The following is a 56,314-nucleotide window of genomic DNA, read 5'->3' as shown; positions in this document are numbered from 1 at the left end:
CCGGCCGATCCGGTAGCCCGCGCCGGGCACGGTGTCGATGACGCCCGGCTCGCCGAGCTTGCGGCGCAGGCGCATCATCGTGACCCTGACGGTGTTGGTGAACGGGTCGGCGTGGGCGTCCCAGACCCGTTCCAGCAGCTCCTCGCTGGTGACGACGGCTCCGCGCGCGCCCAGCAGCACCTCCAGCACGCCGAACTCCTTGAGCGTCAGGTCCAGGGTCCGCCGGGCGCGGGTGGCCACGCGGCGCGCGGTGTCCACGGTGAGGTCGCCGTGCGCGAGCACGGGCGGGAGCGCCGGGTTGGACCGCCGCGCCAGCGCGCGGATCCGCGCCACCAACTCGGCGAAGGCGAACGGCTTGGCCAGGTAGTCGTCGGCGCCCAGGCCGAGCCCCTCGACCCGGTCGTCAAGCGTGCCCGCCGCGGTGAGCATGAGCACCCGCGGGTGGGCGCCGCCCGCCACCAGCTCCGTGCACACCTGGTCGCCGTGCACGTCCGGCAGGTCGCGATCCAGCACGACGACGTCGTACCGGTTGACCGCGAGCTGCTCCAGCGCGCTCGCCCCGCCGAACGCCGCGTCCACCGCCATGCCCTCGGCCCGGAGCCCTTCGAGCAGGATCTCCACCAGATCCGCCTGGTCCTCCACGACGAGCACCCGCATCGCCACCTCCGCCGCGCGTCGCCTCTGCCTCTCCACCCTGGCGGCGACCCGATAACACGGGCATAACGCGCGCGGTGTTACGCCCGTGTTAGCGGCGCCGCCGGAGACTGCCTGGCGACCGACAGGGAGGAATCACATGAAACATCTGGTGGCCGTCGCGACGGCGGCCGTACTCGTGGCAGGGCTCGGCAGCGCGGCGTACGCCGCGACGCCGGGCGTCACGCCGTCCCCGGCCTTCTCCGCGGGCCCGCCGCAACGGGGCGAGGTGCTGTACGGCGAGACCGTGACGCGCGACGACGACGGCCGGACGACGGTGCGCACCCACCAGCGGGGCCGGATCGCCGAGGTTTCTGGCACGTCGATGACGGTCAGGAGCGCCGACGGCACCAGCTGGACCTGGGTGCTCGACGGCGACACCGAGGTGCGCGCGGATGGGAAGGACGACGCGTCCGTGTCCGACCTGCAGGCGGGCGACGACGTCATGGTCGCCGGCACGCGCGAGGGCGGCAGGCGGACCGCGTCCTTCGTGACGAGCCCGCCGCCGGACCTCGGCGAGCTGCGGGAACGTCTGAAGGACCTGCGGAGGGGAGGCCTGCCGCACCCGCGTGGCCTGGACCTGCCCGCGTTCCGGTCGTGACGGCGGCCCCGCGACCGGCATGGCATCGTGAGGACCCGGACCACCGAGGAGAGGAGCCCGCGTTCCCATGGCCGAGGAGATCGTGCTGCAGGACACGCCGCATCGCCGGGTGGTGCGGGTGGGCGACACCGTGCGCAGGCCGGTCCAGCCCTGGACGCCGGCGGTCCACGCGCTGCTGCGGCATCTGGAGGGTGTCGGGTTCCCCTTCGGGTCGTGGGTGCTCGGGATCGACGAGCAGGGACGCGAGGTCCCGACTGGGACTACGCCTGGCCGGCGGAGCGCCTGCACGACGTCGCCTACGCCCTGGAATACCTCGCGCCCTTCCACGACGACGCCGAGTGCCTGCGCTGGCTGCGTTACCCCGAGCCGCCCGACCGCCGCCACCGGATGGAGGCGTTCGCCGCCGCCTACGGTCTCGCCGGCGCCGCCGGCCTGGCCGACAGGGTGATCGACGTCCAGCGGGGCGTGGCCGCCCTCGTCCGCACGATGGCGGAAGCGGGGCACCAGCCGCAGGCCCGGTGGGTCGAGGAGGGACGCCTCGACGAGGTGGGCCGCAGGATCGCCTGGAGCGTGGCCAACCGGCCGCTGTTCGACTGACGGGGACGGCGGCGGCAAACCCGATGACCTGGGAGAACATCATGCGTTTAGGTCCGGGTAGGGGGCGACCGTAGCCTGAAGAAACGGGGAAACGGTCATGAGCCGCATCGGAGAATGGCTGAAGAAGGCGGAGAACCTGGCCAGAGGGCACTCCAAGCAGGCCGACCAGGTGCTCGACCGCGCCGAGCAGTACGCCAAGGAGCGCACCGGGCACAAGTACGACGACCAGATCAGCAAGGGAGCCGACACGGTGCAGCAGCGCTACGGCGGCGGAGGCGCCGCGGGCTCGGAGGAGGAGCAGCGGCGCACCCAGCAGGGGCAGGAGCAGGGGCAGGCGCAGCCGGGCTCGCAGGAGCAGCAGCGCAGGCCGCCGCAGGGCTGAGGCGCTCAGCGTTCCCCGGCGAAGCGGAGATAACGCTCGGCCGAGCGGCGCACGGCCGCCGCGCCGTCCGTGTGGACGACACGGTTCCACCAGCCGCCGTAGACCCGGTCGAACGCGTACGGCTCCAGGAGCGACAGGGCGCGGCGCACGGTGTGCGGGCGTTCGGGGATGTAGTTGGGATAGCTGTACATGAAGCTCACCCAGCGACGGTCCTGGACGACCTGGACGATGTCGCCAGAGAGCAGGGCGCCGTCGCCGCCCGCCCAGTGCAGCACCTGGCCGCCCGCGAAGTGCACTCCCGCGTTGATCAGCGTCAGGTCGTCGGCGATCTGGTGGGTGTCGCCCTCCCAGAGGACCACGGCGTCGTCGGGGCGGGCCACCCACTGACGGTCGGCGGCGTGGATGTAGATCGGGACGTCGCCGAAGGCCCGCGACCATTCGATCATGGAGCCGTAGAAGTGGGGATGGCTGATCGCGATGGCCGTCAGCCCGCCCAGCTCTCTGACCTCGGCGATCAGCTGGTCGTCCAGGTAGGAGACCATGTCCCACATGACGTTGCCCGCCGGTGTGCGGACGAGGAGGGCGCGCTGGCCGATGGCTGTGGGCGGGGCGGTGCCGATGCCCACCACGCCGGGGCCCTCCTCCGCCACACGCCCGCGATGGCCCTCGTCCGCCAGCCCGGCCAGGGTCGTCCACTGCTGGCCGTCCCACCCCACGTACTGGCGTTCGTCGTCGCAGATCGGGCAGTCGGTGCGCGGCTCGCCGTATTGGACGCCGCAGGTGCGGCAGATGGGCAGGTCGGACGGCATCCGTCCAGCCTAGGGCCGGCGGGCGGCGTCCTCCAGGACCCGGCGCGCGTCTCGCTCGAACGACGCCCGTGCCCCGAGCGTGAGCAGGCCGCCCAGCACCATCGGGATCACCAGCAGGTACATGCCGGACACCAGCGAGCCGAGCCGGTCCGAGGCGATGCCGACGATGAGCGAGCCGAAGGCGCCGCCCGCCGTGATGAGCAGTTGCAGCACCGCGAAGCCGAGACCCCGCGCGGCGGCCGGCACCACGTCGGCCACGCACGCCATCATGTTGGGGATCGCGATCGACATCAGGGAGCAGGCCAGCAGCACGAGCGCCGTCAGCGCGCCGATCGAGTCCATCGACAGCGCGAGCGCCAGCACCAGTGAGCCCGCGGTGATGCCGCCGCCGCCCGCGAGCAGCCGGCCTCCCTTGCGGCTGCCGTGCCACTTGCGGCCCAGCCACGAGCCCACCAGGGTGCCCGTCAGCGTGCCCACGACCGTGATCAGGCCGCTCAGCGAGCCGGCGGTGCCCACGCCGACGTCGAAGCCGCGCACCATGAGCGTGGGCAGCCAGTAGAAGATGCCGGCCAGGCCGAGGGTGAGGAAGGACAGCCCGACGCAGACGAAGATCAGCGTGGGGATGGCCAGCACCTGCCTGAACTGCCGCCAGAACGGCGGCTTCGGTTCCGCCGCGGGTGTGGCGGGGGCGGCCTCGCCCTGGGCCACCAGCCGGTCCAGCTCGCCGCGGCGCGGCTCGCGCAGGAACCAGACCAGCAGTGCCGTGAGGACACCGGGGACGACCATGACGAGGAACGCCGTGCGCCACGAGAACATCTCGGCCAGCACGCCGCCGAGCAGCGTGCCGATGCCGCCGAGGTAGGTGGTGACGCGGGTCAGCCCGTACGCCTTGGCGCGGCTGACCGGCGGGTAGTAGTCGGCGAGCAGGCTGCCCGCGGCCGGGTTGTCGATGTTCTCGGCCGCGGCCAGGAGCACCCGCATCAGGTAGAAGATGACGAAGCCGGTGGCCAGGCCGGAGCCGAGCGTGGCGATGGCCCAGACGAAGACGACCACCGTGATGATCCGCGTACGGCTGAACCGGTCGGCCAGGTAGCCGGCGGGCAGCGACACGATCGCGGCGGCCAGGGCGGCGGCCGTCGGGATGGAGCCGGCGGCGGTGTCGCTGAAGCCCCATTCGCGCTGGACGAGGGGGAGCACACCCGACAGGAGGTTGTGCTCGATGCGGTCGACGAGTCCGACGATGAACAGAACGATCAGCGGTGCCCAGCCGAATGGCGCGCGGGCCTGCGCGTCGATGGCGCCGGAGCGTGGCGAGCCCAACGTACCGACCATGCCCACCCTTTCCCTAAGGAACTCTAGAATCACATTCTAGGGTGACGTTCTAGTCAGAGTGGCAGAAGTCACAGCATTCGTAAATGGGGATATCGCGGAATTTCGTGATCGGTCGGCTCCGGTACGGTGCTCGCATGGTCAAGGGAGCGTTGCTGGTCGCGGGCACCACGTCCGACGCGGGCAAGAGCGTCGTCACCGCCGGCATCTGCCGCTGGCTCGCCCGCCGCGGCGTCCGCGTCGCGCCCTTCAAGGCCCAGAACATGTCGCTCAACTCGTACGTCACCGCCGAGGGCGCCGAGATCGGCCGGGCACAGGCCATGCAGGCGCAGGCCGCCGGCGTCGAGCCCGTCGCGGACATGAACCCCGTCCTGCTCAAGCCGGGCAGCGACCGCCGCAGCCAGGTCGTGCTCATGGGCAACCCGGTCGCCGACGTCGACGCGATGGAGTACGGCGCGCTCAAGGACCTGCTCCGCACCACGGCGCTGGAGGCCCTGGGCAGGCTCAGGAAGCAGTACGACGTGGTGGTGTGCGAGGGCGCGGGCAGCCCTGCCGAGATCAACCTGCGCCGCGGCGACATCGCCAACATGGGCCTGGCCAGGGCCGCGAACCTGCCCGTGATCGTGGTCGGCGACATCGACAGGGGAGGGGTGTTCGCCGCGTTCTACGGCACGGTGGGGCTCCTGGACGCCGCCGACCAATCCCACCTCGCCGGATTCGTCGTGAACAAGTTCCGCGGCGCCCCCGAACTGCTGCAGCCAGGCCTCGACATGCTCGGACGCCTGACCGGACGCCCGGTCTACGGCGTGCTGCCCTGGCTCGACGGGCTCTGGCTCGACGTGGAGGACTCGCTGGCCCTCGACGGCCGCAGGGTCGCCGCCGGCCCGCCGCACGGCCGGCGGACCCTGCGGGTGGCGGTCGTACGGCTGCCCAGGATTTCGAACTTCACCGACCTGGACGCCCTGGCCGCCGAGCCGGGGGTGGTGGTGCGTTTCGTGACCGACCCGGTCGAGCTGGACGACGCCGACCTGGTGGTGCTGCCCGGATCCCGGGCCACCGTCGACGACCTGGCGTGGCTGCGCGCCACCGGCCTGGCGGCGGCGATCAGCGAGAGGGAGGGGCCCGTGCTGGGTGTTTGTGGCGGGTTCCAGATGCTCGGGCGGGAGATCGTCGACACGGTCGAATCAGGCGCGGGCCGGGTCGAAGGGCTGGGGCTGCTGCCGGTGCGGGTCGAGTTCGCGCCGGAGAAGCGGCTCGGGCGGCCGGAGGGCGTCGCGTACGGGCAGCCCGTACGCGCGTACGAGATCCATCACGGCCGGGCGACCGTGGAGGGAGGCGAGCCGTTTCTCGACGGGTGCCGGGCCGGGCACGTCTGGGGCACCACCTGGCACGGCGCCCTGGAGAACGACGGGTTCCGCCGCGCCTTCCTGGCCGACGTGGCCGAACGCGCGGGGCGGGCGTTCGTCCCGGCTCCGGGCACCGACTTCGCCCGGCTGAGGGAAGAACGGCTCGACGCGCTGGGCGACCTCGTCGAGCGGCACCTCGACACCGCCGCCCTGCTCCGGCTCATCGAGCACGGCCCTCCCGAGGTGCCCGTCCTGCCCCCCGGCGCCCCCTGATCCACCAGGGTGAGGGCGCTCACGGTTCGTGCACCGCGCCGCGGACGAAGTCCAGGTCCAGGTCCAGGTCCAGGCGGCCACCTCGGTTCGGCGATGTGCAGGTCTGTCAGGGCAGGAGGAGGAGCTTGCCCGTCGTACGGCGGGCCGCGAGGTCCTCGTGGGCCTGCCGCGCCTCGGCCAGCGGGTAGCGGCGCGAGATGTTGATCGCGAGCTGCCCCGCCGTGATCCAGCCGAACAGGTCGGACGCGCGCCACAGCAGCTCCTCGCGTGCCGCGACGTGGTGCACGAGGGTGGGCCTGGTGAGGAAGAGCGAGCCCTGCTTGTTGAGCGTCTGGGGGTCGAGCGGCGGGACCGGGCCGCTGGCGGCGCCGTACAGGGCCATGAGGCCGCGCGGCCGCAGCACCTCCAGCCCGCCGTCGAACGTGGCCTTCCCTACCCCGTCGTACACGACGTCGATCTTGCCGCGCAGGGCCTCGGTGAAGTCGTCGTACCGCAGCACCTCGTCGGCGCCCGCCTCCCTGGCCACCTTCTCCTTCTCGCTGGTGGAGACCGTGGTGTACACCTTGGCTCCCTTGAGTTTGGCCAGCTGGATCAGCAGCTGGCCCATGCCGCCGGCTCCGGCGTGGACCAGGACCTGGTCGCCCTCACGCACCTCGTGGGTGGAGTGGGTCAGGTAGTGGGCGGTCATCCCCTGGAGCATCGCCGCCGCCGCCACGTCGGTGGGAACGCTGTCGGGCACCGGCACCACCCGGCCCGCCGGCACCACCGCCTTCTCGGCGTAACTTCCCATGACGTTGACCCACGCCACGGCGTCACCCACGGCGACGTCTCGCACCCCGGGCCCCACGGCCGAGACCGTGCCCGCGCCCTCCGAGCCGATGGGCGTGGGGAGCTCCAGCGGGTACGCGCCGGAGCGGTGATAGATATCGATGAAATTGACCCCGCTGGCGGCGACATCGACCACGACCTCGCCCTCACCCGGGACCGGGTCGGGACGCTCGACATATTCCAGAACCTCTGGGCCGCCCTGGGCGGAGATGACGATGGCATGCATGCCCCTAGTCAACTCCGTCGCCACCACTCCGGGCCAGCCGGGGTCTGCCTCGTGCCGGAGCGCCCCGCCCTATCGGCGACGAAACCGGTCCTTTCAGTCGTGGGGCGACGGGGCTGCCGGAGCAGCGCGCGCGCCCGGCAACCCGGAACCGGCCGGCAACAGCGACTCGCACGCCTTGACGGCGGCCGGGGCGGGTGGTCAGGCACCCCGGTGTGGTGCCGGTATGTGATCAGGTCACGCGGTCGTCATGCGGGCCAGGGCGCCCGCTTCCAGCGCCACCCAGATCGCCCCGTCGGGCCCGACCGTCAGCCCGTGTGGCTCGCCCTTGCGTACGCCGTCAGGCTCCTGGGCGAGATCCTCAGGAAGGCAGGGGAGCGGATGGTGGTCGATGACGCCGTCGACCGTGATGCGGCCGAGGCGGCCGGCGGCCCATTCGGTGAACCAGAGGGCGCCGTCGGGGCCGGTGATGATGGCGTGCGGGCGGGCCTCCCGGTCGGGAAGGGCGAACTCGCTGATGTCGCCCGCGGTGTCGATCCGGCCGATCTGGCCCGCGCCGATCTCCACGAACCAGAGCGCCCCGTCGGGCCCCAGCGTGATGCCCACCGGTGCGCCGCCCTCCGTGGGGAGCGGGTGAACGGTCACCTCGCCCGCCATCGACACGCGGCCGATGGCGTTGCCCTGGTTGATCGTGAACCAGAGGGCGTCGTCGGGCCCCACCGTGAGCAGGGCCGGCATGCCGCCCTCCACCGGCACCTGGAACTCGCTCAGCGTCCCGTCGGCCGCGATGCGCCCGATCCTGCCGCTCTGCATCTGGGTGAACCACATGGCCCCGTCGGGGCCGGCGACGATGCCGTAGGGGGAGTCGGCCGCGTGCGCCGTGACCTGCCCGTCGGCGGTGATGCGGCAGACTCGCCCGCCCTTGCCCTCGGTGAACCACAGGGCTCCGTCGGGCCCCGGCGTGATCACGGTCGGCAGGCCGTCGGCCGGGTCGAGCTGGTGGATCACCGGCTCCTCGCCGGGCACCAGTCTGCCGACGCGCCCTTCGTGGACGAGCGTGAACCACAGGGCTCCGTCCGTCCCTGTCGTGATGCCGTACGGTGCGCCGGCACTGATCCTGGTCAACATATGGTTCCCCCCATGAGTTCGATTGCGTCGCCTCGGAAGCGCCGGGTGAGGGCGCGGTCGTGTGACACCACGACGAGCGTGCCGTCGTAGGCGTCGAGCGCCTGCTCCAGCTCCTCGGCCAGCACCGGCGACAGGTGGTTGGTCGGCTCGTCGAGCAGCAGCAGGTCGTGCTCCCGCCCCAGCAGCCTGGCCAGCGCGAGCCTGCGCTGCTGCCCGACCGACAGGGCGCCCACCTTCTGGCCGAGGGTGTGCGGCGGGAAGAGGCCGGTGGCCAGCAGGGCGGCCCGGCGCTCGTCGGCGTAGCCGAGGCCGTAGGCGTCGAGCACGGTCTGGCCCGGGTCGAACGTGACCTCCTGCGGCAGGAACCCGACCCTGCACCCGGCGTGCTCGGCGATGGTCTGCAGCAGCGTGGACTTGCCCGCGCCGTTGGGGCCCCGGACCAGCAGGCGGTCACCGGCCCTGATCGTCAGCGAATCGATCCGCAGCCGCTCGCCGACCCGCACGTCGCGCAGCTCCACGACCACGTGGGCCACCGCGCCGCCATGCTCGCCCGCCGCGGTCCCGGCCGGGCCGGAGGAGAGGTGTGCCGTCGGCGTGGTCTCATGCCCGCCCGCCGCGGTCCCGGCCGGGCCGGAAGGGATGTGCGCCGCCGGCGCGCCGCCGAAGGTGCCGCGGAAGCGCAGCGGCTCCGGCGGGCGGGGGACCGGGTCGGCCTCCAGCCGGCGCAGCCGCTCGTGGGCGTTGCGGACCCGGCTGGCGACCGAGCTCTGCACCCGCCCGGCGTCGCGGTCGTAGGCCACCTTGTTGTTGTCGCGCATCACCCGCCCGGCGGCCACCCGGTGCGCGGTGGTGGCCGCGCGCTCGCGCACCTGGCGCACCTCCTCGCACCACGCCGCGTAGGACTGCTCCCAGCGCGCCATGGCCGCCGCCTTGGCGGCGAGGAAACCGGTGTAGCCGCCGCCGAACCGGGTGATGGCGCCCCGCTCGACCTCGAGCACCGCCGTCGCCACCCGGTCGAGGAAGATCCGGTCGTGGGACACGGCGACCACCGCGCCCCTGTGCTCGCGCAGGCGGTCTTCGAGCCAGGCGAGCGCCGGCGCGTCGAGGTGGTTGGTCGGCTCGTCGAGCAGCAGCACGCGGGGCGAGGCCGCCAGCACGCAGGCCAGGCCGAGCCGCGCCTGCTCGCCGCCCGACAGGCTCGACAACACCCGGTCGCGGCCCACGTGGGCCAGGCCCAGCCCGTGGAACGCCTTGTCCACCCGCGCGTCCGCCTGGTAGCCGCCGCGCAGTTCGTACGCCGTGAGCAGCTCGCCGTACTCGCCCATCACCTCGTCGGTGAGCGACGACTCCAGCTCGCGCATCCGGCGCTCCATGGCGCGCAGACCCGCCAGCGCGGCGTCGATCGCCTGCTGCACCGTGTGGGACGGCGGAAGGCCGAGCGTCTGGCCGAGGTAGCCGGCGTCGTCGGGCACGGTGACCTCGCCGTCGTCGGGCGCCTCGACCCCGGCCAGCAGCCGGAGCAGCGTGGACTTGCCCGAGCCGTTGTCGCCGACGACGCCCGCCCGCTCGCCGGGGCCCACGGACATGGACGCGTCGACGAGCACGGCACGGTCGCCGTAGGCCTTGGAAACTTTGCGGAGGCTGATCAGGATAGAACTCCAATCGCAACTGCTGTAGCTTTAGTGTGGCATGCGGGGAGCAGTTAATGCAACTGGAGTAGATTTTGCAGTCGAACAAGCGTCCAGGAGGGCGGAGCGCGCGCGTGCGCGACGCCGTGCGCAGGGCGACGCTCGCCGAGCTGGGCGAGCGCGGCTACGCGGGCTTGACGGTGGAGAACATCGCCGAGCGGTCAGGGGTGCACAAGACGACGGTCTACCGGAGGTGGGGCAACGTCGAAGGGCTGATCTCCGACGCTCTCGAGCTGGCCACGGACGAGCCGTGGCCCGTCCCCGACACCGGTTCGATCGAAGGCGATCTGCGGGGCATCGTGCAGTTGGTCCGCACCGGGTTCGACGATCCGGAGCTGGGGCCGGTCTCGTCGGCGTTCGTGGCGGCCGCCATGCAGAATCCCGGCGCGGCGCGGGCGCTGCACGAGTTCTTCGAGGCGCGGCACGAGCAGTCGGCCGAGGTGGTCCGGCGGGCGATCACGCGGGGCGAGCTGCCCGACCTCATCGACGTGCGCGAGGTGATCAGGGTCGCGGTCGCCCCCGTCTACTACCGGCTGTTCGTCGCGCACGAGCCGGTGACCGAGCAGGACGCCGACCGCGCCGCCGACGCCGCGCTCGCCGCGGCCCGCGCCGGCGTCCTCTGAAGCCAGGCCACGGCCCGCTGGATGGGCGCGCTCAGGGCTCCTTCTGGGCGCGCAGCTCGAAGTCGTCGAACGTCGTCTTCAGCAGCGACGTGCCGTCCTTCGCCGTACGCGCGAACAACCCCACATGGCCGTTGCCGAGCCCGTTGGGGTCGTCCACCTGGTGCACCCGCTGGTCGTTCACCCACATCGTCAGCCGCACCGCCGTCCCCCGCTGCTCGCACGACGCCACGATGCGGGCGGGCTTGCCGGGCAGCCCGTCGACCTGCACCGGCTGGGCCAGCGTGCCGCCGGCGCCGTCGAAGATGCGCCGGATCCTGGCCTGCCCCTTCGTGTCGAGCCCGAACTCGTAGTAGGTGTCGTCCTCGGGGTTGTGGCAGTAGACGCCGTACTCGCCGGCGCCCGCCGACTTCTTGACCTCGGAGGTGACGGCGACCACGACGGACGACGGCAACATCGGCGTGGGCGTGGCCGAGGGGTCGGGCGTGGTCGTGGGCTCGGCGATGAGGAAGGGGATGGGCGCCTCCGCCCAGCGCTCCTCGTTGTACTTCTCCACGTCCAGCCCGTAGGTGCCGTCCGTGCGGTATCCGTAGCTGGAGCTCTGGTCCGGGTCGTAGGTGCCGTTCCAGCCGCCGGTGGTCTGCGTGAAGTCCTCGCGGTAGAGCACGCGCAGGTCGTCGGGCGGCCCATCGGGGCCGAGCAGCGCCCACGCGGTCACCCCGCCGGCCACGACCAGCGCCGTGGCCGCCGCGATCCCCGCGATCAGCTTGCCACGCCCCTTCGCCGCGCCCGGCCGCACGCCGGTGTAGGCGGTGGTGGCGGCCTGCTGCCAGGTCACCTGTACGGTCTGCGCCGCCTGCTCCGGCGCGGCCGAGCGCCCGACGAGATGGTCGAGCAGCTGCTGCGCGGTCGGCCGGGCGGCCGGGTCCTTCCGCAGCGCGGCCCCGACCAGCTCGCGCAGGCCGGGTTCGACGGCGTCGAGGTTCGGCTCGGTGTTGAGGACCTGGTAGACGATCGACGGCAGCGTGTCGCCGCCGAAGGGCGCCCGCCCGCTGGCCGCGTACGCCACCAGGCACCCCCACGAGAACACGTCGCAGGCCGGCGACACCGGATCGCCGCGCAGCACCTCGGGGGCCATGTAGCGGGGTGTGCCGACCAGCTCGCCGGTGCCCGTGACGCCGCCGAGCGTGTCGAGCGCCCGCGCGATGCCGAAGTCGATCACCCGCGGGCCGACGGGGGACAGCAGCACGTTGGACGGCTTGAGGTCTCTGTGCACGATCCCGGCGCCGTGGATGGCGGTGAGCGCGGTGGCGACGCTGACGGCCAGCGCGTCGAGGCTGGACCCGCGCAGCGGCCCTGACCGGTGTACGGCCTCCTCGAGGTTGGGGCCAGGCACGTATTCGGTGACGACGTAGAGCTGGTCGCCGTCGAGAGCGGCCTCGATCACCGCGGCCGTGCAGAACCTGCGCACCCGCCGGGCCGCGTCGGCCTCCCGGCGGAACCGCATGCGGAACTGCTCGTGCTGGGTGAGCTCCGGGTTGATCACTTTGACGGCGACGCGCTGCCCGGCGGGATCCTCGGCCAGGTGGACCGTGCCCATCCCGCCTCGGCCCAGGACGTTCAGCAGCCGGTAGCGTCCGATCTGGGATGTTTCACCGCTCACGCCGCGCTAGCTTACCGATACCGGCCTGCTCGGCGTAGATCCGTACAAATCCCGTGTACGCCGCGCGTACGTCGCGGCGGCCACCGCCAGCCCGGCGCCCCACACGAGGTAGGCGGGCACGGCGACCCAGTAGAACGCCTCCGGCAGGCCGCCCCCGCCGAACGGGACGCGCCCGCTGAGCCGTTCGGCCACCATCTGCCCGAGCCCGACCCCGAAGTACGCGAGCAGCCCGCCCGACACGGCGACGCCCGGCCACAACACCAGCCGGCGCGGCACGGAGCGGCCGGCGAGCCCGGGTACCCAGCGCGGCCACACCCGCCCCCACCGGTGCACGAGCGCCAGCGGTAACACGGTCCCACCCAGGAGGAGCCCGGTCTCGAACACCGCCGTCCCACCCGCGAAGGGCGTGCTCCCGAAGCCGACCGCCACCTGCGCCGCGGCCCGCGCCAGGAAGCCGCCGACGGCGGCGTAGGCGCCCGCGTACGCCCAGAGCGGCGTGTGGTCCAGCTTCCCGAGCTCCACTGGCCGGTACGCCCGCGCGGCCCGCCACACCAGCACCCCGCAGCCGACGCAGGCCGCCTTACTGGCGGCGCCCAGCGGATAGACCGGGATCCCCGACCCGGGGACGACCGTGCCGACGACGTCGAGCAGCAGCAGGGCCCCCGACACCACGAACGCGCCGCCCACCGCCCACGCCACGGCGGCGAGCGCCGTCCTGGCCGGGGCGGACGGGCGGACGGTCATCATGACCGCGAGCGTCGCCGCCGCCGCGCCGCACAGGGCCACGGCTCCCCAGCCGGTGAGGACGACCAGGTCGGGACCGATCGGCGACAGGCGCTGCGGCATGTGCCCGAGCTGCCAGTGGACCCGGAGCCCTCCGTAGAGGAGCACGGACGCGAGGGCGACTGAGAGCTTCCTCATGGCCGCCATCCTGCGCCGGCCCCGCCGGCCCGCCCCTCCCCATGGGGAGGGGTTCCCTTCCCCCGTACGGGGGAAGAAGGGCCGCCTCGGGGGCAGGGGCGAACGACTTGCGTTTCGGGCGCTGAGAACATATGTTCGAGAGGTAAGCGCCCGCCTTCCCCCGGGCGGCTCCACATACAGACCAGAGCCGCGGGGAGAAGCGTCTTGAGCAGACTCTATGGCGATCCGATAGAGGTGTGGACCAGAGACGGGGAGCCGACCCAGTTCGTCTGGCGCGACCGCCTCTATCTCGTGCGCCGGATCCTCGACCACTGGGTGGTCGCGCGCGAGTGGTGGAAGACCGGCGAGGGCGATCCGGGCGAGCGCCGGTTCTGGCGGGTCGAGGCGGGCCCCGGCCGCGAGGCGGGCTCCTACGAGCTGCGTTACGACACCGCCGGCAACGGCTGGCTGCTGCTGAGGGCGTGGGACTGATGGCGCCCCCGTTCCCGCACCTCAACGTGTGCTCGGCCTACTCCATGCGCTACGGCACCGCCTTCCCGCGCGCGCTGGCGAGCCGGGCGGCCGAGCACGGCATGGACATCCTGGCGCTGACCGACCGCGACGGGCTCTATGGCGCGATCAAGCACGTCCAGGCGTGCGCCGAGGCGGGCATCGCACCGGTGCTCGGCGTGAACCTCGCGCTCGACGTCCCGCCGCCCAGCCTGCTGCCGGGGCTCCCACCACCCCGCCGTCCCAGGACCGGCCCCGGCGCGGAGGACCGCGTCACGGTGCTGGCCCGCGGGGGCGGCTGGTCCCGCCTGTGCCGCCTGGTCACGGCCGCCCACCACGCCGGCGAGCGGGGCGAGCCAAGGCTGACCCGCGAGCTGGCCGGCGAGTGGGCGGGCGAGCCGGGCGGCGAGCACGGGTTCGGCGCCGACGACGGGCTCGTGGTGCTGCTCGGCCCCAGGTCCGACGTGGGCCGCGCGGTGGCCGAACGCCGCGACGAGCAGGCCAGGACGCTGCTCGGCCTGTGGCGCGCCGCGGTGCCCGGCGTGGTGATCGAGCTGGTCGACCAGTACGGCTTCCGCGACGCCATCACGGCCGTGCGCATGCTCGGGCTGGCCGAGTCGATGGGCGTGCCGGCCGTGCTGACCAACGCCGCCCGCTACCTCGATCCGGCCGACCATCAGGTCGGCGACGTGCTCGACGCGGCCCGCCAGCTCGTCCCGCTGCACCCTCGCCACCTCGACCGCACCACCTCCCACGCCTACCTCAAGAGCGGCAAGGAGATGGCGCAGGTCGCGGCCAAGGTCTGCGGCGCCGACCAGGAGCGGGTGGCGAAGGTGTTGTTCACCACCAGGCGGCTGGCCGAGGCGTGCGCGATCGACCCGGGCCGGCTGCTCGCGCTCCGGAACGACCCGCCCGACCTGCACCTGCCCGAGATCGGCCGCGATCCGGTGCCGCTGCTGCGCCACCGCGTCGAGGACGGCCTGCTCGCGCGCGGCCTCGACCGTTCCGCCGACGCCAGGCGGCGCGTCCAGGACGAGCTGGCCATCATCGAGAAGAAGCGCCTGTCCGGATATTTCATCGCCGTGGCCGGCATCACCGACATGATCCGCGGCATGGGCATCCGCTGCGCCATCCGCGGCTCGGGAGCGGGCAGCCTGGTCAACCACCTCATCGGCATCGGCGAGGTCAACCCGCTCGGCCACGGCCTGCTCATGGAGCGTTTCCTGTCGGAGGGCCGCATCGGGCTGCCCGACATCGACATCGACGTCGAGTCGGCCCGCCGCCTCGACTGCTACAAAGCCATCTTCGAGCGCTACGGCGAGGCGCGCGTGGCCTGCGTGTCCATGATGGAGACCTACCGGGCGCGCAGCGCCATCCGCGACGTCGCCGGCGCGATGGGCCTGCCGCCGCACGAGATCGACGCCATCGCCAAGGCGTTCCCGCACATCAGGGCCAAGCAGATCACCGCGTCGCTGAACGACCTGCCCGAGCTGCGCGAGAGCCGGCTCGGCGACGCGGGGCTGGAGCGGGTGTTCCGGCTGGCGGAGAAGCTCGACGGCCTGCCCAGGCACATCGCGCTGCACCCGTGCGGCGTGCTGGTCGGCAACGCGGGGCTGCGCGACAGGACACCGGTGGAGCGCAGCCTGCTGGAGTTCCCGATGTCGCAGTTCGACAAGGAGGACGTCGAGGAGGCCGGGCTGCTCAAGCTCGACGTGCTGGGCGTGCGGATGCAGTCGGCGCTGGCGTACGCGCTGGGCGAGATCAAGCGGGTGGACGACGTCGTGGTCGAGCTGGACACCCAGCGGGGGGACGACCCGGAGGCCCAGTACGTCCCGCACGACGACCAGGACACCTACGACATGATCAGCGCCGGCCGCACCCTCGGTTGCTTCCAGATCGAGTCGCCCGGGCAGCGCGAGCTGGTCGCCAAGCTGGAGCCGCGCAGGATGCACGATCTGATCGTGGACATCTCGCTGTTCCGTCCCGGCCCGGTCAACTCCGACATGGTCACCCCCTACCTGGAGGCCAGGCACGGGTGGCGCAAGCCGTACTACCCGCACGAGAGGCTGCGGGGGGCGCTGAAGGAGACGCACGGCGTCGTGGTGTTCCACGAGCAGGTACTCAAGATCATCTCGGTGATGACCGGGCGCGACCTGTCGTTCGCCGAGCTGCTGCGGCGCACCCTGGACACCCCCGAGGGGCGCGAGCGGGTGCGCAGGACGTTCGTGCCCATGGCCAGGGCCAACGGGTTCGGCGACGCGGCCGTCGAGCGGGCCTGGAAGGTGCTGGACGCGTTCGGGGCGTTCGGGTTCTGCAAGGCGCACGCGGCGGCGTTCGCGCTGCCCACCTACCAGTCGGCCTGGCTGAAGCGGCACCACGCGGCGGCGTTCTTCGCCGGCGTGCTCACGCACGAGCCCGGCATGTACCCACCGCGCGTCATCATCGACGAGGCCAGGCAGTGCGGCGTCAAGATCTTGCCGCTCGACGTCAACCGGTCGGGCAAAGACTGGCTGGTCGAGCGGCTCGGGCCGCGCGTGCGGGTGCGCGTGCGCCCGTCCGAGCTGGGCGACGGCCCGGCCAGGCGGCGGGGCTTCCGCCAGGAGGAGATCGGCAAGGGGTACGCGTTGCGGGTGCCGTTCTCGGCGGTCAAGGGGGTGAGCGAGGCGGAGGTCGAGCGGATGGTCGCCGGCCAGCCGTACACCTCGCTGGCCGACTTCTGGGACCGCGCCCGGCCCTCCCGGCCCACGATCGAGCGGATCGTCCAGGTCGGCGGCCTGGACGCGCTCCACGACCTGCACCCCGGCGGGCCCCGCTGGCGTCCGGGCGAGCTGACCCGCCGCGACCTGATCGCCCAGGTCGGCGCGCTCGACCGGGCCTCGGCGATCGGCGTGCGGGCGGGCCCGCGCAGGTCCAGGCGCTACGCCGCCCCGCCCTCCCGGGAAGAACACCCGTCCGTGCAGCTCCCGCTCGGTTTCGGCGAGCACCTACCGCCGGGCGAGCTGCCCGAGATGACGGAGACCGAGATGGTCGAGGCCGAGCTGGAGATCCTGGGCATCGACGTCAGCCGGCACGTCATCAGCTTCCACGACGAGCTGCTCGACGCGCTCGGAGTGGTACGTTCCAGAGATCTTCTCGCCCAGCGCAACGGCGCGGAGGTGCTGGTCGCGGGGGTCAAGGTGGCGACCCAGACGCCTGCCGTGCGCTCGGGCCAGCGGGTCATCTTCGCCACGCTCGACGACTCGACGGGGCCGGTCGACCTGACGTTCTTCGAGTCGGTGCAGGGGCGGTGCGCGTCGATCGTGTTCGGCTCGTGGCTCATGCTGGCCAGGGGAGTGGTCAGGCGCACGGGCAGGCGGGCGGTGTCGATGCGCGCGGTCGACTGCTGGAACCTGGTGGATCTCGACGCGCTCTGGCGCTCCCAGGGCATCGAGGCGGTCCGCGCCGTCATCACCCGGACCCCGGACGACCGCGCTGGGGTCGGGGGCCACGCCATCGAATATGCCAACGGGTTCAGGCTCTCGCCCTACTCCGACCTCGGCCCGGCCGTCACCGAACCGCCCAGGCGGCTCTGGCACGCCAGCCCCGGCAGCTCAGGCCCCACCGCCGCCTAGAGCTTCCGCCCCGGTTCTAGCCGGCGCGTCCGATCGGGGTGGAGCCGGAGGCCGGGCGGGGCTGGGGAGCGAAGGCGCGTACGGTGCCGGGCTCCGCCGGCCGGGGAACGTGGGGAGCCCGCTGGAGCCGGGTGAGCTCGCGTACGGTGGCCGCGCACAGCAGGGCGGCCAGCGCCGAGCAGGACAGCTCGAGCATCCCCACCCCCGTCAGGTCGAGCTCCGACGAGCCGAGCGGCAGCCGCACGGTCACCAGCGCCAGCATGGCCAGCCAGCTCAGCCACCAGCCCGTCAGCAGCGCCAGCCACCGGCCGCGGCGGCCGGCGGGCGGCCGGGCGCCGCGCCACACCTCGTCGACCAGCACCACGGGGGCGATCAGGTTGACGCCGGGGATCAGCCAGGCGGCCGCCACGGGACCGGTGGCGGCCGAGCGGTCGTTGGCCTGCCTGGCCCGCACGAGCCAGGTGAGGTAGGCCGCGGCGACCGCGATGGAGGTGCCCGCCACCAGCATCATCAGCACCGCGAACACCGTCACCGCCCCGACCACGGCCTCCGCGTCGGCCCCGGTCGGCCGGCCGCCGAACGTGGCGAGCTGGACGGCGAGGTCACGGCCCCGCGCCTGCTCGAAGATCACGAGAGCGCCGAGGGAGAGGACCTGGGCGACCAAGGTCACGTGTACGGCGAAGGCGGCTCTCGCGGGCGATGCCTGGGTGTGGCGCACGTTGTTCTCCCCCCGGGCCATGCGCTGAGGTTCTGATTCACTTGTATCCCGCCAGCCCTTCGCTTAATCAGCTCACCACGCCGGATTCCCACGCCCACGCCGCGATTTCCACCCGGTTCCTGACGCCGAGTTTGGCGAAGATGCTGCCCAGATGCGTCTTGACCGTCGACAGCGACACGAACAGCTCCGCGGCCACCTCCTGATTCGTGCGTCCCCTGGCGATCAGGCGCACGACGTCCAGCTCGCGCCCGGTCAGCGGGTCGTTCACGGGGGCCAGGGCCCGCCGGGGCTGGGCCACGTGCTGGAGCAGCCGTACGGTCACCGACGGCGACACCAGCGCGTCGCCCGCCGCCGCGGCCCTGACGGCTTCGATCAGCAGCGTGGGCCCGCTGTCCTTGAGCAGGAACCCCGTCGCGCCGGAGCGCAGCGCTCCGTAGACGTACTCGTCCAGGTCGAAGGTGGTGACGATGACGACCCGCAGCGGGTTCTCCACGCCCGGGCCGGCCAGGAGGCGGGTCACCTCGAGGCCGTCGAGCTTGGGCATCCTGATGTCGAGCAGGCACACGTCGGGCCTGAGCCGGCGGGCCTCCGCGACGGCCTCGGCGCCGTCGGCCACCGCGGCCACGACCTCCATGTCCGGTTGTGCGTCCAGAATCATCTGAAAGCCGGTGCGTACCAGTTGCTGATCGTCGGCGATGAGAACCCGAATAGTCACGCACCAACTCTAGAGATCGGCCGTTCGGCCGATGCGGTCCTGGCCGCCCGGCCGATCCGCCGCACCCCCGGCCGGCCCGAGGCTGGACGCCATGAACGACGTACTTGTTGGACGAGCCCTGGCCAAGAGGTTCGGGCAGACGGTCGCCCTGGGCGGCGTGGACATCACGGTACGAGCCGGCGAAGCCGTGGCGATCATGGGCCCGAGCGGGTCCGGCAAGTCGACGCTCCTGCACTGCCTGGCCGGGATCATGAAACCGGACTCGGGGGAGGTGCACCTGCTCGGCCAGCGCATCGACGCCATGTCCGAGCGCCGGCGCAGCGCCCTGCGCCGCACCCGCTTCGGCTTCGTCTTCCAGTTCGGCCAGCTCCTGCCGGAACTGCCCGCCGAGGAGAACGTGGCGCTCCCGCTCATGCTGGACGGGGTGCCGCGAGCGCAGGCCGTGCGCCGGGCGCGCGAGTGGTTCGGGCCGCTCGGCCTGCGGTCCATGGAGACCAGGCGGCCCGGCGAGCTGTCCGGCGGCCAGGCGCAGCGGGTGGCCATCGCCAGGGCGCTGGTGAGCAGGCCGGCCGTGGTGTTCGCCGACGAGCCCACGGGCGCGCTCGACCAGCGGACCGGCCACGACACGATGCGGCTGCTCGCGGAGGCGACCAAGCACAACGACGCCTCCCTGATCGTCGTCACCCACGACCCGGACGTGGCCGCGTGGTGCGACCGCACGGTCGAGGTGCGCGACGGCCTGATCCTGCCGAACGGGGTGCGCGCGTGAACCTCGGCCTGACCTGGCGGCTGCTGAAGGGCGGCGGCAAGGGGATGCTCGGCACCTGGCTCACTCTGGGCGCCGTCGCCGTGTCCACGGCGCTGCTGCTGTTCGCCGTGGCCGCGAACTTCGCCTTCGAGGCCAGGGGCGAGCGCGGCGCCTGGCGCAACCCGGTCCCCGCGACGTCCGGCGCGGTGGCCGTCCAGGCGTCCCGTTTCGACTACGTACGCGACCAGGCGATCACCGTCGTCGACCTGGGCGCGCTCGGCCGGGCGTCCGCGCCTCCCGGCATGCCGCGCTTCCCCGCCCCTGGCGAGGTGTGGCTCTCACCCGCGCTGGCCGAGCTGGCCGCGCGGCTGCCCGCGGCCGAGCTCGCCGGCCGGTACCCCGATCCCGCCGGCCTGCTCGGCGACGAGGCGCTGATCCATTCGGACGAGCTCGTCGCCGTCGTCGGCCACGAGCCTGACGCCCCCGCGCTGACCGCTGCCCGCAGTGCCGACTGGGTCATCGCCAAGCCGCCGGTCAAGGTGGCCGACGTGGCGGGCACGCCGAGCGAGGACTCGGAGGCGTACCGGGTGCTCGCGCTCATCGCGAGCGTGCTCATGGTGGTGCCGCTGCTGGTCTTCGGCGGCGCCGCGGCCAGGCTCACCGTGGCCAGGCGTGACCAGCGGCTGGCCGCGCTGCGCCTGGTCGGCGCGACGCCGGGGCAGGTCGTCGCCATGACCGTGGCGGAGGCGATGATCGTCGCGCTGGCCGGCGCCCTCGTGGGGACGGTCGCGTTCGCCCTGGCCGTGCCGTTGCTGGCGGGCATCGAGATGCAGGGCGGCCCGTGGTTCGCCGCGGACCTGTTCCCCGGCCCGCTGGTCTGGGCCGCGGTGCTGGTCGCGGTGCCGCTGCTGGTGGGGCTCTCCGCGGTGATCGGGCTGCGGCGCGTCGTGGTGAGCCCGCTCGGCGTGGCCAGGCGGGAGACCCCGCCCGCCATGCGGTTCGTACGGGTGCTCGCCCTGCTGGCGGCGCTGGCCGTGTTCCCCATGCTGAGCCGGGACTCCAGCGTCGCGATCGTCGCCGCGGCGCTCGGCCTGGCGTTCCTCTGCGTCAACCTGGCCGGCCCCTGGGTCGTCGGCATGATCGGCAGGATCACGGCCGCGAGCGCGCGCGGGCCCGCCCGGCTGCTGGCCGGCCGGCGGCTGGTGGACGACCCGCGCTCGGCCTGGCGCACGGTGAGCGGCGTGGCGCTGACCGGGTTCGTGGCGGGCTTCCTCGGCCTGCTCAGCCCGGGAGCGTTCGAGGACGGGGCGGGTCCGCCCCAGCTCCGGGTCACCGCGCCCGCCGGGCAGGCGGCGAGGGTGACCGAGCAGGCCCGCGAGCGGCTGGTGACGGCCAAGGTGCCGGCCACCGTGAAGGCGTCGGACGGCGTCGTGGTCGCGGCTCTGGGCAGCACCGCCGACGCGGCGACCGTCGATCGGGCGCGCACCGCGCTCGCCGGGCTCGTCCCGGGCCGCACCCCCACGACGAAGGACGACGACCAGCGGTTCGGCGCGCAGATCCTGGCCGACGTCCGCGTCGGCACGGTCGTCGTGCTGTCGGTGTCGTTCCTCGTGGCCATCGCCAGCGCCGGCATCACGGCCGCGTCGGCGATCCTGGACCGGCGGCAGACGTACGGGCTGCTGCGCCTGGCGGGCACGCCGCTGGAGGTGCTCGACAGGGCCCGCCGCGCCGAGACGCTCATCCCGCTGGCGGTGATGGGCGGCGGCGCGATTCTGGTGGGGGTGTTCTGCGCGACGCCGTTCATGGGGGGCGGGATCAGCACGGTGGGCGCGGTCACGCTGCTCGCCTGCGTCGCGGTCGGCTTCGCCGGCGTGATCGGGGCGGGGGCGCTGAGCCGGCCGCTGCTGCGGTCGGTCACCACCGACCCGGCGCCGCGCCCCGACTGACCGGCGCGCCCGTAGGGCGGGTCAGTCCAGCACGAGGTCGCGCACCAGCTTCAGCGAGGGCTCGTCGCGCGGGCCCATGACCAGCAGGCTCGTGACGGGGCTGGCGCGCCAGAGCTCCAGGCGTTCCTTGATCCGGCCGGGTGGGCCGACGAGCGAGATGCCGTCGGCCAGCTCGTCCGGGATCGCCCGGAACGCCTCGTCCTTCTTCCCGGCGAGGTAGAGCGACTGGATGTGCTCGGCGGCCTCGGCGTATCCCATCCTGCCGATGATGTCGGCGTGGAAGTTGCGCTGCTTCGCCCCCATGCCGCCGATGTAGAGGGTCAGCATCATCTTCACGCCGTCGAGCGCGGAGCGGACGTCGTCGGAGATCACCACCATCACCATGGCCGCCACGTCGAAGCCCTCGGGGGCGCCCGCCAGCGAAGCGCCGTACATCTCCTCGATCTTGGAGGGGAACGCGAACAGCGGCAGCCAGCCCTGGGCGACCTCGGCGGCCAGGGCCACGTTCTTCGGGCCCTCCGCCCCCAGGTAGACGGGGATGTCGGGGCGGAGCGGATGGGTGATGAGCTTGAGCGGCTTGCCCAGCCCGCCCGCGAGCGGCAGCGGGTAGTGCGGGCCGTCGCTGGTGACCGGCTCCTCGCGGCGCCAGACCCTGCGCATGATCTCGACGTACTCGCGGGTCCTGGCCAGCGGCTTCGCGAACGGCTGGCCGTACCAGCCCTCCACGACCTGCGGGCCCGACGCGCCCACGCCGAGCAGCAGCCGGCCGCCGGTGAGGTGGTCGAGGGTCATCGCCGTCATCGCCGTCGTGACGGGCGGCCTGGCCGAGATCTGGGCGATCGAGGTGCCCAGCCTGATGCGGCTGGTGCGAGCGCCGTACCAGGCCAGCGGGGTGAAGACGTCGCTGCCGTACGCCTCCGCGGTCCACACCGAGTCGTAACCGAGCCGCTCGGCGGCGAGCACCGACTCCGTCGCGTCGTCGGCGCCGCGCTGCCAGTAACCGAGATTCAGGCCGAGCTTCATGATCCACCTCCGGAGATAGATTCCATTCACTCCGGGGAGCTTCTCCGTGTCAATGGACATCTCAGGGGAAGTGGAAGCCTGTGCTGAAGGCCCTGTCACGACTCGTCTGCCTGCTGCTTCTCCTGCCGGCGGGCGGGATCGCGACGGCCGAGGGCGGCTCCCGGCCGAACATCGTGTTCGTGCTGGCCGACGACCTCGACACCGGAACGCTCGGCTATTTCCCGAACATCACCCGGCATCTCGTCCACCGGGGCGCCTCGTTCGAGCGGTATTTCGCGACCAATCCCTGGTGCTGCCCGTCGAGGGCGTCGACGCTGCGCTCGCAGTACGTCCACAGCCATCGCGTATGGACCAACACCGCACCGGAAGGCGGGTTCGACCGCTTCCATTGGCAAGGTCTGGAACGTTCCACCGTGGGGACCTGGATGAAGCAGGCCGGCTACCGCACCGCCCTCATGGGTAAATATCTCAACCACTATCCCGGCGCCACGGCCCAGGAGACGTACGTGCCGCCCGGCTGGGACGAGTGGGCCGTGCCGGTGCGCGAGCTCTACCAGGAGTACGGCTACCGGCTCAACGAGAACGGCCGCGTGGCCGACTACGGCTGGTCGGAGAACGACTACCTGACCGACGTGCTGTCCCGCAAGGCCCGCCACTTCGTCACGAAGTCGAAGCAGCCGTTCTTCCTCTACCTGGCGCCCATCCCGCCGCACAACCCGGCCAACCCCGCGCCCCGGCACGCCGGCGCCTTTCCCACCGCCAAGGCGCCGCGGACCCCGTCGTTCGACCAGAAGGACGTCAGCCGCGAGCCGCTGTGGGTGCGCGAGCTGCCGAGGATCGGGCCGGCCGGCGAGGAGCGGATCGACGAGCGGTTCCGCGCCAGGCTGCGGGCCATGCTCGGCGTGGACGACCTCGTCGGCTCGCTGGTGAAGACCCTGCGCGAGTCGGGCAAGCTCGACGACACCTACCTCTTCTTCGCCTCCGACAACGGCTTCCACCTGGGCACTCACCGGCTCAAGCGAGGCAAGACCACCCCGTTCGAAGAGGCGGTCAGGGTGCCGCTCGTCGTCCGCGGCCCCGGCGTGGCCGCGGGCTCCAGGGTCTCCTCGCTGACCTCCGTGGTGGACCTGCCGGCGACGTTCGCCGCGCTGGGCGGGGCCCCGCTGCCGCCGTTCGCCGAGGGGCGCTCGCTGGTGCCGCTGCTCGAAGGCCGGCCGCCGGCGCAGTGGCGCAGGAACGTGCTCGTCGAGTTCGCCAGGCCGGCCGACAGGGCGTCGGCCCGGCAGACCCCGGTGCCGGGCTATCGGGCGTTGCGCACGGAGCAGTACACCTATGTCCGGTACGACACGGGGGAGCGGCAGCTCTATGACCTGCACGAGGATCCGTACCAGCTGGACAATCTCGCGGGGAGCGCCGATCCCGCGCTGGTGGCCGGTCTGGAGCGGCGGCTGCAGGCGATGACGGCCTGCTCGGGCGCCACCTGCCGGCAGGCGGACATGGCTCAGTGATCGAACAACGACGGATACGCGTGCGCCAGGTGCTCCGAGACCGCCCTGGCGGCCTCGTCCGCGTCGCCGGCCTCGATGGCCCGCAGGATGCGTACGTGGCCCGCGCGCAGGATCGCGGTGTCCCCTAGGTGTTCGACCGCTTCGACCGCGTACCTCCGCATCGAGTCGCGTAGCGAGCGCATGATGGCCGCGATGAGCCGGTTGCCGGACGCGTCCGCGATCGCGCAGTGGAAGGCGGTGTCGTGCTCCACGAACTCCTCCGCCGTTCTCGCCCCGTCCATCCCGGAAACCGCGGCGGCCAGGGCGGCCGTGCCGGCCCCTGCCGAGGCCGCGTGGGAGGCTGCCCACTGCTCGATCATGTGCCGGGCGTCGATGACCTCGCGCAGCTCCAGGCCCGCCATGCCGAGGTGCAGCCGGAGCAGGTCGGTCAGCGCCGTGTCGGGGCGGGAGGTCAGCACCGCGCCCGCGTCGGGGCCCCGCCCCACCTGCGAGGACACCACGCCGAGAGACTCCAGAACGCGCATGGCCTCGCGTACGGACGACCGGCTGACGCCGAGCTGCTCGGCCAGCTGGCGTTCGGCGGGCAGCCGGTCGCCGGCGGTGAGGCCGTCCTCCGCGATGCGCCGCTCGATCTGGGCGAGCACGTCCTCGAACGTTCGCGTCCGCTTCACGGGACGCCAGCCGCCGTCGTCCAACGGAACCTCCCCATGGTGGCCGGAAAGAGTGTGGTTCGATATGGTCTGACCATACTGTGGTCGGACCATACCTCAGAGGGAGAGTTGTGCGAGTCGCCCTGTTCATCACATGCGTGAACGACACGCTCTTCCCTGGCACGGGCAAGGCCGTCGTGTCGCTCCTGCGCAGGCTCGGCTGCGACGTGGACTTCCCCGCCGCCCAGACCTGCTGCGGGCAGATGCACGTCAACACCGGCTACCGGGAGGAGGGCGTGCGGCTCGCGCGGCACTTCACCGAGGTCTTCGCCGGATATGACGCGGTCGTGGCGCCGTCGGGATCGTGCGCGGCCATGGTCCGCGAGCAGTACCCGAAGCTGGCCCGGCCGGGCAGCAGGGGAGCGGCGGCGATCGCCGAGGTCGCGCCGAAGGTGTACGAGCTGTCGGAGTTCCTGGTCGACGTCCTGAAGAAAGACGATGTAGGCGCATATTTCCCGCACCGGGTGACATATCACCCGACGTGCCACTCGCTCCGCGGCCTCCGCCTGGGTGACCGGCCGGCCAGGCTGCTGCGGAACGTCCGCGGGCTCGAGCTCGTGCCGCTGCCCGGCGCGGAGGAGTGCTGCGGCTTCGGCGGCACGTTCGCCGTCAAGAACCCGGCCGTCTCCGCCGCGATGGGCGCCGACAAGACCCGCAACATCCTGGACACGGGGGCCGAGGTGATCTGCGCGGCGGACAACTCGTGCCTGATGCACATAGGCGGCACCCTGAGCCGCCAGAGGACCGGGGTCAGGACGATGCACCTGGCCGAGATCCTCGCATCGACGGAGGAGGCCCAATGAGTGCGACGTTCCTCGGCATGCCCGGAAATTTCCCGAAAAACGCCTCGCAGGCCGTACAGAACTCCCAGCTCCGCTACAACCTCCGCAAAGCCACCCACACCATTCGCGGCAAGCGCGCCGGCGTCGTCGCCGAACTGCCCGACTGGCAGGAGCTGCGCGCGGCCGGCAAGGCCATCAAGGATCACACGCTCCGCAACCTCGACCGCTACCTCGTCATGATGGAGGAGGCGGTGACCAGGGCGGGCGGCACCGTCCACTGGGCCAGGGACGCCGCCGAGGCCAACCGCATCGTCACCGGCCTGGTGCGGGCCACGGGCGAGCGCGAGGTCGTCAAGGTCAAGTCGATGGCCACCCAGGAGATCGGGCTCAACGAGGCGCTGGCCGAGCAGGGCATCGCGGCGTACGAGACCGACCTCGCCGAGCTGATCGTCCAGCTCGGCGACGACTTCCCCAGCCACATCCTGGTCCCCGCGATCCACCGCAACCGGTCGGAGATCCGGGAGATCTTCCTCGACAAGATGCCCGAGGTCCCGGAGAACCTCACCGACGACCCACCCGCGCTGACCGAGGCGGCCCGGCTTCACCTGCGTGAACGCTTCCTCAGAAGCAAGGTCGCCATCTCCGGCGCGAACTTCATGGTGGCCGAGACCGGCACTCTCGTCGTGCTGGAGTCGGAGGGCAACGGCCGCATGTGCCTGACCCTCCCCGAGACGCTCATCAGCGTGGTGGGGATCGAGAAGCTCCTCCCCTCCTGGCGAGATCTCGAGGTGTTCCTCCAGCTCCTGCCGAGAAGCTCCACAGGCGAGCGGATGAATCCCTACACGAGCATGTGGACGGGCGCCGTCGAAGGCCAGGACTTCCACCTGGTCCTGCTCGACAACGGCCGCACCGACGTGCTCGCCGACGAGGTGGGCCGCCAGGCGCTGCGCTGCATCCGCTGCTCGGCCTGCCTGAACGTCTGCCCGGTCTACGAGCGCGCGGGCGGCCACGCCTACGGCTCGGTCTATCCCGGCCCGATCGGCGCGATCCTCACCCCGCAGCTCAGGGGCATGTCGTCCGAGCTCGACGCGTCGCTGCCGTTCGCCTCCAGCCTCTGCGGGGCCTGCTACGACGTCTGCCCGGTCGCCATCGACATCCCGGAGGTCCTGGTGGACCTGCGCTCCAAGGCCCCTCACGCGGCCGCCGAGCGGGCGGGCATGAAGGTCGCCGGCTGGATACTCAACGACCACGTACGGCTCGCCAGGGCCCAGCGCGCGGCCACCCGCCTGCGCGGGCTGCTGCCGAAACGGCTGCCGGGGCCGGCGTCGGCGTGGACGGACACCCGGGATCTCCCCGAGATCCCGGCCGAGTCCTTCAGGGACTGGTGGGAGCGAGGAGGGCCGGATGAGCGCGCGTGACGAGATCCTCGCCAGGATCGGCCGGGCCGTGGCGGGCGCGGAGGACGTCCAGATCCCGCGCGGCTACCGCACGACCCAGCGGGTGGACGATCTCGTGGGGCTGTTCGCCGAGCGCGTCGACGACTACCGCGCGATCGTGCACGTCATCCCCGAAGGGGATGTGCCCGGCAGGATCGACGAGCTCGCCGGCGACCGGCGGATGATCGTCCCCGACGGCTTCGACCGCGCGGGCGGCTGGACCGACCTCGGCACGGCCGACGGCGTGGTCACCGGGTGCGCCGTGGCCATCGCGGAGACGGGCACGATCGTCCTCGACCACGGCCCCGGGCAGGGAACGAGAGCGCAGACGCTCATCCCCGACTACCACCTGTGCGTGGTGCGGGCCGGCCAGATCGTGGCCGGCGTGCCGGAGGCCGTCGCCCGGCTCGACCCGTCGCGCCCGCTCACCTGGATCAGCGGCCCCTCGGCCACCAGCGACATCGAGCTCAACCGGGTCGAAGGCGTGCACGGCCCCAGAACGCTCGAAGTGATCATCAGTACCTGAGCACGGCCGCCACGTCGGCGACCGCGTCGGTGAACCACAGCTCCGCGTCCGTCATCGCGGTGGCCCTGACCAGCGCGGAGTCGGAGCGCTCCCGTACGGGCTCGGGCACGCCCCAGCGCCGCAGCTCGTCCGGGTCGGTGGCGAGCTGGGTGCCGCCCTCGCCGATCCAGACCGGCTTCGGCAGCTCGCCGGGCGTGAGCACGGCCTGCACCCGGCCCTCGCGCAGGGCGTGCGCGACCCTCGCCATCCCGGTCGGCCCGTCCGTCTCCTGGTGACGTTCCAGCAGTTCGGCCCGCTTGCGGTCGAGCCAGCCGTCCAGCGCCCGCTCCACGTCCTCCTCGAACTGGCCGTGGTTGGAGCGGCTGCCGTGCTCGACCATCAGCACCCTGTCGGCGGTCTTGGTGCCGAGGTGCTGCAGCAGGTACGAGCGCGACTTGGCCTCGCCCGCCACCAGGATCAGCTCGGGACCGATGCGGCGCGCCTGCTCGTCGACCTCCTGCGCGACGGCCACGGCGTTCTTCTCCCAGGTCTCGTCCACCGCCCGCTCATAGCGCTTCTGCGACCAGCCGCCCTGAGAGGTCTTCTGCAGCGGCCACGAGGCCGCCTCCACGACGGTCCTGCGCGGCGACCCGGCGCCGAACACCGTCACCTCCGCCCCCGCGTGGTCCACGATCACCCGGATGTGCGGCACGTTCTCGCCACGCCGCGCCAGCATGGGCGTGACGCACGGCAGCGGCGACCACAGAGCCGTCAGGGGAGGCGGCTCCGCCAAGGGCTCGGCCAGCACCACGTCTCCGTGGGCGGCGAACAGCGCCCGGCCCGGCGTGGCCAGGCGTGCCTCCTCCTCCAGGGCGTCCAGGGTGGCCTTGCGGCTCTCGCCGTTCATCTCCAGCCGGTCGCGCAGGCTGCGCCACTGGGCCTTGCGCTCGGGGATGGTGAACGCGCCCAGGTAGACCGAGGCGTACGGGCCTTTCCGCTCGTACAGCGGGCGGATGAGGTCGAGCCGCACGTCACCACCTCCGCTTTTCCACGCCGAGCCCGAGCGCCTCCGCCACCTCCGCCACATTCGTGAAGCGGCGCTCCGGAAGGGAGTCCACCATGTCGGCCACCTGGTCCGGCGCGTCCACACGTGCGACGTGCCGCGCCAGGTCCTGCCTCGACGCGGGCCAGTGCGCGTCGCTCAGCCACTTGGCAAGATCGCTGCGGACGTCGACCCCCCGTTGCGTGATGCCCTCCGGGGTGCCGGGCTCGTGTCCTGGCGGGTACGACTGCGACTCCTCGCCGGGTGCGGGCATGGCCTCGGGCTCCTTCCACTCCTCGGCGTGCGTCGTGCCACCGCCGCGGATCATGCCCTCGGTCTCGTGCTTCTGCTCTTCGTCCAGCCGGGGACCGTGCTTGTCGCTCCCACGTTCCATGGTTCTCTCACTCCTCTCAACTGCGCCCCTACCCCTGCTTTCGTGGGCAAACATCGCGAGTGTGTACCCTGCCGAGGGTGTTCGATCCCGACGTGAGCATCGCCACGGAACGGCTGACGCTGCGGCCGTTCGGCCTCCAGGACGCCGCGCGGATCCGTGCCATCGTCAAGTCGCACTCCCGGTTCCTGCCGCCGGGCGCGCCCGACAGGGCCTCCGGCGTCCCCGCCTGGCTGGCCAGGGGCGTGCACGAGCTGCGCCGCTCGGGGCAGGGCATCCACCTGGCGATGATCGACGCCGAGGGCCTCGTCGTGGGCGCCATCAGCCTGTTCAAGACCTCGTGGAGCGCCGGCACGACCGAGGTCGGCTACGGGGTCCACCCGCTCTACCGCGGTCGTGGCCTCGCCACGGAGGCCGTACGCGCGCTGGTGGCCTGGACCTTCGAGGCCACCGCACTGCGCAGGATCGACCTGACCGCCGACATCGACAACATCGCCTCGCTCCGCGTGGCCCAGAAAACGGGCTTCACCTGGGAAGGCGTGCTGCGTGCCGCGGTGCTGGACGACGACGGCCCGCACGACCTCGTCATGTTCGGCCTGCTGCGCGAAGACCGCCGCATCCCCTCCGACACCCTGCCCAGGACGGAGCTGCGCACGGAACGGCTGCTGCTCAGGCCGCCCGCCACCGGCGACGTCCCCGACCTGGCCGTCACGGCCGCCGACCCGGTCACCCAGGCCAGGACGGGCGTGCCGCGCGGCTACACCGAAGAGCACGCGCGGGAGTTCATCGACTTCTGCGAGCGCACCCGGATCAGGGGCGCGGGCATCGCCTGGACCGCGGTGGAGCAGGAGACCGGCCGCTACGCCGCGACCGTGGACCTCAGAGACGTCGACTGGTCCCACCGGACCGCGGAGATCGGCTACATGACCGCCCCCCGGGCGCGGGGCCTGGGGTACGCGGGCGAGGCCGTGCTCGCGATCGCGCGCTGGCTGTTCGAGCAGCACGGCTTCAACCGGCTCCAGCTGCGCGTGGCCGTGCCGAACACCGCCTCCCAGCGCGTGGCGGAGAAGGCCGGCTTCGTCCGCGAGGGCGTCGCCCGCGCCTCGCTCGGCGGCGACGACCTGGTGGTCTACAGCCTCATCCCGTCCGACCTGGCCTGAATGCACACCGCACTTTCCCTTCCACCCTTTGTGAAACCACCCGGTAGCCGTCACCCTTGAGATGAGGGACGGTGAGGCGTGATGATCACGGTGGTCGGCTGGGACGGATCGGAGCTCTCCCCCAGGGCGGCGGAGAAACTGCGCGAGGCCCGGCTCGTCATAGGACCCGACGCCATCCTGGGGCAGCTCAAGCTCTCCGCGCCGGCCGTGTCCGACGGCTCGCTGCTGGAGACCCTCGACGACCATCTCGAACACGGCGAAGGGCCCGTGGTCGTGCTTGCGGAGGGCGATCCCGGCTTCTTCGGCGTCGTACGCACCCTGCGGGCCCACGGCGCCAAGCCGGCCGTGTTGCCGGCGATGTCGCTGGTCACCCGGGCCTTCGCCTGCGCCGGGCTCAACTGGGAGGACGCGCTCGTCGTCGCCCCGTCCGGGCCTGCCGAGCTCGGCCGCGTCGTCAACGCCTGCCGCGCCCACCCGAAGGTGGCGCTGCTCGTGGCCCCCGGCGTCGGTCCCGGCGAGGTCGCCAGGGAACTGGCGCCCACCACGCCGCGCGCGCTCCTGGTGTGCGAGAACCTCGGCGGGCCCGACGAGCGCGTCACCCACAGCCGCATGGGGGAGGCCACGACCCGGCCGTGGAAGGACCCCGACGTGGTGCTCGTCGTCGACCCGCTCCACCAGCCCAAGGAGCCGAGCTGGGTCGCGGGGGCGCGGCCCGGGCCGGCCGAGTGGGCGCTGCCGTTCGAGGGCGCGCTGCCCGCGCAGGCCAGGGCGTACATCCTGGCCAAGCTCGGCCCCCGCCTCGGCGACCTGGTCTGGGACGTGGGCGCGGGCGCCGGCGAGATCGCCGTCGAGTGCGCCAGGCTGGGCGCGGCCGTCGTGGCCGTCGAACGCGACGAGGAGTCGTGCGCCAGGCTGCGCGCCAACGTGCTCGAACACGGCGTCAAAGTGGCCCTGACCAGGGGACAGGCGCCGCCGGCGCTGGAGCCGCTACCCGATCCCGACGCCGTCTACGTGGGCGGCGGCGGCCCCGACGTCATCGTCGCCTGCGCCGCCCGGGGCCCCCGCTCGCTCGTGTGCGTGGTCAGGAAGTTCGAGCAGGTGCCCGCCGTGCTCGGCCGCCTGCGCGAGCAGGGCTACCGCGGCGAGGGCACCCAGATCCTGGCCTCGACGCTCACCCACGATCCCGACGGATCGCACCACCTGACCGCCGCCGAGCCGGTTTTCGTCGTGCACGCGACACCCGCGCACACAACGTGACCTGTTCCCTACCGCTGTGCATCGGTTATCCTCGCGTGACTTTGTCTAGCGCACCGGAGAATCCCTCACAATGAAGCCGCCGCTCCTGCTGATCGGGCAGGGCTCACAGGATGACGCCTACGCCGCGGAGTTCGGCAGGTTCGTACACCGGCTCCGCTGCCGCCTCGACCAGACGGGCGCCGACGTCTCGGGCGGCTACCTCGAGCGCGCCACGCCCAGGCTGAGCGACTCCGTCGCCTCGCTGGTCGCCAGGGGGCACCACCGGCTCGTGGCGCTGCCGCTGAGCCTCAGCAGGGTGAGCGACGACTTCTCCGCCGCGATGGCCCGTGAGCAGCAGCGCCACCCCACGCTGATGTACGACCCCGGCCGTCCCCTCGGCCCCGACCCCCGCGTGCTCGCGCTGCTGGCCGAGCGGCTCAACGACGCCGCCACCGAGATCTCCAGGCCGCGCGCGCTCGAACTGGCGGGCGCCAGGCCGAGGCTGCGGGCCGTCGACTCGCTGCCCGCCGAGGAGTACCACGCGCACGTCGAGCCGGGTGACACCGCTGTCGTCCTGGTCGGTGAGGGCTCGACCGACGCGGCCGCCAACGCCGAGATCCACCGGGTCTCGCGGCTGTTCTGGGAGACGCACGCCTACGACTTCATGACGGTCGAGACCGCGTTCGTGTCCGTCACCCCGCCCGGGGTGCCCGGCGGGCTCGAGCGCTGCCGCCGTCTGGGGGCCAAGCGGGTGATCGTGGTGCCCTACCTGCTGTTCGCCGGCGGCCTGCTGGAGCGCGTGTGGGCGCAGGCGCTGGCGTACGGTGCGGGGCACCCCGATCTCGACATCCGCTGCGCCGAGGTGATCGGCGACTGTGAGATTCTGGCGGACGTCGTGATCGACCGATACGAGGAAGCACTCCAGCTCGTCCCGTGACCCGCCGGTCCACGGCCCTTTGACCTAGGTTCACCCCTCCAGCTCGTCCCCGCTCCCGGAGGTCCACTCCAGCTCGTCTTTTGACCCGGAGGTTGCCGTGCTCGCAGAGACGCTCGCCGCGATCCGCCCCGCCGACCAGCGGGCACTCGCCGAGGCCCGCGCCCACCAGGACCGCCTCACCAAGCCCCGCGGCTCGCTCGGCGAGCTGGAGGACGTCGCGATCCGGCTCGCCGGCGCGGCGGGCGCCTGCCCGCCGCCCATGCCCGCACCCGCGGCGCTGGCCATCTTCGCCGCCGACCACGGCGTGCACGCCCGCGGCGTCTCCCCGTGGCCGCAGGAGGTCACGGTGCAGATGGTCGCCAACTTTCTCTCCGGAGGCGCGGTCGCCAACGCCTTCGCCGCCCAGGCGGGTGTGCCGGTGACGGTGGTCGACGTCGGGGTCGCGGCCGACCTGCCCGACGCGCCCGACCTCGTCAAGCGCAAGATCGCGTACGGCACCGCGGACCTGTCCCGAGGGCCCGCGATGACCGTCGACCAGGCCGTCAGGGCGCTGGAGGCCGGCATCGTCGTGGCCAGGAGCCTGGTGGCCGAGGGTGCGCGCTGCCTGATCGCCGGCGACATGGGCATCGCCAACACCACGGCCTCGGCGGCCCTCGTCTCCGTCTTCACCGGCAAGGACCCTGCCGAGGTGACCGGCAGGGGCACCGGGATCGACGACGGGACCCACGAGCGCAAGGTCGCCATCGTCCGCGAGGCGCTGCACGTCAACGGCCTGTCGCACGAGGAGCCCCAGCCCGCCGCAGGCTCGTCGCCCAGCGAGGCGCTGCGGGCCCTCGCCGCCGTCGGCGGGTTCGAGCACGCCGCCATCGCGGGCTTCATCCTGTACGGCGCGGCGGCCCGCGTGCCGGTGATCCTCGACGGCGTGATCGCGGGCGCGGGGGCCCTCGTGGCGGCCGCGCTCGATCCCGCCGCCACCGACCACTGCGTCGCCGGGCACCGCTCCGCCGAGCCAGGCCACGCCGCCACGCTCGACCACCTCCGCCTGCGCCCCCTGATAGACCTGGAAATGCGGCTCGGCGAGGGCACCGGCGCGCTGCTCGCGCATCCCATGATCTGCGCGGCCGTGCGGATGATGCACGACGTGGCCACGTTCGACGCGGCAGGGGTGACCGAGAAGCCCGTGTGACACCTGGAGGTGTGAGCTTGTCCCGCTACGGCCCCATGTACGGCCCCGACATCACGTTTCTCGGCGTCGACCGCTGCGACGTGGCCGATCCGGCGAGCTACGAAGGCGCCGACGTGGTCATCGTCGGCGCCCCGTTCGACGGGGGCACCTCCAACCGCCCCGGCGCCAGGTTCGGGCCGATGGCGCTGCGCCAGGCCTGCTATCTGCCGCACGACGGCTCCAGGCCCAGCCTGGCGCTGCGCGTCGACGCCCTGCGCGACCTGCGGGTGCTGGACGCGGGCGACGTCGAGTGTTACTCGGGCGACGTGGAGGGTTCGCTGGCCGCGATCGAGGAGGCGGTGCACCGCGTCGCCGCCTCGGGCGCCGTCCCGTTGGTGCTCGGCGGTGACCACACGGTCGCGCTGCCCGACGCCAGGGGCACCGCCAGGGCGTACGCGCCCGGCCGTACGTCGATGATCCACTTCGACGCGCACGCCGACACGGGGAACATCTCGTTCGGCCACCTGTACGGCCACGGCCAGCCGATGCGGCGCCTCATCGAGTCCGGCGCCATCAGGGGCGACAGGTTCCTGCAGCTCGGGCTGCGCGGCTACTGGCCGGAGCCGGAGACGCTGGACTGGATGGCCGCCCGGAGCATGCGTTCGTACGAGATGACCGAGATCGTCGCCCGAGGGCTCGAAGAATGCCTCACGGAGTCGTTCCAGATCGCGCTCGACGGCTGCGACCAGGTCTTCCTGTCCGTCGACATCGACGTGTGCGACCCGGGTCACGCGCCCGGCACCGGCACGCCCGAGCCCGGCGGGCTGACGGCCAGGCAGCTCCTCGACGCGGTCCGCAGGATCTGTTACGAGCTGCCCGTGGCGGGGATGGAGGTGGTGGAGGTGGCGCCCCCGTACGACCACGCCGACATCACCGCCTACCTCGGTAACCGGGTTATCCTTGAGGCCTTGTCAGCGATGGCCAGACGCCGCAAGGACGATCAGGGCGGGCCGCGCTGGGATCCCCGTCAGCCGCTCCTTGACGGTCGTTAGCCCGCGCGCAGCACTTCGACGCAGAGACAGCCGGTAGGTTTTACCTCCTAACACAACCTTCGCGAATGGGAGATTCCCCCCATGGGTCCCTACCTCCTCGGCCTGCGGCTTTCCGGCCGCCGGGTCCTCGTGGTGGGCGGCGGGCGCGTCGCGCAGCGGCGGGTCCCCGCGCTGCTGGAGGCCGGCGCGGAGGTCACGGTCGTGTCGCCGGGCGTGACCCCGGCTCTCGACGACCTCATCGCCACGGGCAGGATCACCTGGCACGCCCGGCCCTACGAAGTCGGCGACTGCGACGGAGCCTGGCTCGTGCAGGCCTGCACCGACGACAGAGCGGTCAACACGGCGGTCGCCGCCGAGGCCGAGGCCAAGCGCGTGTGGTGCGTGCGGGCCGACGACAAGGACTCCTCCGCCGCCTGGACCCCGGCGACGGGCCGCGTCGACGAGATCAGCGTGGCCGTCACCGCGGGCGGCGATCCGCGCAGGGCCGCCGGCATCAGAGACGCCGTCGTCGGCGCGCTGCGCGACGGCACGGTCGACGCCCGGCGCAACCGCACCAAACCCGTCGGCGTCGCCCTGGTCGGCGGCGGGCCCGGCGACCCCGGCCTGATCACCGTGCGCGGCCGCCAATTGCTCGCGCAGGCCGACGTGGTGGTGGCCGACCGGCTCGCGCCCCGCGCCCTGCTCGACGAGCTCGCCCCCGACGTCGAGCTGATCGACGCGGCCAAGGTCCCCTACGGCAGGGCGTTGTCCCAGGAGACGATCAGCGAGATGCTGGTCGACCGCGCCCGGCAGGGCAAGTTCGTGGTCCGGCTCAAGGGCGGCGACCCGTTCGTGTTCGGGCGCGGCGGCGAGGAGATGATCGCCTGCGCCCACGCGGGCATCCCCGTGCTGGTGGTGCCGGGCATCACGAGCGCCGTCGCGGTCCCCGCCGCGGCCGGCGTGCCGGTCACGCATCGAGGCGTCAGCCAGGAGTTCCACGTGATCTCCGTGCACGTGGCGCCCGACGATCCCAGGTCCACCGTCGACTGGCCCGCGATGGCCCGTTCGCAGGGCACTCTGGTGCTGCTGATGGCCGTCGAGCGGCTCGCGAAAGTGGCCGAGGCACTCGTTCGAGACGGACGTGCCCCGGAGACTCCCGTAATGGTGGTGCAGGACGGTACCCTTCCGACCCAGCGGGCGGTCACCGCTTCGCTTTCCACCGTGGCCGACCGCGTGTCCGCGGCTGGGATCCGCCCGCCGGCGATCGTCGTCGTCGGTGACGTCGTGAGGGTCGGCCAGGAGGTCGAGATGGTTCGAGCGGAGCGCTTGCCGTGAACACGGCCATGGATGACGGGCGGCAAGAGTCACCCGGGGAGCAGACGATGAGCTTCCACCCGGTGACTGACGATGACCTCGACGAGGTCCGGGACGACAGCGCCCCGGAGAGAGCGCGAGAGGAGCCGGAGGCGGTGGACGGACGCGCACGTGAGCCGTCGGCCTCGCAGAAGCCTGCGGCGGCCGAGAATCCCTCCATCGCGCTCGAGCCCGCCGAGGAGCCGTCAGGGCGGCAGTCCCTGTTCGAGAAGCCGGCCGCGCTGCGCGCCCCTTCGGCTCCCGACGACTCCGGCGCCGCCGAACGCCCCTCCCTCTTCGTCAAGCCCGCCTCTCTCGGCGGCCCGGGCCCGCGCAAGACCCCCCATGACGGCCCTTCCAGCCGCGGACCTGCCGCCCGTGAGGAGCAGCCCGCGGACGAGGGGCCTCCGGCCGTCGGCGGCCTGTTCACGCGCAAGCCCGCCGCCCGACCCGGGCCCGGCGCCGGTTCCGGCTCTCAGCCGGGTTACGGGCAGGGAGCCCGTTCCGCGCCTGACGACGGCTCCGTGCCCTCTGACCCTTCCGCGCCTGACGCCGATCCCGGGCTCGAGGCCGGTGCCGAGCCTGGAGCCGGATCCGAATCCGCGGCGCAGGACGAGCCACCCGCGCGCCCCAGCCTCTTCGCGCGCAGGCCTGCCGTCCGGGGCAGACCGGGAGTCAGGGGCACACCCCCCGCACGCGCTGCCGCCGGTGACACGGAGGCGGAGGGGCCGGGCGGCGAAGGCCCGGGCCCGTCGAAGCGCGCGGTCACCACGGAACGTGCCACCAGAGAGTCACTCACCGAGGCGGCAGCCCGAGACGAAGCGGCAGCACAAGCCCGCGATGGGGAATCTCCCGGCGGGCAGCCCGCCGACGACCCCGTCGGGCTGCAACGCGCCGACGCGAAGTCCGCCGGCGGGAGGCTCGGCGACGAGGAGCGCGTCAGCGGGAAGCCCGACAACGACGAGCCCGCTGGCCAGGAGTCTGTGCACGAGGAGCCCGTCGGGGGGCAGCCTGCTGACGAAGAGCTCGCCGGCGAGCAGACCGCCGGCGAGTCGCCGGCCGACGAGCCGGAGCCTCAGGCCGGCGACTCTTCCAGGAAGGCGAAGCGCCCGGCAACGACCGACGACCCCGCGAAGCCCGGTGCCTCAGTGGCGGGTGACGAGCCAGCAGCGGTCGACGATCCGGAGCCGACCGCTGAGGCGGCGATGATCGGTGACGCGGGGTCGCGCGGGTCAGGCGAGTCCGACGCCGCCGGTGACGACGAGGCCGTCGGTGAGATCGAGCAGGCCGGTGCTCAGGAAGCGGGCGGGCAGGCGGCCGGTGAGGAGTTGCCGGCGGAGGCGGCCGAGGCGCTCACGAACGCGCTCGACACGCTCCGCGAGAGCGTCGCCGACCTGCACTTCGGGCTCGATCTGCCAGGCGTGGAGGAGGCCAGGCAGGCACAGGCCGATCTGCTGGCCCAGCTCGAGGGCTACGTGCTGCCCCGGGTCAAGACCAGCGCCGCCCCGGCGCTCATCGTGGTCGCGGGTTCGACCGGCGCCGGCAAGTCCACCCTGGTCAACACGCTCGCCGAGAAGACCGTCTCGCGCACCGGCGTACGCCGCCCGACCACCGGCACCCCCGTCCTGGCCTGCCACCCGGACGACCGCGCGTGGTTCGCGGAGGGCGAGTTGCTCGGCGGTCTGCAGCGTCTCGACGCGCCCACGCCCGACGCCGGGCCGGGCAGCCTGGTCGTCGTCTCGACCGAGAAGCTCCCTCAGGGCGTCGCGCTGCTCGACACCCCCGACATCGACTCGGTCGTGGAGGAGCACCACGACATCGCGCACCGCATGCTCGACGCCGCCGACCTGTGGATCTTCGTGACCACGGCGGCCCGCTACGCCGACGCCCCGGCCTGGAATCTCCTGCGCCTGGCCAAGGAGCGGGGCGCCCGGCTCGCCATCGTGCTGTCGCGCGTGCAGCCTCGGTCCGCCGACGTCGTGCTCAAGCACTTCGTCCGCATGCTCACCGAATACGGCATGGGCGACATCGACAGGTTCGTCATCAACGAGGCGAAGGTGGCGGACGGCAGGTTGCCCGACAGCGAGGTCACCGAGCTGCGGCTGTGGCTGGCCGAGCTCTCCGTCGACGAGGATCGCCGGACGCAGGCCGTACACGAGACGCTCAACGGCGTGCTGGACAGCTTCCGCACCCGCGTACCCGCGCTGGCCAAGCATCTGGAGGGACAGGTCGCGTTCAGGACCGAGCTGCGCAGCGACGTGGAGGCGGCCTTCCGCGGCGCGTTGACGGAGATCGACAAGGCGTACAAGAACGGCTCGCTGCTGCACGGCGAGGTGCTGGCACGATGGCAGGACTTCGCCGGTTCAGGCGACCTCATGCGCTCGCTGCAGCTGCGCGGGCGCGGAAAGGCGGCCAAGCAGGCGCCCGAGCGCGTGCTGGCGTTCAAGGCGGCGATCCGCACGGGCCTCGAGTCGGTGATCGTCGCCGCCGCCCACCGGGCCTCCGAGGAGGTGGTGGCGCGATGGCGGCACCGTTCTGAGCTGGGCGCCAAGATCTCGGAGGGCCTCGACAGCCCCTCTGACAACCTCATCCGCCACACGGGCCGTGCCATCGCCTCCTGGCAGGATCACCTGGGCGAGCTCGTACGCACGGAGGGTGTGGCCAAGCGGTCGGTGTCGAAGCTGGTCTCGTTCGACCCCGACTCGCTCGCCCTGATCTTCATGGTCGCGATGTTCAGCGGGAGCAACGGCGAGGGCGTGCCGCATCGGCTGGTCAACGCCCTGCTCGGTGCCGAGTCCCTGCGCGGCATCGGCGCGAAGGCGCTCAGCGACCTGCGCACCAGGATCAGCATGCTGTTCGACGAGGAAGCCATGCGTTACGTGAAAGCGCTCGACTCCGCGGGCATCCCCGACGAGTCCGTCGCAACCCGCCTCTACCAGGCAACGTACAACCTCGAGGTCGCTCGATGACCACCACCACGACCACCAGGCCGGGGCTTGCTCCGCGGTTGACCGCGCTCACCAAGGTGGTGGAGCTGGGCCCGGGGCGGCTGGACAAGAAGCTGCTCGACGAGGCGAGCGGGGTGCTCCTTCGGGCCGGAGACCGGCTCAAGCTGTCGTCCGAGCACACCGTCGTCGCCCTCGCGGGCGGCACGGGCAGCGGCAAGTCGTCGTTGTTCAACGCGATCTCCGGGCTTGAGCTTTCGCCCACCGGCGTACGCCGGCCGACCACCGCCCGCACCCACGCCTGCGTGTGGGGGCTGGAGGGTGCCGGGCCGCTGCTCGACTGGCTGCAGATCCAGTGGCGGCACCGCTTCTCCCGCGCCAGTGCCCTCGACAAGGGCGACAGCCAACTGCACGGGCTCATCCTGCTCGACCTGCCCGACCACGACTCCATCAGGGCGCTCACCGACACCGAGGCCGACCGGCTCATCGGGCTGGCCGACCTCGTGGTGTGGGTGCTCGACCCGCAGAAATACGCCGACGCCTCCACACACCGGCGCTACGTCACAGACCTGGCGGGACACGACGCGGTCACCGTGTTCGCGCTCAACCAGGCCGACCGGCTCACCACCGAAGAGCTGGCCGAGCTGGTCATCGACCTCAACGACCTGCTGCGCCGCGAAGGCGTCGACCACCCCAGCGTCGTTCCCACCTCGGCGGTCACCGGGCGGGGCGTCGAAAGCCTCAAGAGCGTCATAGCGACCGCAGTCTCCCGGCGGCGCGCCGCCATCCAGAAGCTCGAGGCCGACCTGCACCGCCTGGAGCAGCGCCTCGGCGAGGCCATGCCGCTCGGCGAGGCGCTCTCCGCGCCGTCGTCGGTCGACGAGGCCCGCCGGATGGGGCTGACCGACGCGCTCTGCGACGCCGTGGGCGTGCCCGCCGTGGGTGAGGCCATGGAAAACGTGTACGCGGAGCGGTCCGGCCAGTGGGTCGGGTGGCCGTACCCTCGGTGGTTCGCGAAGCTGCGCCCCGATCCGCTGAAGGCCCTGCGCCTGGAGGACGTGAGCGCGGAGATCCGCGGCATCACGACCGGTTCCGTGAGCGCCCAGTCCGCCGAGGTCGCCAACGCCGTGCAGGCGCTCGCCGACGGGCTCTCCGCCGGGATGCATCCGGTGTGGCGCTCCGCGGTGCACCAGGCCGCCAGGTCGCGCTCCGGCCAGCTCCCGCAGGCGCTGACCGAGGACCTCACGGAGGTGGCGCCGCAGCTCGACCGGATACCCGGCTGGTGGCGCGCGCTCAAGGTGTGGCAGTACACCCTGGTGGGGGTGTTCGTGGCCGGGGTGGTCTGGCTGGTGGCCGGGCTGCTCATGCCGGGACAGCTGCCTCCGCAGCTGGAACTGCTCGGCGAGGGCGCGGCGCTCCCCTGGGTGGGGCTGATGATGGCCTCGGTGCTGGGGCTGGGAGCGCTGTCGGGCATCGCCGCCCGCAACTTCGTCGAGCTGGGCGCGTCCCGGGAGCGCGAGCGGCTGGAGCGGGAGATGAGGCGCAGGGTGGCCGCCGTGTCCGCGACGATGGTGGTGGAGCCGGTCGAGCGGGAGCTGGGCCGCCATCACTCCTTCTTCACCGCGCTGCGGGACTTGTCGGTCTGACCCTCCGTCCACAGGCTCTCCCGCCGCCCTTCCCCCTGTCCACAGAACCGCGTTCCGTACGCCGCCGCCACGCCTCCCCACGGCACGCTGGGCCCCAGATCGCGGGCACCCGGCCCGCCACATGGGGAGGCATAGGGATGAATGACATCTACGTCACGCTGACCGGAAACGTCGCAGCAGAGCCGAGGCAATACAGCTTCGACGAAGGCACCAAGGTCACCTCGTTGCGGGTGCTCACATCACACCGCTACTTCGACAGGAAGACGGGCCAGTGGACAGACGGTGAGAAGGTCTGCTTCACGGTTCGCTGCTGGCGTGCCCTGGGAGACAACGTCGCAGCCTCCATCCGCGCCGGCCAGCCCGTGGTGGTGTCGGGCAAGCTGCGCATCCGCGAGTTCGGCGCGGAGGGCGACCGGCGCTTCATGCCCGAGATCGAGGCCAGCGCGGTCGGACACGACCTGCGCTGGGGCACCGGCGTCTTCGCCAAGCCGGAGCGCGGTGGCGGGCTCGGCTCGATGAGCAAGGAGATGCGCGAGCGCCTGGACGAGGAGACCAGCGACTGGGCCATGGGCTCGCGCCCCTTCCGGCCTCTGTCCCGCCCCGAGCCCACCCCGGAAACCGACACCACCGGCGCCGTCACTCCGTCCAAGGGCGACACCACCGGAGTTTCCGCTCAGTCGAAGGGCGGCACGGTTCGCATCCTCGGGGCCGAAGCCGACCGGTCCGCCACCGGAGACGAGCGCTCTGACGACGAGGAGCACCAGGTGAAGCTGGAGGAACGCGCGGCTGCCTAGGCCCGCGCGCAGGGGGCATCGACGCCGCCCGATGCCCCCTGCCCAGCACACCCGGCACCGCCGCGCCCAGGGGCTGAGCGTTGCCCGTGGGCGGCTCGGAGGGGGTCTTCGAGGGGTGTGCACCGATGGTGGGCCCGGAAAGGCGGGGGTGCGGGGTGTCGCCGGGAGACCGGTCGGGCGGTTTCCGCATGCCACGGGGACGGCAGGGAGGAGATGGATCACACGCTGGGAGAGCAGGCAGGGGTGGCTTGAGCGGAGGGGGAGGGGGCACCGGCGTGGCCCGAACTGGCACCCCGAGGGCGGCCGATGGAGTGTAGCTCTGATCAGGTGGTCAAGGCACCTGATAGGTCCAGGTCACGCCCCGCACCATGGCTGCTCCTTTCCAGCACGGCTCCACAACACCGCCCGCTCATGGACTGAGCGGGAGTTGGGTCCATATCAACGTATCGGTTCCCATCGCGCAACGCACACTCCGCAATTATTGTGTTACACATCGTTAGTTAGGGAGGAGATGCGATGGCGGCGACTGGTCACGCCTCGATCAAGTCTCATGACGGTGTGTCAACACTCGCTGGTCGATGGCCGTTGCTTGGGCAACGCCGCCCGCTTGTGATCTATCTGTGCGCGATCGTCGGTCTCGATCTCATCGCGATGGTGGTGCTCGGGGCGTCCACCTCGTTGCGGTGGCGGGATCTGCTGATGTTCTGCGCCCTCATGGGGTGCGGCGCGGTGTGCATCGAGGCGACCAGACGTCTCGGCATGCCCGCCGGAGTCGCGCGAGACCTGCTGTCCGCCTGGTGGCTGCCCGTGGCGCTGCTGCTGCCGCCGGTCTACGCCCTCTTCTCGCCCATCGTGCTGCAGATCCTGCTGCAGGTGCGCGTGAAGGCGACGGTGCTCTATCGGCGGGTGTTCAGCTCGGCCGCCATCGGCCTGGCAGGGTGTGTGGCCTCCCTGGCTTTCCACCATGTCGTCGACGACCCGTGGGCTCTGTCGCAGGGCGACGGCGGGCCGATCTTCTACGCGGTGGCGGCGGCCGCGCTCTTCTCGCTGCTCAACATCTCCCTGATCGCGATCGCCGCGCACACCGCCGACCCCGAGACACCCTGGCGCGAGGTGTTGTGGAACAAGGAGAGCCTGCTGCTCGACATCGTCGAGCTCTGCCTGGGCGTCACGGTGTCGATCGGCTGCGGCGTCAACCTGGTGCTGCTGCTCCTCGCGCTGCCGCCGGTGGTGCTGCTGCAGCGCAGCCTCCTGCACGCCCAGCTCCAGGCCGCCGCCCGCACCGACGCCAAGACCGGTCTGCTCAACGCGGCCGCCTGGCAGCGCGAGGCCGACACCGAGATCGTCCGGGCGCGCCGCACCGGCGACACCCTGGCGCTTCTGATCATCGACATCGACCATTTCAAGCGTGTCAACGACGCCCATGGCCACCTGGTGGGCGATCAGGTGCTGGTGGGGCTGGCGGCCACGCTCCGCAGCCAGCTGCGCGACTACGACGTGGTGGGCCGGTTCGGCGGTGAGGAGTTCGTCGTGCTCCTGCCCGGAGCCGACGTCCACGAGGCGCGCCGGGTCGCCGAGCGCCTGCGCACTCGCATCGCCCAGATGGCTGTTCCCGCCGACGACGCCCTGATCAGAGTCACCATCTCGGTCGGCGTCGCGTTGATGAGCGTGCACGGCGACGAGCTGATCGAGCTGCTGGCCGCCGCAGACCTGGCCCTCTACCGAGCCAAGGAGCTCGGCCGTGACCGCGTCTGCGTCCCCGTCGTCCAGCCGCCCCCACGACCGCTCCCCGACGACCCCGCCCCGTGATCGCCGTTCCGGGCCGGTTGGTGGTGTGCTCTCGTTCGAGATCAGGCGTGCCGCCGCCCGGTCACAGCGCGGGCACGGAGCACATCACCCCGGCCGGTCTCGGCGAGCACGCGAAGGTGATGGCCGCTCTGCTCCCCGGGCTGATCGACGTGGTCTCCGAGCACATCACCGCGGCCCACTTCCCCGGGGACGCCTCCACGATCGTCTCGGCGGCGGTGATCCTCGACGACGTCATCGACACCATCCGGGCGAACGGCCTGGACGACGGCGTGCTCAGCGCTGGGCGGGCCGCCGTTCAACGGGCGATCGACGCCGGGCACGGGTCAGCCGGATTCTCGCGCCTCGCCGTGCTCTCCTAGGTGCCCGCCCGCGTGGATACGGTCGGAGGCCCGACGGAGGGGAGCGGCGGAAGCCTGGGCCAGGAGCCCCTAAGCTAGAGAACATGCCGGAGTACATCTACACGCTGCAGCGCGTGCGCAAGGCGCACGGCGACAAGGTTGTCCTTGACGACGTCACCCTGTCGTTCCTGCCCGGAGCCAAGATCGGTGTCCTGGGGCCGAACGGCACCGGGAAGTCGACGCTGCTCCGGATGATGGCCGGCCTGGAGCAGCCGTCCAACGGCGAGGCGAAGCTCATGCCCGGCTTCTCGGTGGGCATGCTCCAGCAGGAGCCGCCGCTCAACGAGGAGAAGACCGTCCTCGGCAACGTGCAGGAGGGCGTCGCGGAGACGATGGCGATGCTCCAGCGCTACAACGAGATCGCCGAGCAGATGGCCACCGACTACAGCGACGAGCTGCTGGAGGAGATGGGCAAGCTCCAGGACCAGTTGGAGCACCGCAACGCCTGGGATCTCGACAGCCAGCTCGAGCAGGCGATGGACGCCCTGCGCTGCCCGCCGCCCGACGCCGACGTGACCAAGCTGTCCGGTGGCGAGCGCCGCCGGGTCGCGCTGTGCAAGCTGCTGCTCGAGGCGCCCGACCTGCTGCTGCTCGACGAGCCCACCAACCACCTCGACGCCGAGAGCGTGCAGTGGCTGGAGCAGCACCTGGAGAAATACGCGGGCACCGTGCTGGCCGTCACCCACGACCGCTACTTCCTGGACAACGTCGCCGGCTGGATCCTCGAGCTCGACCGGGGCCGCGCCTTCGCCTACGAGGGCAACTACTCCACCTACCTGGAGGCCAAGGCCCAGCGGCTCAAGGTCGAAGGGCAGAAGGACGTCAAGCGCAAGAAGCGCCTTGAGGACGAGCTGGAGTGGGTCCGCTCCAATCCGAAGGCCCGCCAGACCAAGAGCAAGGCCCGCCTCCAGCGCTACGAAGAGATGGCGGCCGAGGCCGACAAGCACCGCAAGCTCGACTTCGACGAGATCCAGATCCCGCCGGGCCCGCGCCTCGGCACCACGGTGATCAAGGCCGACGACCTCACCAAGGGGTTCGGCGACCGCCTGCTGATGGAGAAGCTGACGTTCGACCTGCCCCGCAACGGCATCGTCGGCGTCATCGGCCCCAACGGCGTCGGCAAGACCACGCTGTTCCGCATGATCACGGGCTCGGAGACGCCTGACAGCGGCTCCATCGTGGTCGGCGACACCGTCCAGATCTCCTACGCCGACCAGACGCGCGGTGGCATCGACCCCGGCAAGAACGTGTGGGAGGTCGTCTCCGACGGGCTCGACCACATCAAGGTCGGCAACGTGGAGATGCCGTCGAGGGCCTACATCGCGGCCTTCGGCTTCAAGGGGCCCGACCAGCAGAAGAAGGCGGGGGTGTTGTCCGGCGGCGAGCGCAACCGGCTCAACCTGGCGCTCACCCTCAAGCAGGGCGGAAACGTGCTGCTGCTCGACGAGCCCACCAACGACCTCGACACGGAGACGCTGTCGTCGCTGGAGAACGCGCTGCTCGAATTCCCGGGCTGCGCGGTGATCACCTCGCACGACAGGTGGTTCCTCGACCGCATCGCCACCCACATCCTGGCGTGGGAGGAGGGCTCGAACTGGTTCTGGTTCGAGGGCAACTTCGCCGACTACGAGAAGAACAAGATCGAGCGACTGGGCGCCGACGCCGCCCGTCCCCACCGGGTCACCTACCGGAAGCTGCACCGGGAGTGATCCGCCCGGACGGGGAGCTGTAAGACAAGATCTGCCCGTAACGGGATCTGTCCGTACAAGAGCTTCATCCTTTACGGCACAGCCAAGGTCACGCCATCCGCCGACCGTGGCTGGTGGCCTCCAGGGTGACGCCCGCTGACCCGCACGACGGGCCCGCCGTTACGGCGGGCCCGTCGGCCGTCTGGGTGGTGACACGGCATGGGCTCGGGTGTGTCTCCTGGGCATGCGCCGTCCGTGCTCTGCCCAGGGTGCGAAGTCAGCCGCTTACGGCGTTTCGTGTTGCGCCACCCTGACGGCGACCGCAAAAGGGTCGCGGATCCGCGTCCTCGGATCAGTCGGCCATCCACGGCGCTTACGCGACCCCCGGCGAGCCCTGTGCGGTGCCGACACCCGCCTGGGGAGTGGTGGCCGGCTCCGGACATCCCTGGCTGTGACGGCGCTCGGACGTCCGTCAAGGCGGTGCGAACCGCGACCGCTAGAATCGGATTCTAGGATCGCCCCCACCTAAGGAGCCCCGCGTTGGATCTCGAACTCGACGGCCTCGATGTGTCCTTCGACCACACCGCCGTGGCCGCTCCGCGGATCAGGGATCTGCTGCCGATCTACCGCGACCTGCTGGGCGGCCGGCATCTGGGCGGCGGTGGCGACCACCGGATCGCCGGCTACCGCACGTTGCAACTCACGTATGCGAACGGCGGCAAGGTCGAGCTCATGGAGCCCTTGTCGGGCTCGACGTTCTTCGACAGCTTCTTCGAGCTCACCAGAGGCAGGGGCGGCGTTCACCATCTGAACTTCCATGTCCGCGACCTGGACGAGGCGGTTGCCAGGCTGACCGCCCGCGGCTACCGGCTGCACGGCCTCAACACGGCCGACCCGCGCTGGCGTGAGGTGTTCCTGCATCCGAAGGAGGCGCATGGGGTGCTGATCCAGCTCGCCCAGCCGGGGCCGCGCCTTCCCGGCGACTCCCGTCCGACGCTCGAAGAGGTGCTGTCGGGCCGGGGCAGGGACGGCGACGGTGTCCCGAGCCCTTGAAGGGCTGCCCGAACTGGATCTAGAGTGAAATTCTAGAACCAGATTGGGGAGCCGATGAAACCGGTACCTAAGCCCACGCCCGAGACCCAGCCGTTCTGGGACGGCACGGCCGCGGGCGAGCTCAGGATCCAGCGTTGTCAGACGTGCGCGCGGCACTACTTCTATCCCCGGCCGAGCTGCCCCCACTGCGGCGGCGACCAGGTCGAGTGGGTACGCGCCAGCGGCCGCGCGACCCTCTACTCGTACGTGATCAATCATCGGCCCGCCCCCGGCTTCGAGGACGATGCCCCCTACACGATCGCGGTGGTCGAGCTGGAGGAGGGCGTGCGCATGATGAGCAACATCGTGGGAGTTCCCAGCGCCCCCGAGAACCTGTCGCTCGACATGGAGCTGCGGGTGGTGTTCGAGCAGCGGGGGGACGTGCACGTGCCCCTCTTCGAGCCCGCCGGAGGCCCCAGATGACCGTCGTGATCGCGGGCGCCGCCGAGACCGATGAGCTGGGCCGCCTTCCCGGCCACTCGACCATGCAGCTCCACCTGGAGGCCGCAAGGAACGCGCTCGCCGACGCGAGCATGACGAAGGGCGACATAGACGGCATCGCCACGGTCGGAACCCCGGGCCCGATCCAGATCGCCCACGCCCTGGGCATCACCCCCGCCTGGCTGGACGGCACGGGCGTGGGCGGCTCGTCGTTCCTTTTCCACGTACGCCACGCCGCCGCCGCGATCCGCGCCGGCCTGTGCCGGACGGTGCTGATCACCCATGGCGAGTCCGGCAGATCACGGGTGGGAGCGGGCCGTTACGGAACGGGCCCCGACTCGCTGATCGGGCAGTTCGAGCTGCCGTACGGGGTGGCGGGCCCGACGACGTCGTTCACGATCACGGCCCTGCGCTACATGAAAGAGACCGGCCTGACGCACGAGCAGCTGGCGGAGGTCGCCGTGGCCCAGCGCCGGTGGGCCCATCTCAACCCGCGCGCCCTCTACCGCGACCTGATCACGGTGGACGACGTGCTCGCGTCGAGGATGGTGGCGTACCCGTTCCACCTCCTGGAGTGCTGCCTGGTGACGGACGGCGGTGGCGCCCTGATCGTCACGTCGGAGGAGCTGTCCCGCCGGCCGCCGGTCTACCTGCTGGGGTCGGGGGAGTCGGCGGAGTCTCCGATCATCTCGCAGATGGAGGACTTCACCACGTCGAAGGCGTTCCGGCTCTCGGGCGAGGCGGCTTTCGCCGAGGCCAAGATCGGCCATGACGACGTGGACCACCTCATGGTGTACGACGCCTTCGCCCACGTGCCGATCTACGGCCTGGAGGACCTGGGGTTCGTCGGCAGGGGAGAGGCCGGAGCCTTCATCGCGGAGGGTCACACGTCACCGGGCGGCCGCCTCCCCCTGAACACGAACGGCGGCGGCCTGTCGTACACGCACACGGGGATGTACGGCATGTTCGCCATCCAGGAGTCGGTGCGGCAACTGCGCGGTGAGGCGGCGGCCCAGGTGCCGGGGGCGGAGGTCGGTGTGGTGCTGGGGAACGGCGGCATGTTCGCCTCGGCCGCCACCCTGGTCCTCGCCAACCGCCTCCCCTGATCCCCGGACCTTTTGATCTCCGCCTGGGTCGTCGACCTCTGTCCCCATCCGGGGAGCCGCGATCACTCCCCGATCAGGCCGAGCCTCGCGTGTCCCTTGATCAGGTTGCGTGCGATCGTGCGCCGCTGGATCTCGTCGGTGCCCTCGAAGATGCGCAGCAGCCGCAGCTCCCGGTACCACCGCTCGATCGGCAGCTCCTTCGTGTACCCCATGCCCCCGTGGATCTGCAGCACCCGGTCGACCACCTGGTTCGCCATCACGGCCCCGTTGAGCTTGGCGATCGACGAGGCGTGCCGCGCGTCCAGCCCTTCCCGCACCCGCCACGCCGCGTACAGCGTCAGCCACTTCGCCGCCTCGATCTCGACCTGGGAGTCGGCGATCATCCACTGGATGGCCTGGTACTCCGCGATCGCCCGCCCCATGGACTTGCGGATCTTGGCGTAGTCGACGGCCATCTGCACCATGCGCTCGGCGGAGCCGATGGCCCGGGCCGGGATCATGTAGCGTCCCTGCCCGATCCACTCCATGGCCAGCTCGAAGCCTCTGCCCGGCTCGCCCAGGATGTTCTCCTCCGGCACCCGTACGTCCTCGAACACCAGCGAGGCCGGGCCCCACTGCCCCATGGTGGGGATCGGCTCGGAGCGCCAGCCCATGTCGCGGTCCACCAGGAAGCACGTCACGCCGTACGGCTCGGCCACGGCGAACACCATGACGAAGTCGGCCTCGTTGCCGCCCGTGATGAAGGTCTTCTCGCCGTTGAGGATCCACTCGGCGCCGTCCCTGACGGCACGGGTGCGGATGTTGCGGGCGTCGGAGCCCGCGCCGGGCTCGGTGATCGCGAAGCAGGAGCGGCGCTCGCCCTCGATGGTGGGGAGCAGGTAGCGGCGTTTCTGCTCCTCCGTGCCCGCGTAGAGGATGTTGTCGGCGCTGCCGCCGAACGAGAACGGCACGAACGTCCTGCCGAGCTCCATGGCGATGATCGCGGACATGACCGGGCCCAGGGCGGCGCCGCCGTACTCCTCGGGGGTGTTGATGCCCCAGAAGCCCGACTTCCTGGCCTTGGCCCGCAGGTCGCGAAGGGCGTCCGCGTCCAGCGCCGGGCGGCCTTCGCGCTCGTTGCGCAGGACCTCGGGCTCCAGCGGCATGACCTCCTTCTCCACGAAGGACCGTACGGTGTCGCGGATCTGGCGTTCCTCGGTGGTGAGCGAGAAGTCCACGGCCGCCTCCCGGAAATTTCTAGAATATTTCTCTAGGAAAAGGTTCTAGTCGATGGGGTCTCGTGTCAAGAATGAAATTCTAGAATTAGGCGCGGTAGGATGGCCCGCATGGCACGCAAGTCCTCGTGGGAGTGGAGCCGCACGGCCCAGACCCGCAAAAGCATGTTGCGGGCGGCTCGCGAGGTCTTCAGCGAGCACGGCTTCGCCGAGTCCAACGTCGCCGAGGTGGTCGCCCGAGCCGGGTCCAGCGTCGGCAGCCTCTACCACCATTTCGGCGGCAAGACCGAGCTCTTCCTGGCCCTCTACGAAGACCATCAGGCGGCGCACGAGCAGGCGTCGGCCGCCAGCGTGGCCAAGGCCAGGAAGTCCGGCGTCGACGACCCGGTCGAGCTGCTCATCGCCGGCGCCCGCGCCTACCTCGACGGGGCGTGGGAGCGGCGCGACCTGGTCAGGCTGTTCATCGACGGCGACGGGCCGCCGGGGTTCGAGCTGCTGCGCCGCACGCGGGGCAGGGAGTGGGTACGCCAGAACGCCGTCCTGCTCGGGGCCGGCGGCGACGCGCTCGCCCGGTTCACCGTGGCGGTGCTGACCAGCATCATCGGCGAGGCCGCCCGCGAGGTCGCCACCTCGGACACGGAGGAGGAGGCCAGGGAGGTCATCGAGGCGGCGATGAAGCTGATCCGCCGCCTCGACCCCCTCAAGGACATCACCGACGACTGATCGTGGCGCGGCCCCGGTCGATCACCACGGTGCCGTCGTCCTTGGCGGTCCTGAAGCGCACGTCCTCGCCGTCCACCCAGATCGACACCGTGAGCGACTCCCCGGGGAAGACGGGGCTGGTGAAGCGCCCCGACATCGCCCGGAAACGGCCGGGGTCCGATCCGGCCACGGCGTGCAGCAGCGCCCGCCCGCTCACGCCGTACGTGCAGAGCCCATGGAGGATCGGCCGGTCGAAGCCCGCCCTGGCGGCGAACTCGGGGTCGCTGTGCAGCGGGTTGTAGTCGCCGGACAGGCGGTAGAGCAGCGCCTGCTCCGGCACCGTCGGATAGGTCACCTTGTGGTCGGGAGCCCGGTCCGGCGGAGCCCACGCGTCGCGCGGCCCCCGGTCGCCGCCGAACCCGCCCTCGCCCCTGATGAACACCGCGCTGCGGCTGGAGATGACCGGCTCGCCCGTGTCGAGGTCCACGGCCCGCGCCTCGGAGGTCACCAGCGCGCCCGAGCCCTTGTCGTAGATGCCGGTCACCTTCGAGGTCGTCCGCACGCCGCCCTCGGGAGGCAGCTCCCTGTGCAGCTCGAAGCCCTGCTCGGCGTGGACCAGCAGGGCCCGGTCGAAATCGCCCAGCCGTTGCCCCGGCAACTGCGCGGCCAGCACCGCGAACGTCGGCAGCACCCGCTGCCCCTTCTCCGTGGTGAACTCCAGCTCCGAGGTGCCCGCGCCGACGCCGAGCGCGTACAGCATGGTGTCCCTGGCGGTCCAGGTGCGCTCGTGGGCGGGGCCCTCGACACCGACGATGGAGTGGTCGAGCGGCATGTCAGTCCTCCCCTCCGGGGATGCGGCCGTTGGTCATCGCGTTGGGCGCGGCCTTGTCGACCAGGGCGGGGATGACGCCGCCCAGCTCGGCCGGGTCCCACCGTGAGCCCTTGTCGACGCCCGGCCCCGCGTGCCAGCCCTCGGCGACGCTGATCGCGCCTCCGCGCACGTTGAACACCCGGCCGGTGACGCCGCGGGCCTCGGCGCTGGACAACCAGACCACCAGGGGCGCGATGGCGTCGGGGTCGGCGCCCGTGACGCCGGCGGGCATGAGGTTCTCGGTCATGCGGGTCAGCGCGGCGGGGGCCACGGCGTTCACGGTCACGCCGTAGCGCTCCAGCTCCTTGGCCGCGATGACGGTGAGGCCCGCGATGCCGGCCTTGGCGGCGCCGTAGTTGCCCTGCCCCGGGTTACCGTAGATGCCGGAGGACGAGGTGGTGTTGATGATCCGGGCATCCACGTGTTCGCCCGACTTCGCCTTGGCCCTCCAATAGGCGGCGGCATGGCGCAGCGGTGCGAAGGTGCCCCGGAGGTGCACCCTGATCACCGCGTCCCATTCCTCGGCCGTCATGTTGACGAGCATCCGGTCCCGCAGGATGCCCGCGTTGTTGACCAGCACGTCGAGGCCGCCGAAGTGGTCGACGGCCGAGCGGATCAGCCGCTCGGCGCCGTCGAAGTCGGAGACGTCCTCGCCGTTGACGACGGCCTGGCCGCCCATGGCCTCGATCTCCGCCACCACCTCGGCGGCCGCTCCGGACGAGCCGGTGCCGTCGACCGCGGCGCCCAGGTCGTTGACCACCACCTTCGCCCCCTGCCTGGCGAACTCGAGCGCGTGCCCGCGCCCGATGCCCCTGGCCGCACCTGTGACGATCACCACGCGGCCTTCGACGATCCCGCCCATCCGACACCTCGCTCCTCCACCGGCTGACGAAATAAGATTCTAGTATCGAAATCTAGAAAGGACAGGCCCTTGCCGGCTGCCACCCCCTTAGGCCATGCGTGGCGGACCCTGTCGGTCGTGAGCCTGGCGAGCGTGCTGACCGGTCTCGGCGGCAGCGCGATGAACGTCGCCCTGCCCGAGATCGCCAGGCACACCGGCGCCGACGCGACGGCCGCGGGCTGGATCCTCCTCGGCTTCCAGTTGACCACGACTGTGCTCATGGTGGTGTTCGGGCGGCTGGCGGATCTGTTCGGCCGGCGCCGGCTGTACCTGCTCGGGCTGGCGACGTACACGGTGGCCGCGCTGCTGGCGGGCCTGGCTCCGAACGCGTGGGCCATCGTTGCCATGCGGGTGGTCCAGGCGGCGGGGGCGGCCATGCTGCTCACCAACAGCGCCGCACTGGTCAGCGACGCGTTCCCGCGCGAGCGGCTGGGGGAGGGCATGGGAGTCTACGTGGCCTCGTTCTCGATCGCCGGGCTGATCGGGCCGACGCTGGGCGGGGTGCTGGCCGACGGTCTCGGCTGGCGCTGGGTGTTCTGGTTCAACGTGCCGATCGGGGTGATCTGCCTGGTGTGGGGCGCGCTCGTGTTGCGCAGGACCGTCCCCGACCGCCGCGACCGCGGGCTCGACCTGTCCGGGAGCGTGCTCGTGCTGGTCACCCTGGGCGGGCTGTTGCTGGCGCTGTCGGAGTTCACCCGGCTCGGCTGGGGGCACCCCGTGGTGCTGGCCGGGCTCGCATGCTTCGCCGTGGGGCTGCCGTTGTTCCTGGTCAGGGAGCGGCGGGCTGCGCACCCGGTCGTTGACCTGGGCCTGTTCCGCGACCGGGCCTTCTCCTTCGGCACGCTCGCGTCGTTCCTCAACGCCGTCGCGCGCATGGGCATGGTGTTCCTCGTCGCCCTCTACTTCCAGGCGGTGCGCGGTGACGATCCCGTACAGGCGGGGCTGAAGGTGCTGCCGCTTGCCGTCGCGGCGATGACCGCGTCGGTGGTCTCGGGCTTCCTGCAGCGCCTGATGAGCGCCCGCACCCTGGCCGTGGCCGGGGCCTCGGCGACCACGTGCGGGCTGGTGGTCATGCTGGTGGTGATGTCCTCGACCATGCCGTACGCGGCGGTGGCGGCGGGGCTGGTGCTGATCGGGCTCGGCTCGGGCGTGTTCATGCCCTCCAACACCACCGCCATCCTGGACGGCCTGCCCTCGGCGCGGCTCGGCATCGTCAACGCCATGCGGCTCATGCTGCAGAACACGGGGAACGTGGTGGGCACCGGCCTGGTCCTGTCGATCATCACCGCGCCGCTCCCCGCCGCGCTGCACGAGCAGGTGTTCGCGGGCACGCTCTCCCACCTGCACGGCGGCGCGGTCGAGCAGCTCGTGACCGGCTACCGCTGGGCGCTCGCCGCCATGGCCACCGTCTCCGTGCTGACCGTGCTCGCCTGCCTGGCCCGCCGCAGATCCTCCTGACCGGGGCAGGTACGGTGACTGACGTGGTTGAACGCACTCCGGCCCAGCGCCACCTCTACCCCAGAACGGTGAGATTCGCCGACGTCGACTCCCAGGGCCACGTGAACAACGTGCGCTTCCTCGACTACCTGGAGGACGCCCGTTTCGGCATGTTCCACATCGATCCGCACAACGCGGGTGACGAGCCGTTCAAGGGCCTGGTGGTCACCCGGCACGAGATCGACTACCGCCGCCCGCTCGGCTTCCGCGCGGAGCCGGTGAGCGTCGAGACGTGGGTGACGGAGATCAGGCCGGTGCGCTTCACCCTCGCGTACGAGATCCGCGACGACGACGCGGTCTACGTCACCGCCACGTCCGTGCTCGCGGCCTACGACGTCGAGCGGGCGGCCCCGCGCAGGCTCTCGGAGAGCGAACTGGCGTACCTCAAACGTTTCTCCGCATGAAACGCTGGCTGATGCTGGCGCTGGGGGTCAACGCCCACGCCAGCGTCACGCTGGGGCTGTTCGGCCTCCCCCTCGTCATTCCGGCGATAGAGCGACATTTCGGCGTTCCGTTGGCCGTGGCGGGGATCATAGCGAACGCGCCCTCCCTGGGTGTCCTGCTGGCGCTCGTGGCCTGGGGCGCGCTGGCCGACCGGCACGGTGAGCGGGTGATCCTGGGCACGGGCGTGGGCCTGGCCGCCGTGTTGTTCGCCGCCGTCGCGTTCGCCGGCCAGATCTGGGCGGTGATCGGGCTGCTGGCCCTGGCCGGGGCCGGGGGCTCGGCCGCGATGGTCGGCGGCGGGCGCATCGTGCTGCGCTGGTTCGAGCCGCCGGAGCGCGGCCTCGCCATGGGGCTGCGCCAGGTCTCCTTCACCCTCGGCATGGCCGCCGGGGCGTTCGTGCTGCCGCCCATCGCGCAGGCGCACGGCCTGGCCGGCGTGCTGTTCGTGTGCGCCGGCACGAGCCTGCTGGCCGGCGTGCTGGCCGCGATCTTCCTGGCCGAGCCGCAGCGCGCGATCTCCGGATCGAGCGCGGCGCCGCAGGGCTCGCCGTACCGGCAGCAGGCGTTATGGCGGGTGCACGCCACCAGCGCCCTGCACGTGCTGCCGCAGATCGTGGTCAGCACGTACGGCGTGACCTGCCTCGTACGCCTGTACGGATGGGACGAGGTGGCGGCCGGACGGCTGTTCGGCGTGGCGGCGATCGCCGGGGCAGGGGTGCGCATCGCGGCCGGTCGCTGGTCCGACAGGGTCGGCCTGCGCATGCGGCCCCTGCTCCTGATCACGGTCTGCAATCTGGGCGTGATGGCGCTGCTGGTGACCGGTACCCTCTCGGGCACCTGGCTCGGGCCCGCCGCGCTCGCGCTGGCCGCGGTGATGACCGTGGCCGGCAACGGGCTCGCCTACCTGACGGCGGGCGAGCTCGCCGGGCCCACGTGGGCGGGCCGGGTGCTCGGCACCCACAACACCGTCCAGAACGTCGTCTCCGTCGTCGTCACGCCGATGGCCGGCGTGCTGATCACGAACGTCGGCTATTGGGCCGCCTTCGCCGCGGGGCTGGGAGGCGCGCTGCTCTCGCTGCCCGTCATCCCCTTTCGCGGCGAGGACGGCGAGCGGTTATGACGTGCTGCGCAACCACACGGCCGTGTCGGGCGGCAGCAGGTCGCCCCTCAGCGGCCCGCTCGCCAGCAGCACCTCGTCGTGCTCCGGCAGGCGCACCGGCCGGGGGCCGCAGTTGAGTGCGCAGATCAGCGGCCCGCGGGTGAAGAAAAGCACTCCTTCGGGAGACTTCAGCCACTCCAACGTATAAGGAATGGATCGCGCCAGGTCACGGCGGCAGGCCAGGGCCCTGCGGTAGAACTCGAGCGTGGATCCGGCGTCTCCTGCCTGCTTCTCGACGCTCAGCTCCGCGAACGTGACCGGCTGCGGCAACCACGGCCGCACCCCGCCGGGCGCGAACCCGTGGGAGGGCGGATCGACCGTCCACGGGATCGGCACCCGGCACCCGTCACGCCCGGGCAGCTCGCCCTTCGACTGGAAGAAGATCGGGTCCTGCCTGGCCGCGTCGGGCAGATCGCTCACCTCGGGCAGCCCCAGCTCCTCGCCCTGGTAGAGGTAGGCCGAGCCGGGCAGCGCCAGCATCGTGAGCACCGCCGCCTTCGCCCGCGCCAGCCCGGTGACGGGGTCGTCGGGCGCGTAGCGGGTGCGGTGGCGTACGACGTCGTGGTTGGACAGCACCCACGTCGCGAACGGGACGGCGGACAGCGTGTCGTCGATCACCTTCCGGAACGCCGCCGCCGACCAGGGCGCCTGCAACCAGGCGAAGTTGAAGCTCTGGTGCAGCTCGTCGGGCCGCACGTAGAGTGCGAGGTCCTCGGAGCTGTCGGTCCACACCTCGCCGACGGCCATGCGCTCGCCCGGATAGCCGTCCAGCACCTTGCGCCAGTCGCGGTAGACGTCGTGCACCTCGGGCCGGCCCCACACCGGGGAGGCCGCCTTGAACGACTGGTCGCCGATGTCGGGCAGCCCTTCCGCCTTGTAGAGCCCCATCGCCACGTCGATGCGGAACCCGTCGACCCCGCGGTCCAGCCAGAACCGCAGGATGTCGAGGAACTCCCGGTGCACCTCGGGGTTGCGCCAGTTGAAGTCGGGCTGCTCCGGCGCGAACAGGTGCAGGTAGTGCTGGCCGTCCTCGACCTGCGTCCAGGCGGGCCCGCCGAAGGTGGACTGCCAGTTGTTGGTCCGGTCGCGGAAGAGGTAGCGCTCGCGGCCCTCGCCGCGCAGCGCCGCCTGGAACCAGGGGTGGGCGGAGGAGCTGTGGTTGGGCACGATGTCCACGACCACCCGCAGCCCGTGGTCGTGCGCGCCGGCGACCAGCGCGTCGAAGTCGGACAGCGTGCCGAACAGCGGGTCGACGCCGCGGTAGTCGGCGACGTCATAGCCGCCGTCGGCCATGGGCGAGGGGTAGAACGGCGTCAGCCAGATGGCGTCCACCCCCAGCTCGCGCAGGTAGGGCAGGCGCTCGCGCACTCCGGCCAGATCGCCGACGCCGTCACCCGAGGCGTCGGCGAAGCTGCGAACGTAGATCTCGTAGACGACGGCATCACGCCACCAGGGGATATCCATGTGGCGTGTCATGCCCCGTTAGGTGGGTGAGTTCACCAGGCTGTGGGCCGCGTAGACCAGGTAGTCCCAGAGCCGGGTCTTCAGCTCCTCCGGCAGATCGAGCGAATCGACCGCGTCGCGCATGTGCCGCAGCCAGGCGTCGCGCTCGGTCTCGCCGATCACGAACGGCATGTGGCGCATGCGCAGGCGGGGGTGCCCGCGCTGCTCGCTGTAGGTCTTGGGGCCGCCCCAGTATTGGATCAGGAAGCCCCGCAGCCGATCTTCCGCTCCCGTCAGGTCGGGCTCGGGATAGAGCGGCCGCAACACCGGGTCGTCCGCGACCCCCTCGTAGAAGCGCTGAACGAGGCGCCGGAAGGTCTCTTCGCCCCCGACGGCGTCGTAGAAGGAGGTCTCAGTCACGCTCACCAGCCTAGACGAGTAATTCCGATCTCCGGTCAATGGTCGTAGGCGATCAGTGACCGGGTGATCGGGGCGTTGGTCGCGTTGTTGTGCCAGATCGCCGCCGCCAGCGCAAGAAGGCGCTGGGCGACGCGGAT

The 56,314-nt window shown here is 71.8% G+C and carries 51 protein-coding genes and 1 pseudogene (1 of these 52 cut by a window edge); 32 read left to right on the top strand and 20 right to left on the bottom strand.

Annotated features, from left to right (window positions below; genetic code table 11):
- Window positions 1–657: the 5' portion of a response regulator transcription factor gene (locus tag ABGB01_RS23020; RefSeq protein WP_347775599.1), read on the bottom strand. It extends 6 nt beyond the left edge of the window; only the first 657 of its 663 coding nucleotides appear in the window; its start codon is at window positions 655–657; the stop codon falls past the left edge of the window.
- Window positions 658–793: 136 nt separating this feature from the next.
- Here ABGB01_RS23020 and ABGB01_RS23015 point away from each other — a divergent pair, with 136 nt between their 5' ends.
- From ABGB01_RS23015 to ABGB01_RS23005, 3 genes are all read left to right on the top strand, one after another.
- Entirely contained in the window at window positions 794–1,294 is a 501-nt protein-coding gene (locus ABGB01_RS23015) for a DUF5666 domain-containing protein (protein ID WP_347775598.1), read from the top strand.
- Window positions 1,295–1,507: 213 nt separating this feature from the next.
- Complete coding sequence (locus tag ABGB01_RS23010) at window positions 1,508–1,891, top strand: hypothetical protein (RefSeq protein ID WP_347775597.1); 384 nt, start codon at window positions 1,508–1,510, stop codon at window positions 1,889–1,891.
- A 97-nt stretch (window positions 1,892–1,988) separates the two neighbouring features.
- Complete coding sequence (locus tag ABGB01_RS23005; RefSeq protein WP_347775596.1) at window positions 1,989–2,273, top strand: antitoxin; 285 nt, start codon at window positions 1,989–1,991, stop codon at window positions 2,271–2,273.
- A 5-nt stretch (window positions 2,274–2,278) separates the two neighbouring features.
- On the opposite strand, the gene ABGB01_RS23000 is transcribed toward ABGB01_RS23005, so the two are convergent.
- Window positions 2,279–3,082, bottom strand: coding sequence for an MBL fold metallo-hydrolase (locus ABGB01_RS23000; RefSeq protein WP_347775595.1), 804 nt, complete (start codon window positions 3,080–3,082; stop codon window positions 2,279–2,281).
- Window positions 3,083–3,091: 9 nt separating this feature from the next.
- Entirely contained in the window at window positions 3,092–4,414 is a 1,323-nt protein-coding gene (locus tag ABGB01_RS22995; RefSeq protein ID WP_347775594.1) for an MFS transporter, read from the bottom strand.
- Between the two features lie 134 nt (window positions 4,415–4,548).
- Between ABGB01_RS22995 and ABGB01_RS22990 the strand changes: the two genes are divergently transcribed.
- Window positions 4,549–6,030, top strand: coding sequence for a cobyric acid synthase (locus tag ABGB01_RS22990; RefSeq protein ID WP_347775593.1), 1,482 nt, complete (start codon window positions 4,549–4,551; stop codon window positions 6,028–6,030).
- Between the two features lie 106 nt (window positions 6,031–6,136).
- Here ABGB01_RS22990 and ABGB01_RS22985 read toward each other — a convergent pair whose 3' ends face one another.
- The 3 genes from ABGB01_RS22985 to ABGB01_RS22975 all read right to left on the bottom strand — a co-directional run bounded on the left by ABGB01_RS22985 (window position 6,137) and on the right by ABGB01_RS22975 (window position 9,813).
- Window positions 6,137–7,084 (bottom strand): quinone oxidoreductase, encoded by a 948-nt coding sequence (locus tag ABGB01_RS22985; RefSeq protein ID WP_347775592.1) that lies wholly within the window; start codon window positions 7,082–7,084, stop codon window positions 6,137–6,139.
- A 234-nt stretch (window positions 7,085–7,318) separates the two neighbouring features.
- Window positions 7,319–8,209: a virginiamycin B lyase gene (locus ABGB01_RS22980; protein WP_347775591.1), complete on the bottom strand. Its 891-nt coding sequence runs from the start codon at window positions 8,207–8,209 to the stop codon at window positions 7,319–7,321.
- A complete protein-coding gene (locus ABGB01_RS22975) occupies window positions 8,203–9,813 on the bottom strand; it encodes an ABC-F family ATP-binding cassette domain-containing protein (protein WP_347775590.1) in 1,611 nt (536 codons plus the stop codon). Before ABGB01_RS22975 ends, ABGB01_RS22980 begins: the two co-directional genes overlap by 7 nt.
- A 158-nt stretch (window positions 9,814–9,971) precedes the next feature.
- On the opposite strand from ABGB01_RS22975, the gene ABGB01_RS22970 reads away from it, so the two are divergent.
- Window positions 9,972–10,520 (top strand): TetR/AcrR family transcriptional regulator, encoded by a 549-nt coding sequence (locus ABGB01_RS22970; RefSeq protein WP_347775589.1) that lies wholly within the window; start codon window positions 9,972–9,974, stop codon window positions 10,518–10,520.
- 31 nt (window positions 10,521–10,551) lie between these two features.
- Here the strand turns inward: ABGB01_RS22970 and ABGB01_RS22965 are convergent, their stop codons facing one another.
- Both ABGB01_RS22965 and ABGB01_RS22960 read right to left on the bottom strand, forming a co-directional pair.
- Window positions 10,552–12,180: a protein kinase gene (locus tag ABGB01_RS22965; RefSeq protein WP_347775588.1), complete on the bottom strand. Its 1,629-nt coding sequence runs from the start codon at window positions 12,178–12,180 to the stop codon at window positions 10,552–10,554.
- Between the two features lie 6 nt (window positions 12,181–12,186).
- Window positions 12,187–13,101, bottom strand: a complete 915-nt coding sequence (locus ABGB01_RS22960; protein ID WP_347775587.1) for a hypothetical protein — start codon at window positions 13,099–13,101, stop codon at window positions 12,187–12,189.
- A 204-nt stretch (window positions 13,102–13,305) separates the two neighbouring features.
- Between ABGB01_RS22960 and ABGB01_RS22955 the strand changes: the two genes are divergently transcribed.
- Both ABGB01_RS22955 and dnaE read left to right on the top strand, forming a co-directional pair.
- Window positions 13,306–13,572 carry a DUF6504 family protein gene (locus ABGB01_RS22955; protein WP_347623870.1) on the top strand — a complete coding sequence of 89 codons (267 nt, stop codon included), beginning with the start codon at window positions 13,306–13,308 and terminating at the stop codon, window positions 13,570–13,572.
- On the top strand, window positions 13,572–17,201 hold the full coding sequence (gene dnaE, locus ABGB01_RS22950; protein ID WP_347775586.1) for a DNA polymerase III subunit alpha: 3,630 nt from the start codon (window positions 13,572–13,574) through the stop codon (window positions 17,199–17,201). Before ABGB01_RS22955 ends, dnaE begins: the two co-directional genes overlap by 1 nt.
- A gap of 16 nt (window positions 17,202–17,217) precedes the next feature.
- On the opposite strand, the gene ABGB01_RS22945 is transcribed toward dnaE, so the two are convergent.
- Together ABGB01_RS22945 and ABGB01_RS22940 are read right to left on the bottom strand one after the other, a co-directional pair.
- Window positions 17,218–17,940: a DUF4328 domain-containing protein gene (locus ABGB01_RS22945; protein ID WP_347775585.1), complete on the bottom strand. Its 723-nt coding sequence runs from the start codon at window positions 17,938–17,940 to the stop codon at window positions 17,218–17,220.
- Between the two features lie 46 nt (window positions 17,941–17,986).
- Window positions 17,987–18,634, bottom strand: coding sequence for a response regulator transcription factor (locus ABGB01_RS22940; RefSeq protein ID WP_347775584.1), 648 nt, complete (start codon window positions 18,632–18,634; stop codon window positions 17,987–17,989).
- A gap of 91 nt (window positions 18,635–18,725) precedes the next feature.
- Here ABGB01_RS22940 and ABGB01_RS22935 point away from each other — a divergent pair, with 91 nt between their 5' ends.
- Both ABGB01_RS22935 and ABGB01_RS22930 read left to right on the top strand, forming a co-directional pair.
- Window positions 18,726–19,403, top strand: a complete 678-nt coding sequence (locus ABGB01_RS22935) for an ABC transporter ATP-binding protein (RefSeq protein WP_347775583.1) — start codon at window positions 18,726–18,728, stop codon at window positions 19,401–19,403.
- Complete coding sequence (locus ABGB01_RS22930) at window positions 19,400–21,328, top strand: ABC transporter permease (protein ID WP_347775582.1); 1,929 nt, start codon at window positions 19,400–19,402, stop codon at window positions 21,326–21,328. Before ABGB01_RS22935 ends, ABGB01_RS22930 begins: the two co-directional genes overlap by 4 nt.
- A gap of 21 nt (window positions 21,329–21,349) precedes the next feature.
- On the opposite strand, the gene ABGB01_RS22925 is transcribed toward ABGB01_RS22930, so the two are convergent.
- Window positions 21,350–22,351, bottom strand: a complete 1,002-nt coding sequence (locus tag ABGB01_RS22925) for an LLM class F420-dependent oxidoreductase (protein WP_347775581.1) — start codon at window positions 22,349–22,351, stop codon at window positions 21,350–21,352.
- Window positions 22,352–22,431: 80 nt separating this feature from the next.
- On the opposite strand from ABGB01_RS22925, the gene ABGB01_RS22920 reads away from it, so the two are divergent.
- Window positions 22,432–23,859, top strand: a complete 1,428-nt coding sequence (locus ABGB01_RS22920; RefSeq protein WP_347775580.1) for a sulfatase — start codon at window positions 22,432–22,434, stop codon at window positions 23,857–23,859.
- Here ABGB01_RS22920 and ABGB01_RS22915 read toward each other — a convergent pair.
- Entirely contained in the window at window positions 23,853–24,530 is a 678-nt protein-coding gene (locus tag ABGB01_RS22915) for an FCD domain-containing protein (RefSeq protein WP_347775579.1), read from the bottom strand. The two genes, ABGB01_RS22920 and ABGB01_RS22915, sit on opposite strands and share 7 nt — an antisense overlap.
- Window positions 24,531–24,640: 110 nt before the next feature.
- Between ABGB01_RS22915 and ABGB01_RS22910 the strand changes: the two genes are divergently transcribed.
- Genes ABGB01_RS22910 through ABGB01_RS22900 form a run of 3 tightly spaced genes read left to right on the top strand, consistent with a single transcriptional unit; the run spans window position 24,641 to window position 27,313 of the window.
- On the top strand, window positions 24,641–25,372 hold the full coding sequence (locus ABGB01_RS22910; protein WP_132506954.1) for a (Fe-S)-binding protein: 732 nt from the start codon (window positions 24,641–24,643) through the stop codon (window positions 25,370–25,372).
- A complete protein-coding gene (locus tag ABGB01_RS22905) occupies window positions 25,369–26,769 on the top strand; it encodes a lactate utilization protein B (RefSeq protein WP_347775578.1) in 1,401 nt (466 codons plus the stop codon). Before ABGB01_RS22910 ends, ABGB01_RS22905 begins: the two co-directional genes overlap by 4 nt.
- Window positions 26,756–27,313, top strand: coding sequence for an LUD domain-containing protein (locus tag ABGB01_RS22900; RefSeq protein WP_347775577.1), 558 nt, complete (start codon window positions 26,756–26,758; stop codon window positions 27,311–27,313). The genes ABGB01_RS22905 and ABGB01_RS22900 overlap by 14 nt, the downstream gene beginning before the upstream one ends.
- Here the strand turns inward: ABGB01_RS22900 and ABGB01_RS22895 are convergent.
- Entirely contained in the window at window positions 27,303–28,322 is a 1,020-nt protein-coding gene (locus tag ABGB01_RS22895) for a Vms1/Ankzf1 family peptidyl-tRNA hydrolase (RefSeq protein WP_347775576.1), read from the bottom strand. The genes ABGB01_RS22900 and ABGB01_RS22895 overlap by 11 nt on opposite strands.
- A 1-nt stretch (window position 28,323) precedes the next feature.
- On the bottom strand, window positions 28,324–28,728 hold the full coding sequence (locus ABGB01_RS22890) for a DUF2795 domain-containing protein (RefSeq protein ID WP_347775575.1): 405 nt from the start codon (window positions 28,726–28,728) through the stop codon (window positions 28,324–28,326).
- A 77-nt stretch (window positions 28,729–28,805) separates the two neighbouring features.
- On the opposite strand from ABGB01_RS22890, the gene ABGB01_RS22885 reads away from it, so the two are divergent.
- The 15 genes from ABGB01_RS22885 to ABGB01_RS22815 all read left to right on the top strand — a co-directional run bounded on the left by ABGB01_RS22885 (window position 28,806) and on the right by ABGB01_RS22815 (window position 47,526).
- On the top strand, window positions 28,806–29,885 hold the full coding sequence (locus ABGB01_RS22885; protein WP_347775574.1) for a GNAT family N-acetyltransferase: 1,080 nt from the start codon (window positions 28,806–28,808) through the stop codon (window positions 29,883–29,885).
- An 81-nt stretch (window positions 29,886–29,966) separates the two neighbouring features.
- Entirely contained in the window at window positions 29,967–31,142 is a 1,176-nt protein-coding gene (gene cbiE / locus ABGB01_RS22880) for a precorrin-6y C5,15-methyltransferase (decarboxylating) subunit CbiE (RefSeq protein WP_347775573.1), read from the top strand.
- Between the two features lie 70 nt (window positions 31,143–31,212).
- Window positions 31,213–32,058, top strand: coding sequence for a sirohydrochlorin chelatase (locus ABGB01_RS22875; protein WP_347775572.1), 846 nt, complete (start codon window positions 31,213–31,215; stop codon window positions 32,056–32,058).
- 97 nt (window positions 32,059–32,155) lie between these two features.
- Window positions 32,156–33,244 carry a nicotinate-nucleotide--dimethylbenzimidazole phosphoribosyltransferase gene (cobT, locus tag ABGB01_RS22870; RefSeq protein ID WP_347775571.1) on the top strand — a complete coding sequence of 363 codons (1,089 nt, stop codon included), beginning with the start codon at window positions 32,156–32,158 and terminating at the stop codon, window positions 33,242–33,244.
- Window positions 33,245–33,261: 17 nt separating this feature from the next.
- The gene (gene speB, locus ABGB01_RS22865) at window positions 33,262–34,275 is read left to right on the top strand and encodes an agmatinase (RefSeq protein ID WP_347775570.1); all 1,014 of its coding nucleotides are present in this window, start codon (window positions 33,262–33,264) and stop codon (window positions 34,273–34,275) included.
- An 81-nt stretch (window positions 34,276–34,356) separates the two neighbouring features.
- Complete coding sequence (cobA, locus tag ABGB01_RS22860; RefSeq protein ID WP_347775569.1) at window positions 34,357–35,589, top strand: uroporphyrinogen-III C-methyltransferase; 1,233 nt, start codon at window positions 34,357–34,359, stop codon at window positions 35,587–35,589.
- Between the two features lie 62 nt (window positions 35,590–35,651).
- On the top strand, window positions 35,652–38,576 hold the full coding sequence (locus ABGB01_RS22855) for a hypothetical protein (protein WP_347775568.1): 2,925 nt from the start codon (window positions 35,652–35,654) through the stop codon (window positions 38,574–38,576).
- Entirely contained in the window at window positions 38,573–40,198 is a 1,626-nt protein-coding gene (locus ABGB01_RS22850) for a GTP-binding protein (RefSeq protein ID WP_347775567.1), read from the top strand. The genes ABGB01_RS22855 and ABGB01_RS22850 overlap by 4 nt, the downstream gene beginning before the upstream one ends.
- 137 nt (window positions 40,199–40,335) lie before the next feature.
- On the top strand, window positions 40,336–40,992 hold the full coding sequence (locus ABGB01_RS22845; RefSeq protein ID WP_347775566.1) for a single-stranded DNA-binding protein: 657 nt from the start codon (window positions 40,336–40,338) through the stop codon (window positions 40,990–40,992).
- A gap of 609 nt (window positions 40,993–41,601) precedes the next feature.
- Complete coding sequence (locus ABGB01_RS22840; RefSeq protein ID WP_347775565.1) at window positions 41,602–42,801, top strand: GGDEF domain-containing protein; 1,200 nt, start codon at window positions 41,602–41,604, stop codon at window positions 42,799–42,801.
- Between the two features lie 47 nt (window positions 42,802–42,848).
- Complete coding sequence (locus tag ABGB01_RS22835) at window positions 42,849–43,160, top strand: hypothetical protein (protein ID WP_347775564.1); 312 nt, start codon at window positions 42,849–42,851, stop codon at window positions 43,158–43,160.
- An 83-nt stretch (window positions 43,161–43,243) separates the two neighbouring features.
- Window positions 43,244–44,908, top strand: a complete 1,665-nt coding sequence (gene ettA, locus ABGB01_RS22830) for an energy-dependent translational throttle protein EttA (RefSeq protein WP_347775563.1) — start codon at window positions 43,244–43,246, stop codon at window positions 44,906–44,908.
- Window positions 44,909–45,427: 519 nt separating this feature from the next.
- The gene (locus tag ABGB01_RS22825) at window positions 45,428–45,940 is read left to right on the top strand and encodes a VOC family protein (protein WP_347775562.1); all 513 of its coding nucleotides are present in this window, start codon (window positions 45,428–45,430) and stop codon (window positions 45,938–45,940) included.
- 54 nt (window positions 45,941–45,994) lie between these two features.
- Window positions 45,995–46,402, top strand: coding sequence for a Zn-ribbon domain-containing OB-fold protein (locus tag ABGB01_RS22820; protein WP_347775561.1), 408 nt, complete (start codon window positions 45,995–45,997; stop codon window positions 46,400–46,402).
- A complete protein-coding gene (locus ABGB01_RS22815; RefSeq protein WP_347775560.1) occupies window positions 46,399–47,526 on the top strand; it encodes a thiolase in 1,128 nt (375 codons plus the stop codon). Before ABGB01_RS22820 ends, ABGB01_RS22815 begins: the two co-directional genes overlap by 4 nt.
- A 62-nt stretch (window positions 47,527–47,588) precedes the next feature.
- Here ABGB01_RS22815 and ABGB01_RS22810 read toward each other — a convergent pair whose 3' ends face one another.
- Window positions 47,589–48,743 (bottom strand): acyl-CoA dehydrogenase family protein, encoded by a 1,155-nt coding sequence (locus ABGB01_RS22810; protein ID WP_347775559.1) that lies wholly within the window; start codon window positions 48,741–48,743, stop codon window positions 47,589–47,591.
- A 108-nt stretch (window positions 48,744–48,851) separates the two neighbouring features.
- Between ABGB01_RS22810 and ABGB01_RS22805 the strand changes: the two genes are divergently transcribed.
- Complete coding sequence (locus ABGB01_RS22805) at window positions 48,852–49,463, top strand: helix-turn-helix domain-containing protein (protein ID WP_347623903.1); 612 nt, start codon at window positions 48,852–48,854, stop codon at window positions 49,461–49,463.
- On the opposite strand, the gene ABGB01_RS22800 is transcribed toward ABGB01_RS22805, so the two are convergent.
- Both ABGB01_RS22800 and ABGB01_RS22795 read right to left on the bottom strand, forming a co-directional pair.
- A complete protein-coding gene (locus tag ABGB01_RS22800; protein ID WP_347775558.1) occupies window positions 49,450–50,274 on the bottom strand; it encodes a MaoC/PaaZ C-terminal domain-containing protein in 825 nt (274 codons plus the stop codon). The genes ABGB01_RS22805 and ABGB01_RS22800 overlap by 14 nt on opposite strands.
- A gap of 1 nt (window position 50,275) precedes the next feature.
- Window positions 50,276–51,175: an SDR family oxidoreductase gene (locus ABGB01_RS22795; protein WP_347775557.1), complete on the bottom strand. Its 900-nt coding sequence runs from the start codon at window positions 51,173–51,175 to the stop codon at window positions 50,276–50,278.
- Window positions 51,176–51,244: 69 nt separating this feature from the next.
- Here ABGB01_RS22795 and ABGB01_RS22790 point away from each other — a divergent pair, with 69 nt between their 5' ends.
- Genes ABGB01_RS22790 through ABGB01_RS22780 form a run of 3 tightly spaced genes read left to right on the top strand, consistent with a single transcriptional unit; the run spans window position 51,245 to window position 54,275 of the window.
- A complete protein-coding gene (locus ABGB01_RS22790) occupies window positions 51,245–52,672 on the top strand; it encodes an MFS transporter (RefSeq protein ID WP_347775556.1) in 1,428 nt (475 codons plus the stop codon).
- A 14-nt stretch (window positions 52,673–52,686) separates the two neighbouring features.
- Window positions 52,687–53,115: a thioesterase family protein gene (locus ABGB01_RS22785; RefSeq protein ID WP_347775555.1), complete on the top strand. Its 429-nt coding sequence runs from the start codon at window positions 52,687–52,689 to the stop codon at window positions 53,113–53,115.
- Window positions 53,112–54,275, top strand: a complete 1,164-nt coding sequence (locus tag ABGB01_RS22780) for an MFS transporter (RefSeq protein ID WP_347775554.1) — start codon at window positions 53,112–53,114, stop codon at window positions 54,273–54,275. Before ABGB01_RS22785 ends, ABGB01_RS22780 begins: the two co-directional genes overlap by 4 nt.
- Here ABGB01_RS22780 and ABGB01_RS22775 read toward each other — a convergent pair.
- From ABGB01_RS22775 to ABGB01_RS22765, 3 genes and pseudogenes are all read right to left on the bottom strand, one after another.
- Window positions 54,270–55,778 carry a glycoside hydrolase family 13 protein gene (locus ABGB01_RS22775; RefSeq protein ID WP_347775553.1) on the bottom strand — a complete coding sequence of 503 codons (1,509 nt, stop codon included), beginning with the start codon at window positions 55,776–55,778 and terminating at the stop codon, window positions 54,270–54,272. The genes ABGB01_RS22780 and ABGB01_RS22775 overlap by 6 nt on opposite strands.
- An 18-nt stretch (window positions 55,779–55,796) precedes the next feature.
- The gene (locus ABGB01_RS22770) at window positions 55,797–56,177 is read right to left on the bottom strand and encodes a globin (RefSeq protein WP_347775552.1); all 381 of its coding nucleotides are present in this window, start codon (window positions 56,175–56,177) and stop codon (window positions 55,797–55,799) included.
- Window positions 56,178–56,212: 35 nt separating this feature from the next.
- Window positions 56,213–56,314: pseudogene (locus ABGB01_RS22765) on the bottom strand (IS982 family transposase); the annotation flags it as partial.

Source organism: Nonomuraea sp. B5E05, assembly GCF_039880665.1.
In the GTDB taxonomy this organism is placed as follows: Bacteria; Actinomycetota; Actinomycetes; order Streptosporangiales; family Streptosporangiaceae; genus Nonomuraea.
Note: the sequence above shows the minus strand (reverse complement) of the source record. Positions and strands in the feature narration are given on the sequence as shown.

Excerpts from the sequence above, each read along its gene's own strand:
- ABGB01_RS23015 (WP_347775598.1), top strand. The coding sequence starts at position 794 with ATGAAACATCTGGTGGCCGTCGCGACGGCGGCCGTACTCGTGGCAGGG.
- ABGB01_RS23005 (WP_347775596.1), top strand. The coding sequence starts at position 1,989 with ATGAGCCGCATCGGAGAATGGCTGAAGAAGGCGGAGAACCTGGCCAGA.
- ABGB01_RS23000 (WP_347775595.1), bottom strand. The coding sequence starts at position 3,082 with ATGCCGTCCGACCTGCCCATCTGCCGCACCTGCGGCGTCCAATACGGC.
- ABGB01_RS22995 (WP_347775594.1), bottom strand. The coding sequence starts at position 4,414 with ATGGTCGGTACGTTGGGCTCGCCACGCTCCGGCGCCATCGACGCGCAG.
- ABGB01_RS22990 (WP_347775593.1), top strand. The coding sequence starts at position 4,549 with ATGGTCAAGGGAGCGTTGCTGGTCGCGGGCACCACGTCCGACGCGGGC.
- ABGB01_RS22985 (WP_347775592.1), bottom strand. The coding sequence starts at position 7,084 with ATGCATGCCATCGTCATCTCCGCCCAGGGCGGCCCAGAGGTTCTGGAA.
- ABGB01_RS22980 (WP_347775591.1), bottom strand. The coding sequence starts at position 8,209 with ATGTTGACCAGGATCAGTGCCGGCGCACCGTACGGCATCACGACAGGG.
- ABGB01_RS22960 (WP_347775587.1), bottom strand. The coding sequence starts at position 13,101 with ATGAGGAAGCTCTCAGTCGCCCTCGCGTCCGTGCTCCTCTACGGAGGG.
- dnaE (WP_347775586.1), top strand. The coding sequence starts at position 13,572 with ATGGCGCCCCCGTTCCCGCACCTCAACGTGTGCTCGGCCTACTCCATG.
- ABGB01_RS22945 (WP_347775585.1), bottom strand. The coding sequence starts at position 17,940 with ATGGCCCGGGGGGAGAACAACGTGCGCCACACCCAGGCATCGCCCGCG.
- ABGB01_RS22935 (WP_347775583.1), top strand. The coding sequence starts at position 18,726 with ATGAACGACGTACTTGTTGGACGAGCCCTGGCCAAGAGGTTCGGGCAG.
- ABGB01_RS22925 (WP_347775581.1), bottom strand. The coding sequence starts at position 22,351 with ATGAAGCTCGGCCTGAATCTCGGTTACTGGCAGCGCGGCGCCGACGAC.
- ABGB01_RS22905 (WP_347775578.1), top strand. The coding sequence starts at position 25,369 with ATGAGTGCGACGTTCCTCGGCATGCCCGGAAATTTCCCGAAAAACGCC.
- ABGB01_RS22900 (WP_347775577.1), top strand. The coding sequence starts at position 26,756 with ATGAGCGCGCGTGACGAGATCCTCGCCAGGATCGGCCGGGCCGTGGCG.
- ABGB01_RS22890 (WP_347775575.1), bottom strand. The coding sequence starts at position 28,728 with ATGGAACGTGGGAGCGACAAGCACGGTCCCCGGCTGGACGAAGAGCAG.
- cbiE (WP_347775573.1), top strand. The coding sequence starts at position 29,967 with ATGATCACGGTGGTCGGCTGGGACGGATCGGAGCTCTCCCCCAGGGCG.
- ABGB01_RS22875 (WP_347775572.1), top strand. The coding sequence starts at position 31,213 with ATGAAGCCGCCGCTCCTGCTGATCGGGCAGGGCTCACAGGATGACGCC.
- cobA (WP_347775569.1), top strand. The coding sequence starts at position 34,357 with ATGGGTCCCTACCTCCTCGGCCTGCGGCTTTCCGGCCGCCGGGTCCTC.
- ABGB01_RS22850 (WP_347775567.1), top strand. The coding sequence starts at position 38,573 with ATGACCACCACCACGACCACCAGGCCGGGGCTTGCTCCGCGGTTGACC.
- ABGB01_RS22845 (WP_347775566.1), top strand. The coding sequence starts at position 40,336 with ATGAATGACATCTACGTCACGCTGACCGGAAACGTCGCAGCAGAGCCG.
- ettA (WP_347775563.1), top strand. The coding sequence starts at position 43,244 with ATGCCGGAGTACATCTACACGCTGCAGCGCGTGCGCAAGGCGCACGGC.
- ABGB01_RS22820 (WP_347775561.1), top strand. The coding sequence starts at position 45,995 with ATGAAACCGGTACCTAAGCCCACGCCCGAGACCCAGCCGTTCTGGGAC.
- ABGB01_RS22815 (WP_347775560.1), top strand. The coding sequence starts at position 46,399 with ATGACCGTCGTGATCGCGGGCGCCGCCGAGACCGATGAGCTGGGCCGC.
- ABGB01_RS22805 (WP_347623903.1), top strand. The coding sequence starts at position 48,852 with ATGGCACGCAAGTCCTCGTGGGAGTGGAGCCGCACGGCCCAGACCCGC.
- ABGB01_RS22800 (WP_347775558.1), bottom strand. The coding sequence starts at position 50,274 with ATGCCGCTCGACCACTCCATCGTCGGTGTCGAGGGCCCCGCCCACGAG.
- ABGB01_RS22795 (WP_347775557.1), bottom strand. The coding sequence starts at position 51,175 with ATGGGCGGGATCGTCGAAGGCCGCGTGGTGATCGTCACAGGTGCGGCC.
- ABGB01_RS22780 (WP_347775554.1), top strand. The coding sequence starts at position 53,112 with ATGAAACGCTGGCTGATGCTGGCGCTGGGGGTCAACGCCCACGCCAGC.
- ABGB01_RS22775 (WP_347775553.1), bottom strand. The coding sequence starts at position 55,778 with ATGGATATCCCCTGGTGGCGTGATGCCGTCGTCTACGAGATCTACGTT.